Annotated in this window: 53 protein-coding genes and 2 pseudogenes (1 of these 55 running past the window's edge); 35 read left to right on the forward strand and 20 right to left on the reverse strand. The window is 69.6% G+C overall.

Annotated features, from left to right (window positions below; all coding sequences use genetic code 11):
- Positions 1-237: 237 nt before the first annotated feature.
- On the reverse strand, positions 238-4,866 hold the full coding sequence (locus tag CFP71_RS34635) for a HAMP domain-containing protein (RefSeq protein ID WP_093938159.1): 4,629 nt from the start codon (positions 4,864-4,866) through the stop codon (positions 238-240).
- 184 nt (positions 4,867-5,050) lie between these two features.
- Here CFP71_RS34635 and CFP71_RS34640 point away from each other — a divergent pair, with 184 nt between their 5' ends.
- The gene (locus tag CFP71_RS34640; RefSeq protein ID WP_093938160.1) at positions 5,051-6,628 is read left to right on the forward strand and encodes a SpoIIE family protein phosphatase; all 1,578 of its coding nucleotides are present in this window, start codon (positions 5,051-5,053) and stop codon (positions 6,626-6,628) included.
- Here CFP71_RS34640 and CFP71_RS34645 read toward each other — a convergent pair.
- Complete coding sequence (locus CFP71_RS34645) at positions 6,611-7,618, reverse strand: DNA topoisomerase IB (protein ID WP_167406377.1); 1,008 nt, start codon at positions 7,616-7,618, stop codon at positions 6,611-6,613. The two genes, CFP71_RS34640 and CFP71_RS34645, sit on opposite strands and share 18 nt — an antisense overlap.
- 100 nt (positions 7,619-7,718) lie before the next feature.
- Here CFP71_RS34645 and CFP71_RS34650 point away from each other — a divergent pair, with 100 nt between their 5' ends.
- Positions 7,719-8,261 carry a type 1 glutamine amidotransferase domain-containing protein gene (locus CFP71_RS34650; protein WP_093938162.1) on the forward strand — a complete coding sequence of 181 codons (543 nt, stop codon included), beginning with the start codon at positions 7,719-7,721 and terminating at the stop codon, positions 8,259-8,261.
- Between the two features lie 58 nt (positions 8,262-8,319).
- Positions 8,320-8,502 carry a hypothetical protein gene (locus tag CFP71_RS34655; RefSeq protein WP_093938163.1) on the forward strand — a complete coding sequence of 61 codons (183 nt, stop codon included), beginning with the start codon at positions 8,320-8,322 and terminating at the stop codon, positions 8,500-8,502.
- Here CFP71_RS34655 and CFP71_RS34660 read toward each other — a convergent pair.
- Together CFP71_RS34660 and CFP71_RS34665 are read right to left on the reverse strand one after the other, a co-directional pair.
- On the reverse strand, positions 8,495-8,881 hold the full coding sequence (locus CFP71_RS34660) for a hypothetical protein (protein WP_093938164.1): 387 nt from the start codon (positions 8,879-8,881) through the stop codon (positions 8,495-8,497). The two genes, CFP71_RS34655 and CFP71_RS34660, sit on opposite strands and share 8 nt — an antisense overlap.
- Positions 8,882-8,925: 44 nt before the next feature.
- On the reverse strand, positions 8,926-10,236 hold the full coding sequence (locus CFP71_RS34665) for a serine/threonine-protein kinase (RefSeq protein WP_093938165.1): 1,311 nt from the start codon (positions 10,234-10,236) through the stop codon (positions 8,926-8,928).
- A 144-nt stretch (positions 10,237-10,380) separates the two neighbouring features.
- On the opposite strand from CFP71_RS34665, the gene CFP71_RS34670 reads away from it, so the two are divergent.
- Positions 10,381-11,478 (forward strand): sialidase family protein, encoded by a 1,098-nt coding sequence (locus CFP71_RS34670; RefSeq protein WP_093938166.1) that lies wholly within the window; start codon positions 10,381-10,383, stop codon positions 11,476-11,478.
- A 162-nt stretch (positions 11,479-11,640) separates the two neighbouring features.
- The gene (locus CFP71_RS34675) at positions 11,641-12,474 is read left to right on the forward strand and encodes an SAM-dependent methyltransferase (RefSeq protein WP_093938167.1); all 834 of its coding nucleotides are present in this window, start codon (positions 11,641-11,643) and stop codon (positions 12,472-12,474) included.
- A gap of 121 nt (positions 12,475-12,595) precedes the next feature.
- Here CFP71_RS34675 and CFP71_RS34680 read toward each other — a convergent pair whose 3' ends face one another.
- Positions 12,596-13,252, reverse strand: a complete 657-nt coding sequence (locus CFP71_RS34680; protein ID WP_093938168.1) for an O-methyltransferase — start codon at positions 13,250-13,252, stop codon at positions 12,596-12,598.
- Positions 13,253-13,328: 76 nt separating this feature from the next.
- On the reverse strand, positions 13,329-14,147 hold the full coding sequence (locus tag CFP71_RS34685; RefSeq protein ID WP_093938169.1) for an ABC transporter ATP-binding protein: 819 nt from the start codon (positions 14,145-14,147) through the stop codon (positions 13,329-13,331).
- Positions 14,148-14,250: 103 nt separating this feature from the next.
- On the opposite strand from CFP71_RS34685, the gene CFP71_RS34690 reads away from it, so the two are divergent.
- Positions 14,251-15,579, forward strand: a complete 1,329-nt coding sequence (locus tag CFP71_RS34690; RefSeq protein ID WP_093938170.1) for an aminotransferase-like domain-containing protein — start codon at positions 14,251-14,253, stop codon at positions 15,577-15,579.
- A gap of 71 nt (positions 15,580-15,650) precedes the next feature.
- On the opposite strand, the gene CFP71_RS34695 is transcribed toward CFP71_RS34690, so the two are convergent.
- The 3 genes from CFP71_RS34695 to CFP71_RS34705 all read right to left on the reverse strand — a co-directional run bounded on the left by CFP71_RS34695 (position 15,651) and on the right by CFP71_RS34705 (position 19,833).
- A complete protein-coding gene (locus CFP71_RS34695) occupies positions 15,651-17,468 on the reverse strand; it encodes a hypothetical protein (protein WP_093938171.1) in 1,818 nt (605 codons plus the stop codon).
- 114 nt (positions 17,469-17,582) lie between these two features.
- Entirely contained in the window at positions 17,583-19,556 is a 1,974-nt protein-coding gene (locus tag CFP71_RS34700) for an SDR family oxidoreductase (RefSeq protein WP_093938172.1), read from the reverse strand.
- 58 nt (positions 19,557-19,614) lie between these two features.
- Positions 19,615-19,833: a hypothetical protein gene (locus CFP71_RS34705; protein WP_039922712.1), complete on the reverse strand. Its 219-nt coding sequence runs from the start codon at positions 19,831-19,833 to the stop codon at positions 19,615-19,617.
- Between the two features lie 195 nt (positions 19,834-20,028).
- Here CFP71_RS34705 and CFP71_RS34710 point away from each other — a divergent pair, with 195 nt between their 5' ends.
- Positions 20,029-21,252 (forward strand): NAD(P)/FAD-dependent oxidoreductase, encoded by a 1,224-nt coding sequence (locus tag CFP71_RS34710; protein ID WP_093938173.1) that lies wholly within the window; start codon positions 20,029-20,031, stop codon positions 21,250-21,252.
- Between the two features lie 77 nt (positions 21,253-21,329).
- On the opposite strand, the gene CFP71_RS34715 is transcribed toward CFP71_RS34710, so the two are convergent.
- Positions 21,330-22,595, reverse strand: a complete 1,266-nt coding sequence (locus CFP71_RS34715) for a Bcr/CflA family multidrug efflux MFS transporter (RefSeq protein WP_093938174.1) — start codon at positions 22,593-22,595, stop codon at positions 21,330-21,332.
- Between the two features lie 230 nt (positions 22,596-22,825).
- Here CFP71_RS34715 and CFP71_RS34720 point away from each other — a divergent pair, with 230 nt between their 5' ends.
- The 6 genes from CFP71_RS34720 to CFP71_RS34745 are packed head-to-tail and all read left to right on the forward strand — an operon-like array spanning position 22,826 to position 29,336.
- Complete coding sequence (locus tag CFP71_RS34720) at positions 22,826-23,686, forward strand: fumarylacetoacetate hydrolase family protein (protein WP_093938175.1); 861 nt, start codon at positions 22,826-22,828, stop codon at positions 23,684-23,686.
- The gene (locus tag CFP71_RS34725; protein ID WP_093938258.1) at positions 23,686-24,990 is read left to right on the forward strand and encodes an enolase C-terminal domain-like protein; all 1,305 of its coding nucleotides are present in this window, start codon (positions 23,686-23,688) and stop codon (positions 24,988-24,990) included. The genes CFP71_RS34720 and CFP71_RS34725 overlap by 1 nt, the downstream gene beginning before the upstream one ends.
- Positions 24,983-25,741 carry an SDR family NAD(P)-dependent oxidoreductase gene (locus tag CFP71_RS34730; RefSeq protein WP_093938176.1) on the forward strand — a complete coding sequence of 253 codons (759 nt, stop codon included), beginning with the start codon at positions 24,983-24,985 and terminating at the stop codon, positions 25,739-25,741. Before CFP71_RS34725 ends, CFP71_RS34730 begins: the two co-directional genes overlap by 8 nt.
- A 27-nt stretch (positions 25,742-25,768) precedes the next feature.
- The gene (locus CFP71_RS34735; protein ID WP_167406378.1) at positions 25,769-26,806 is read left to right on the forward strand and encodes a sugar ABC transporter substrate-binding protein; all 1,038 of its coding nucleotides are present in this window, start codon (positions 25,769-25,771) and stop codon (positions 26,804-26,806) included.
- A complete protein-coding gene (locus tag CFP71_RS34740; protein WP_093938178.1) occupies positions 26,803-28,323 on the forward strand; it encodes a sugar ABC transporter ATP-binding protein in 1,521 nt (506 codons plus the stop codon). The genes CFP71_RS34735 and CFP71_RS34740 overlap by 4 nt, the downstream gene beginning before the upstream one ends.
- Positions 28,320-29,336: an ABC transporter permease gene (locus CFP71_RS34745; protein ID WP_093938179.1), complete on the forward strand. Its 1,017-nt coding sequence runs from the start codon at positions 28,320-28,322 to the stop codon at positions 29,334-29,336. The genes CFP71_RS34740 and CFP71_RS34745 overlap by 4 nt, the downstream gene beginning before the upstream one ends.
- Before the next feature lie 105 nt (positions 29,337-29,441).
- On the opposite strand, the gene CFP71_RS34750 is transcribed toward CFP71_RS34745, so the two are convergent.
- Entirely contained in the window at positions 29,442-30,152 is a 711-nt protein-coding gene (locus CFP71_RS34750; protein ID WP_093938180.1) for a FadR/GntR family transcriptional regulator, read from the reverse strand.
- A 106-nt stretch (positions 30,153-30,258) separates the two neighbouring features.
- Between CFP71_RS34750 and CFP71_RS34755 the strand changes: the two genes are divergently transcribed.
- Genes CFP71_RS34755 through CFP71_RS34765 form a run of 3 tightly spaced genes read left to right on the forward strand, consistent with a single transcriptional unit; the run spans position 30,259 to position 32,347 of the window.
- A complete protein-coding gene (locus CFP71_RS34755) occupies positions 30,259-30,561 on the forward strand; it encodes an L-rhamnose mutarotase (RefSeq protein WP_093938181.1) in 303 nt (100 codons plus the stop codon).
- Entirely contained in the window at positions 30,558-31,526 is a 969-nt protein-coding gene (locus tag CFP71_RS34760; protein WP_093938182.1) for an aldo/keto reductase, read from the forward strand. Before CFP71_RS34755 ends, CFP71_RS34760 begins: the two co-directional genes overlap by 4 nt.
- Positions 31,523-32,347: an amidohydrolase family protein gene (locus tag CFP71_RS34765; RefSeq protein WP_093938183.1), complete on the forward strand. Its 825-nt coding sequence runs from the start codon at positions 31,523-31,525 to the stop codon at positions 32,345-32,347. The genes CFP71_RS34760 and CFP71_RS34765 overlap by 4 nt, the downstream gene beginning before the upstream one ends.
- A gap of 186 nt (positions 32,348-32,533) precedes the next feature.
- On the opposite strand, the gene shbA is transcribed toward CFP71_RS34765, so the two are convergent.
- The 4 genes from shbA to CFP71_RS34785 all read right to left on the reverse strand — a co-directional run bounded on the left by shbA (position 32,534) and on the right by CFP71_RS34785 (position 34,556).
- A complete protein-coding gene (gene shbA / locus CFP71_RS34770; protein WP_167406379.1) occupies positions 32,534-33,190 on the reverse strand; it encodes an RNA polymerase sigma factor ShbA in 657 nt (218 codons plus the stop codon).
- Positions 33,191-33,440: 250 nt separating this feature from the next.
- On the reverse strand, positions 33,441-33,743 hold the full coding sequence (locus CFP71_RS34775) for a DUF202 domain-containing protein (protein ID WP_093938184.1): 303 nt from the start codon (positions 33,741-33,743) through the stop codon (positions 33,441-33,443).
- The gene (locus CFP71_RS34780; protein ID WP_093938185.1) at positions 33,740-34,090 is read right to left on the reverse strand and encodes a YidH family protein; all 351 of its coding nucleotides are present in this window, start codon (positions 34,088-34,090) and stop codon (positions 33,740-33,742) included. Before CFP71_RS34780 ends, CFP71_RS34775 begins: the two co-directional genes overlap by 4 nt.
- Positions 34,091-34,100: 10 nt before the next feature.
- Entirely contained in the window at positions 34,101-34,556 is a 456-nt protein-coding gene (locus CFP71_RS34785) for a GtrA family protein (RefSeq protein WP_093938186.1), read from the reverse strand.
- Positions 34,557-34,726: 170 nt separating this feature from the next.
- On the opposite strand from CFP71_RS34785, the pseudogene CFP71_RS34790 reads away from it, so the two are divergent.
- Both CFP71_RS34790 and CFP71_RS34795 read left to right on the forward strand, forming a co-directional pair.
- Positions 34,727-34,927 (forward strand): annotated as a pseudogene (locus tag CFP71_RS34790) (hypothetical protein); the annotation flags it as partial.
- A gap of 96 nt (positions 34,928-35,023) precedes the next feature.
- Positions 35,024-35,335 carry a hypothetical protein gene (locus CFP71_RS34795; RefSeq protein ID WP_005153325.1) on the forward strand — a complete coding sequence of 104 codons (312 nt, stop codon included), beginning with the start codon at positions 35,024-35,026 and terminating at the stop codon, positions 35,333-35,335.
- Between the two features lie 18 nt (positions 35,336-35,353).
- Here the strand turns inward: CFP71_RS34795 and CFP71_RS34800 are convergent, their stop codons facing one another.
- Entirely contained in the window at positions 35,354-36,478 is a 1,125-nt protein-coding gene (locus tag CFP71_RS34800) for a glycerate kinase (protein WP_093938188.1), read from the reverse strand.
- The gene (locus CFP71_RS34805; RefSeq protein ID WP_093938189.1) at positions 36,475-37,440 is read right to left on the reverse strand and encodes a 2-hydroxyacid dehydrogenase; all 966 of its coding nucleotides are present in this window, start codon (positions 37,438-37,440) and stop codon (positions 36,475-36,477) included. Before CFP71_RS34805 ends, CFP71_RS34800 begins: the two co-directional genes overlap by 4 nt.
- Before the next feature lie 214 nt (positions 37,441-37,654).
- Between CFP71_RS34805 and CFP71_RS34810 the strand changes: the two genes are divergently transcribed.
- The 10 genes from CFP71_RS34810 (at position 37,655) to CFP71_RS34855 (ending at position 45,385) form a co-directional block, all read left to right on the forward strand.
- A complete protein-coding gene (locus CFP71_RS34810; RefSeq protein WP_093938190.1) occupies positions 37,655-38,464 on the forward strand; it encodes a CoA transferase subunit A in 810 nt (269 codons plus the stop codon).
- Entirely contained in the window at positions 38,461-39,216 is a 756-nt protein-coding gene (locus CFP71_RS34815) for a CoA-transferase subunit beta (protein WP_093938191.1), read from the forward strand. The genes CFP71_RS34810 and CFP71_RS34815 overlap by 4 nt, the downstream gene beginning before the upstream one ends.
- Positions 39,213-40,391, forward strand: a complete 1,179-nt coding sequence (locus CFP71_RS34820) for a thiolase family protein (protein ID WP_093938192.1) — start codon at positions 39,213-39,215, stop codon at positions 40,389-40,391. Before CFP71_RS34815 ends, CFP71_RS34820 begins: the two co-directional genes overlap by 4 nt.
- A gap of 27 nt (positions 40,392-40,418) precedes the next feature.
- Positions 40,419-41,153: a protocatechuate 3,4-dioxygenase subunit beta gene (gene pcaH, locus CFP71_RS34825; RefSeq protein WP_093938193.1), complete on the forward strand. Its 735-nt coding sequence runs from the start codon at positions 40,419-40,421 to the stop codon at positions 41,151-41,153.
- Positions 41,153-41,701, forward strand: coding sequence for a protocatechuate 3,4-dioxygenase subunit alpha (pcaG, locus tag CFP71_RS34830; RefSeq protein ID WP_093938194.1), 549 nt, complete (start codon positions 41,153-41,155; stop codon positions 41,699-41,701). Before pcaH ends, pcaG begins: the two co-directional genes overlap by 1 nt.
- Positions 41,694-42,491 carry a 3-oxoadipate enol-lactonase gene (pcaD, locus tag CFP71_RS34835; RefSeq protein WP_093938195.1) on the forward strand — a complete coding sequence of 266 codons (798 nt, stop codon included), beginning with the start codon at positions 41,694-41,696 and terminating at the stop codon, positions 42,489-42,491. Before pcaG ends, pcaD begins: the two co-directional genes overlap by 8 nt.
- The gene (gene pcaC, locus CFP71_RS34840) at positions 42,488-42,892 is read left to right on the forward strand and encodes a 4-carboxymuconolactone decarboxylase (protein ID WP_093938196.1); all 405 of its coding nucleotides are present in this window, start codon (positions 42,488-42,490) and stop codon (positions 42,890-42,892) included. Before pcaD ends, pcaC begins: the two co-directional genes overlap by 4 nt.
- A 9-nt stretch (positions 42,893-42,901) precedes the next feature.
- Positions 42,902-43,723 carry an IclR family transcriptional regulator domain-containing protein gene (locus CFP71_RS34845; protein ID WP_093938197.1) on the forward strand — a complete coding sequence of 274 codons (822 nt, stop codon included), beginning with the start codon at positions 42,902-42,904 and terminating at the stop codon, positions 43,721-43,723.
- On the forward strand, positions 43,716-44,285 hold the full coding sequence (locus tag CFP71_RS34850) for a nucleotidyltransferase family protein (RefSeq protein WP_093938198.1): 570 nt from the start codon (positions 43,716-43,718) through the stop codon (positions 44,283-44,285). Before CFP71_RS34845 ends, CFP71_RS34850 begins: the two co-directional genes overlap by 8 nt.
- Positions 44,286-44,515: 230 nt before the next feature.
- Positions 44,516-45,385, forward strand: coding sequence for an AAA family ATPase (locus CFP71_RS34855; RefSeq protein WP_093938199.1), 870 nt, complete (start codon positions 44,516-44,518; stop codon positions 45,383-45,385).
- A gap of 3 nt (positions 45,386-45,388) precedes the next feature.
- Here the strand turns inward: CFP71_RS34855 and CFP71_RS34860 are convergent.
- Positions 45,389-46,347, reverse strand: a pseudogene (locus CFP71_RS34860) (aldo/keto reductase).
- 161 nt (positions 46,348-46,508) lie between these two features.
- Here CFP71_RS34860 and CFP71_RS34865 point away from each other — a divergent pair.
- Positions 46,509-47,075, forward strand: coding sequence for a TetR/AcrR family transcriptional regulator (locus CFP71_RS34865; protein WP_093938200.1), 567 nt, complete (start codon positions 46,509-46,511; stop codon positions 47,073-47,075).
- Here CFP71_RS34865 and CFP71_RS34870 read toward each other — a convergent pair.
- The gene (locus tag CFP71_RS34870) at positions 47,072-48,106 is read right to left on the reverse strand and encodes a nucleoside hydrolase (protein WP_093938259.1); all 1,035 of its coding nucleotides are present in this window, start codon (positions 48,104-48,106) and stop codon (positions 47,072-47,074) included. The genes CFP71_RS34865 and CFP71_RS34870 overlap by 4 nt on opposite strands.
- A 93-nt stretch (positions 48,107-48,199) precedes the next feature.
- Here CFP71_RS34870 and CFP71_RS34875 point away from each other — a divergent pair, with 93 nt between their 5' ends.
- The 3 genes from CFP71_RS34875 (at position 48,200) to CFP71_RS34885 (ending at position 51,702) form a co-directional block, all read left to right on the forward strand.
- Positions 48,200-49,411 (forward strand): FAD-dependent oxidoreductase, encoded by a 1,212-nt coding sequence (locus CFP71_RS34875; protein WP_093938201.1) that lies wholly within the window; start codon positions 48,200-48,202, stop codon positions 49,409-49,411.
- Between the two features lie 73 nt (positions 49,412-49,484).
- Complete coding sequence (locus tag CFP71_RS34880) at positions 49,485-50,597, forward strand: vWA domain-containing protein (protein ID WP_167406380.1); 1,113 nt, start codon at positions 49,485-49,487, stop codon at positions 50,595-50,597.
- Positions 50,590-51,702: an XdhC family protein gene (locus CFP71_RS34885; RefSeq protein ID WP_093938203.1), complete on the forward strand. Its 1,113-nt coding sequence runs from the start codon at positions 50,590-50,592 to the stop codon at positions 51,700-51,702. Before CFP71_RS34880 ends, CFP71_RS34885 begins: the two co-directional genes overlap by 8 nt.
- Here the strand turns inward: CFP71_RS34885 and CFP71_RS34890 are convergent.
- Entirely contained in the window at positions 51,680-52,159 is a 480-nt protein-coding gene (locus CFP71_RS34890) for an Lrp/AsnC family transcriptional regulator (RefSeq protein WP_093938204.1), read from the reverse strand. The two genes, CFP71_RS34885 and CFP71_RS34890, sit on opposite strands and share 23 nt — an antisense overlap.
- Positions 52,160-52,229: 70 nt before the next feature.
- On the opposite strand from CFP71_RS34890, the gene CFP71_RS34895 reads away from it, so the two are divergent.
- The 3 genes from CFP71_RS34895 to CFP71_RS34905 all read left to right on the forward strand — a co-directional run.
- Positions 52,230-53,168: a threonine ammonia-lyase gene (locus CFP71_RS34895; protein WP_167406381.1), complete on the forward strand. Its 939-nt coding sequence runs from the start codon at positions 52,230-52,232 to the stop codon at positions 53,166-53,168.
- A 265-nt stretch (positions 53,169-53,433) separates the two neighbouring features.
- Positions 53,434-53,964 carry a (2Fe-2S)-binding protein gene (locus CFP71_RS34900; RefSeq protein ID WP_037303592.1) on the forward strand — a complete coding sequence of 177 codons (531 nt, stop codon included), beginning with the start codon at positions 53,434-53,436 and terminating at the stop codon, positions 53,962-53,964.
- Positions 53,964-55,949 carry the 5' portion of a xanthine dehydrogenase family protein molybdopterin-binding subunit gene (locus tag CFP71_RS34905; RefSeq protein WP_093938206.1) on the forward strand. 462 nt of this gene lie beyond the right edge of the window, so the window shows 1,986 of its 2,448 coding nt (coding positions 1-1,986); it begins with the start codon at positions 53,964-53,966; the stop codon falls past the right edge of the window. The genes CFP71_RS34900 and CFP71_RS34905 overlap by 1 nt, the downstream gene beginning before the upstream one ends.

A 55,949-nucleotide genomic window follows, 5' to 3' on the forward strand; every position in this document is an offset into this window, starting at 1 on the left:
CCGAGTCCGTGAAGGCCTCCTTCCCTACCCTCAAGGTAGGGAAGGAGGCCTTCACGGACTCGGCGATCGTCACGTTCGCTCCACAGGCGCCAGCAGTCACAGCGGCCGCGCGTGAAGGCCCCTTCCCTCGGCTGAGCCGAGGAACTCGGCCTTCACGCCTGCCGAGTACATGAAGGCCCCCTTCACTGCGCCAGGCGCAAGGAAGGGGGCCTTCATGTACTTTCACGCGGACAAAGCTCAGTCCGCGACGGGGTCCGAGGGCGTCACGGCCTGCGAGAGGCCGCTGGAGGCGGCATCGGCCTCCAGATGGACCGCGATCAGGTCCAGCAGCTTGTCCGTGTCCACCGGCTTCGTCACGTAGTCGTCCGCTCCCGAAGCCAGCGTCCGCGCCTTGTCCTCCGCGGTCGCCTTCGCCGTGACGGCGATCACGGGCAGGTCCTCGTGCGCGGCTTCGGCACGGATCGCGGTGATCGTGGCGTTGCCGTCCAGTTCGGGCATCATCACGTCCATCAGGACGAGCGCGGTGTCCTCGTGCCGTTCCAGCGCCCGGATGCCCGCGACGCCGGTCTCGGCGTAGATGACCTCCAGGCCGTTGCGTTCCAGCACGGCGGCCAGCGCGAAGACGTTGCGCAGGTCGTCGTCGACGATCAGGATCTTCTCGCCGTGGAACCGCAGCGACGGGGACACCGGGATCACCTGCGGGACGGCCATGATCAGCGGGACACCACTCGCCTTGGTGGCCGGGACGATCAGGTTCGACGCGCTCACCGGCAGGTAGAGGGTGAACGTGCTGCCCTTGCCGGGTTCGCTGCGCACCCGCAGTTCGCCGCCGAGCAGTTCCGTCAGCTGCTGGCTGATCGACAGGCCCAGCCCGGTGCCGCCGTACTTGCGGCTGGTGGTGCCGTCGGCCTGGCGGAACGCGTCGAAGATGATCGCCAGTTTGTCCGGCGCGATGCCGATGCCGGTGTCCTCGACGGCGAACGCGAGGACACCGGGGGCCTGGCGGAGCGAGTCGGCTTCGACCTCGCCGGGGTCGGCCATCCGAATGTGCAGGCGCACGCCGCCCTCGTCGGTGAACTTCGCCGCGTTGGACAGCAGGTTCCGCAGCACCTGCTGCACGCGGTGTTCGTCGGTGTGGATCGACGACGGCACCGGCGGGTCGATCAGGACGGCGAACTCCAGGCCCTTGTCCGAAGTCAGCGGACGGCAGATCGATTCGACGTACTCGACCAGCTCCGGCAGCGTGACGTCGGACATCTGCAGGTCCAGGTGGCCCGCCTCGACCTTGGCCATGTCGAGGATGTCGTTGATCAGCTGCTGCAGGTCGCTGCCCGCCGAGTAGATCGTCCGCGCGAACTGGATCTGCTTCTCCGACAGGTTCCCGTCCGGGTTCTCCGAGAGCAGTTTCGCGAGGATCAGCGCGCTGTTGAGCGGCGTCCGCAGCTCGTGCGACATGTTCGCCATGAACTCGGACTTGTACTGCGACGCCATGGTCAGCTGCCCGGCGCGCTCTTCGAGTTCCTGCCGCGCCTGCTCGATCTCGCTGTTCTTGACCTCGATGTCGCGGTTCTGCTGTGCCAGCAGTGCCGCCTTCTCCGCCAGATCCGTGTTGGACCGGCGTAGTTCCCGTTGCTGCGCCTGCAACTGTTCGGACCGCGCGCGCAGTTCCTGCGCCAGGCGCTGGGATTCGGTCAGCAGCGCCTCGGTGCGCGAGTTCGACTGGATGGTGCTGACGTTGACCGCGATGGTCTCCTTCAGCTGCTCCAGCAGGTCGATGTGGACGGTGCTGAAGGCGTTGATGGTCGCCAGTTCCAGCACCCCGAGCACCTCGCCTTGGAACAGCACCGGCAGCACGATCACGTTCACCGGGGCGGCCGAACCCAGCCCCGACGAGATGAGCGCGTACTCCGGCGGGGCCTCGTGGACCAGTATCGTGCGCCGGTCGACAGCGGCCTGCCCGATGAGCGACTCGCCGGGGGAGAACCGAAGGCCCGCTTGGGATTTCGCCAGCCCGTAGGTGGCGATGCTCTCCAGGACCGTTTCCTCCTGCTCGTCCTCGCGGGCGAGGAAGAACGCGCCCTGCTGCGCGGACACCAGCGGGGTCAGTTCCGACAAGATCAGCGACGCCACCGACGCGAGATCGCGGTGACCCTGCATGAGCGCGGACAGCCGGGCGAGGTTGGTCTTGAGCCAGTCCTGCTCGCGGTTCGCGCGGGTGGTCTCCTTCAGGTTCGCGATCATCTGGTTGATGTTGTCCTTGAGCTCGGCCACCTCCCCGGACGCGTCGACGGTGATGTGCCGGGTCAGGTCGCCCGCGGTCACCGCGGTGGCCACCTGCGCGATCGCCCGCACCTGGGTGGTCAGGTTCCCGGCCAGCTGGTTCACGCTCTCGGTCAGCCGCGACCACGTGCCGGCGACACCGGGCACCTCCGCCTGACCGCCGAGGGTGCCGTCCGTGCCGACCTCGCGGGCGACACGGGTGACTTCGGAGGCGAAGGCCGAAAGCTGGTCGACCATCGTGTTGATAGTCGTCTTGAGTTCGAGGATCTCGCCGCGCGCGTCGATGTCGATCTTCTTCGACAGATCGCCTTGCGCCACCGCGGTGGTCACCGTCGCGATGCTGCGGACCTGGCCGGTCAGGTTGTCGGCCATGACGTTCACGTTGTCCGTCAACGCCTTCCAGGTGCCCGCCACGTTCGGCACGCGGGCCTGGCCGCCGAGGATGCCCTCGGTACCGACCTCGCGCGCGACCCGGGTGACCTCGTCGGCGAACGCGCGCAGCGTCTCGACCATGCTGTTGATCGTCTCGGCGAGGACGGCGACCTCGCCCTGGGCGTCGATCGCGATCTTCTTCGACAGGTCGCCGTTCGCCACCGCCGTGGTCACCGTGGCGATGCTCCGCACCTGGTCGGTGAGGTTGGTGGCCATGACGTTGACGTTGTCGGTCAGGTCCTTCCAGGTCCCGGCGACGCCGCGCACCTGCGCCTGGCCGCCGAGCTTGCCTTCGGTCCCGACCTCGCGGGACACCCGGGTGACTTCGTCGGCGAACGCCGAGAGCTGGTCGACCATGATGTTGACGGTGTTCTTGAGCTCCAGGATCTCGCCGCGCGCGTCGACGATGATCTTCTGCGTCAGATCGCCCTTCGCGACGGCGGTGGTGACCTGGGCGATGTTGCGGACCTGGTCGGTCAGGTTGTTCGCCATGAAGTTGACGTTGTCGGTGAGGTCCTTCCACGTCCCGGCCACGCCGGGCACGGTCGCCTGCCCGCCGAGCCGCCCGTCGCTGCCGACCTCGCGGGCGACCCGGGTGACCTCGTCCGCGAACGCCGACAGCTGATCCACCATGGTGTTCAGCGTGTTCTTCAGTTCGAGGATCTCGCCCTTGGCGTCGACGGCGATCTTCTGCGACAGGTCGCCCTTCGCGACCGCCGTCGCCACCTGGGCGATGTTCCGCACCTGGGCGGTGAGGTTGTTCGCCATGAAGTTGACCGACCCGGTGAGGTCGCGCCAGGTCCCGGCGACGCCCGGCACCTGCGCCTGCCCGCCGAGCTGACCTTCCGTGCCGACCTCGCGCGCCACTCGCGTGACCTCGTCGGCGAAGGCGGAAAGCTGGTCGACCATCGTGTTGACGGTCGTCTTCAGTTCGAGGATCTCGCCGCGCGCGTCGACCGTGATCTTCTGCGTCAGGTCGCCCTTGGCCACCGCGGTGGTGACCTGGGCGATGTTGCGGACCTGGTCGGTCAGGTTGTCCGCCATCTGGTTCACCGAGTCGGTGAGTCCACGCCACGTTCCCGCGACACCGGGCACGGTCGCCTGGCCGCCGAGACGGCCTTCGTTGCCGACCTCGCGCGCCACCCGGGTGACTTCATCCGCGAAGGACGACAGCTGATCCACCATGGTGTTCAGGGTGTTCTTCAGTTCGAGGATCTCGCCCTTGGCGTCGACGTTGATCTTCTGCGAGAGGTCGCCCTTCGCGACCGCCGTCGCCACCTGGGCGATGTTCCGCACCTGGTCGGTCAGGTTGTCCGCCATCAGGTTCACCGAGTCGGTGAGGTCCCGCCAGGTGCCCGCCGCGCCGGGGACCTGCGCCTGCCCGCCCAGACGCCCTTCGCTGCCGACCTCCCGCGAGACCCGGGTGACTTCGTCGGCGAACGCCGAGAGCTGGTCGACCATGATGTTGACGGTGTTCTTGAGCTCCAGGAACTCGCCGCGCGCGTCGACGTTGATCTTCTGGGTCAGATCGCCCCGCGCCACCGCGGTGGTCACCTGGGCGATGTTCCGCACCTGGTCGGTGAGGTTGCTGGCCATCACGTTGACGTTGTCGGTGAGATCACGCCAGGTGCCCGCCACGCCCGGGACCTCGGCCTGGCCGCCGAGCCGTCCTTCGGTGGCGATCTCACGGGCCACTCTGGTGACCTCGGTCGCGAAGCGCGACAGCTGCTTGATCAGGCCGTTGACCGTCTTCGCGACCTCGGCGAACTGACCTTGCAGCGGCCGTCCGCCGACCTCCAGGGGCATCGGCTCGGACAGGTCGCCCTCGGCGACCGCGCCGAGGACCCGGTTGAGCTCGGCTGTGGGTCTGCTCACGTCCTCGATCAGCCCGTTGACGACGTCGACCGCGGTGGCCCAGCCGCCGGGACCGATCTCGGCCGCGACGCGCTCGGTGAGCCTGCCTTCCTTGCCGACCGCTTCGCGGACGCGCAGGAGCTCGGTCACCAGCCGCTGGTTGCGTTCGGCGATGTCGTTGAAGGCGCCCGCGAGCTGGGCCGCGAGCCCGTCGCCGTGCGCCACGAACCGGCGCCGGAAGTTGCCGTCCCCGAGGTCACGAGCCGCCGAGAGCAGGCGTTCCAGGGTCGCTTCGTCCACCTGGCCGCCACCACCTTCCACGGGGGTTCGATGCCTTTGGGAGTGCTGTGTCATCTGTGTCGACCCTCTCCACCACGCATGCCAAGCCATGGTCGTCGCATCAGCGTGCCATGATTCGACCTACACTTCGAGCCAGTCCGCCCGCTCACGCTGCGCTACCCGCCAGGCAGGAGGAGGTCCGGGAATGGTGTCACGGCCGGCCCCGGCCTCGACGTCGCTCCCCTCGGAGCCGTCGCCCACGACCAGTGAGAGCGCGCTGCCCGAATCCGGCCGGTTCTGGCGCGAGCTGCTCGAAGACGTCCGCGACGCCGTGCTCGTGCAGGACGTCGGCGGGGCGCTGCGCTGGTCGAATCCCGCCGCCCGTGAACTGTTCGGCGGCGGCCGTCCGGTGCTGACCGCCGAAGGCCCCGACGTCGGCTATGTCGAGCACACCGGCCGCCGGTTCCCCGCGCGGATCCGGACGCTGCCCGGCGGCTGGCACGCGTGGACGGTGACCTCCGAGGTCGCGGCCGACGGCCCGCGCGTGGACGGCTTCCTCGCCTCCTCCGGTCCCCGGCTCGCTTCGGCCCGCGGGCGGCACGGCACGGCGAAGGTGATCGCCGAGCTCGCCGCGGCCGAACTCGCCGACTGCGTCTTCGTCCTCCTGCCCACCACCCGCGGCCGGTGGGAGTGGTGGAGCTGTGATCACCGCACCCACCACGGGCACGGCCGGATCCGCCGCGTCCCGGCCCAGCTGGCGCCGGTGCTCGCCGGCACCTTCGCCTCCACCGGGGAACCCGAGGCCAAGGCGGTCCCCGAGGAAGAGGTCGCGGCGCTGCCCGCCGTCGTCGCGGAGCGGCTCGCCGTCCATCCGTCGGTCACCGTGGTCTCGCTCGGGTCCGACGGCGGTGCCGGGGTCACCGGCGCGGTCGTGCTCGGCAGGCGCGGCGCGCCCGCGTTCGGCGAAGACCACCCGCGCGCGGTGACCGAGTTCGCGCGCGCGGCCGGGACAGCGCTGGCGAACGCGCACCGCTACGCCCGCCAGGAAGAGGCCACCCGCGGTCTGGAGACCACGCTGCGCCCGACGCCGCCGCCGGAGGTCTCCGGCGTCAAGTTCGACGTCTGGTACGAGCCGTCGAGCGGGCTGCTCGACGTCGGCGGCGACTTCTACGACGTCCTGCCGCGGGAGGACGGCGGCGCGATGTTCGTCCTCGGCGACGTCTGCGGCAAGGGCGCCGAGGCGGCCGCGCTCACCGGCCGGGTCCGGCAGACCCTCGCCGCGCTCGATCTCGTCGAGCACGACAACACGACCTTGCTGAGCCTGCTCAACTCCCTGCTGATCACCGGCGGCAGCGGCCGGTTCGCCACGCTGGTGCTCGGTTCGGTGCTGGCCGGCGAAGACGGGCTCGGCGTCACCCTGGCTTCCGGCGGGCATCCCGCGCCGCTGGTGGTGCGCCGCCGCGGCGGGGTCGACGAGATCACCCTGCCCGGCACACTGGTCGGGATCTCGCCGCAGGCGCGGTTCGCCGAGACGGCCATCCAGCTGGCCGAGGGTGACATCTGCCTGCTGTACACCGACGGGATCACCGAAGCGCGGCACCACGAGCGCCCGTCGGACCTGTTCGGGGACGAGCGGCTGCGCGAACTGCTGACCGGCTGCCGGGGGATGTCCGGCCGCGAGGTGGTCGGCCGCGTCCGCTCCGCGGTGCGGGAGTGGCTCGGCAGCGGGACGCACGACGACATCGCCGTCCTCGCGATCGAGGCTTCACGACCCGTTCAGTAGCCGCAGCACCGCCCGCTCCACGATGTCGCGGGCCTCGTTCGGATCGGCCGCCTTCCCCGCTCTCCGCGTCGCCCGGGCGATGGTCCGGTCTTCGTGGTACGCCGTGATCACGCGAGGGTCCACATAGGACCGTCTCGCGACGGCGGGCGTGTTGCCCAGCCCCTCGGCGACTTCGGTCATCACCGCCTTCTCGGTCCGTTTCCTTCCGCGTTCGCTGGACGGTTTCTCCAGCCCCGCGAACGCGGAAGCGGCGAGCACCGTGGCGTTCCAGGTGCGGAGATCCTTCGCGGTGAAGCCCTCGCCCACGATTTCCCTGAGTCGTTCGTTGATGTCGTCGGCCTTGACCTCGTGCCAGCCGCCGCGGTCGCGGTAGGCGAGCAGCCGGGCTTCGCCACTCCGCGCCCGCCGCAGCGATCGGACCAGCCGCACCAGTGCCTCGTCCGGCAGCCGGACCTTGCGCTGGATCCCGTGTTTCGCGGGGTAGTCGCACACCAGGCAGTCGTCCCGGAGTTCGACGTGCTCGCACAGCAGCGTCGCGACGCCGTGGGTGCCGTGCTCGTCGGCGTAACTCTCCCCGCCGGTGCGGAAGACGCCCAGATCGATCATGCGCAAAGCACCCGCGAGCACACGCTCCCGCTTCAGGCCGCGCGCGCCGAGATCCTCCTGGACGGCTTCGCGCAGTTTGGGCAGCTTTCGCGCCAGCGCGAGGACGCGCTCGTGTTTCTCCTCGTCCCGGGCCCGCCGCCATTCCCCGTGGTAGAGGTACTGCTTCCGGCCGGCGTCGTCCACCCCGACAGCCTGGATGTGGGCGTTTTCGTGGGGGGAGATCCACACGCGCCGCCACGCGGGCGGGATGGCCAGCGCGGTGATTCGCTCGATCGTGTCCCGGTCCTTCAGCGGCTCGCCCTCAGGGGTCAGATAGCCGAAGCCACGACCTCTGCGCCGCCTCCGGATGCCGGGGGACCCGAGGTCCGCTCGCCGAAGTCGCATACGCGGCGAATACCCGCGGTGATCGCGGTTCATACCTATGGTTCGGCCGGTCCGGCAAGGGGTAGTCCGGGAGCGAAGAAGCCTTTAGGAGGGAAAAACCATGGCGAATTCGCTGAACGGACGCCGCGTGGCCATCCTGGCCGCGGACGGTGTGGAGCAGGTCGAACTGGTCGAACCGCGCAAAGCGGTCACCGATGCCGGGGCCACGGCCGAGATCGTTTCGCTGGAATCCGGCGAGATCCAGGCCATGAACGGCGACATCGACAAGGCGGACAAGTTCACCGTGGACCGTGTCGTCAAGGACGTGACGGTCGACGACTTCGACGCGCTCGTATTGCCCGGCGGCACGATGAATCCGGACAATCTGCGCGCGGACGAGAACGCGGTCCGCTTCGTCCGCGATTTCGTGAACAGCGGCAAACCGGTCGGGGTCATCTGTCACGGACCGTGGACGCTGGTCGAGGCCGACGTCGTCCGCGGCCGCACGCTCACGTCGTATCCCAGTGTGCGCACCGACATCCGCAACGCCGGCGGTACCGTCGTCGACCAGGAGGTCGTCAAGGACAACGGCTTGATCTCCAGCCGGAACCCCGACGACCTGCCCGCGTTCTGCGCCGCGATCGTGTCCGAATTCGCCGGATAAACGAGTGGCGCGCGTCACAGTGATGGGGGATCGTGGTGACTGAGGAGGAGGTGCCGCGATGACCGTGCATGCCAGACGCTACGGCCGGTGGTGCCGCGAGCATTTCGACAACGAACACGAGCCGGAACAGGATCGGAAGCAGCCCGCGGACGCCAAGGTCACTCCGGACGTCACCGACGCCCGGGCCGAACAGGCCCAGGCCGGTGACGGCACGGAGGGAAACCCGGGTCCGCTCAGCTGAGCGGCCGCCGGTACCAGACCCGTTTCGGGCCGGGCAGGCCGATCCGCGAGACGAGGTCGGTCACCACGCCGCCGATGATCAGCCACAGCAGCGCGGCCAGGCCGTCGTTGAACAAGGTTCGCAGCTTGGGGCCGTCCGGGGTGAACAGATTGCGCAGCCCGAGCGAGACCCCGCGCGACCACTGGTCGATCAGCTGCGCGAATCCGTTGCCGGGATTGGCTTCGCCGAACACGAGCAGGATGTGCACGATCAGCACCAACGCGAAGATCCAGCACACCGCGTGGACGAGGGCGTTGACGACACGCACGACGCGGATCCTGGTAGGTGTCCGCTCGACGATCTCTTCCTGCGGCTCACGCGGGTCGTTGAGATAGGTCATCGCCGTCTCCCATCATCGTCCACAGTGGACACCTTGACTGTCGCTCAGCCAGGGGGCTGGGGCTTGGTCTTCGTCTTGCTCCTGGTCTTCGAGCCGCTCGGCTTGGGTGGGGTGCTCGGGCCGCCGCTCGACGCGGTCTCCTGCGGCGTCGAGGTGACGCCGACGCTTTCGGTGGTGCGGGGCGGATTCGCGGAGACCGGCACGGCTTCGGTCACCACGACCGTGCCATGGGTCGCTTTCCCGCCCCGGGTGGGCACTTCGACGGCTTCCGAGGACGCCGATCCCTGGTCCGCCGCCGGGCCCGAGGTGCCTGTCGCCGCGGGGGGAAGCATCCCGCCAGGCTGGACCGGCGGGGCCGCGCCGGTCTGGTTGAACGCCAGCAGCACACCGACGGTGATCGCGGCGGCGGGCGCGCTGATGGCGGCGACCACGGCCGCCCGCTTGCGGGTGCTCGGCGCGAGGCGCACGACCTTCGTCCCGGTGGAGTCCTCCAGCAGGATCCGGGAGATCGCCGCCGCGGTCGGGCGCTGCGACGGCTTCTGCGCGGTCATCCCGCGCAACAGCGTCGTCATGGTCACCGACAACCCGGAAGGGACGCGGGGCGGCCGGTGCAGCCGCCCGACCGCGGCCTCGACCGGCGTCCCGGTGTATTCACGTTCCCCGGACAGGCATTCGAGCAGCACCAGGCCGAGCGCGTAGATGTCGGCGGGCGGGCCGACGTTCTCGCCGCGGACCTGTTCGGGCGCCATGTACGCCGCCGTGCCGACGACACCGCCGGTCTCGGTCACCCTGGTCGCGTCGAAGGCGTGCGCCACCCCGAAATCGCCGATCAGCGGGCCGTCGTCGGCCATCAGGATGTTCGCCGGTTTCAGGTCACGGTGCGTGATGCCGTGCGCGTGGACGTGCGCGAGCGCGTCCGTCAGCCGGGCGGTCAGCTCGACGACCGCGTCTTGGGAGAGCGGGCCGGACCGCAGGCGCTGGGCCAGGTTCGGGCCTTCGATCAGCCGCATCGTGAGGTAGGTGTAGCCGTCGTCGGAGCCCGCGTCGTACAGCGGGACGAGTCCCGGGTGGCGGACCGCGCGGAGGGTCTGGATCTCCTGCTGCCGTCGGCGCTCGTCCCGGGTCATCGTGTCGGCGTGGAACAGCTTCAGCGCGACCTCGCGCTCTTCGAGCAGGTCACGGGCGCGGAAGACCCGCGCGGTCGCGCCGCGGCCGAGCAGGTCCCCGACCTCGTAGCGGCCGGCGAGTTTGCGGGGCAGATGGTCCGGATCGTGGACGTTCAGGCTGAAGCGACGCTGTGTGGTCCCGGCATCGGACTCCTCGTCTTCGTCACCACGCGAACCCGCGTCGTCCATCGGTGCTACCTCCGTCTCACCGGCCGAACGCCGAGTACCCGGTCCGGCCCCGGGCGAAACAAGGTTTGAGAGCGTACCGGAGATGATCTGGGGGTTCACCCCGAACGGCGGGCAACCCCCGCGAGGGCCGCACGTCCCGTTGTCATGAAGCCGAACCGGTGGGCCGCGCTCGCCGCCACCGCACTGACCGCCCTCGCCGTCTGCACCCCGCCCGCCGCCGCCGACTCGCTGGTACCCAAGGGTTTCGCCCCCGCGTCGACGAGCTGGACCGGACCCTCGCGCGGGTTCGTCCTCGGGTATTCGCCGTGCGGGGAACCGGGATGGTGCGCGTCCCTGCTGTCGACGAACGACGGCGGGAAGCGGTGGCGGCGCGTCGGTTCGCCGCCGATCTCCTTGCCGGACAACCACAATCAGGTCAAACTCGCCGTGATCGACGAACACGACGTCTTCCTCTCCGACGGCACCAGGCTGCTCTCCAGTCACGACGGTGGCGTCACATGGTCCGGCGTCCGGCTCGCCGGAGTCCGGGAGCCCTTCTATATTTCGAAAATCACCGAAGCCGGAGCGCGCGTGCTCGCGATGGTCACCGGTTTCGGCAGCCCGTCGACGACGACGCTCTACGCCGGGCTTTCCGGCGCCCGGGTCCTCCTGCCCGTCCCGGGGTTCACCGTCACCGGCTCCGCGACTTACGGCGACGTCGCCACCAGTGGCGGGGTGCAGGTGTCGATGGGGGCGGACTATCGCGTCCAGAAGTACTGGACCTCGTCCGACGGCCTGACCTTCGCGGCCGCGCCGCCGCCCTGTCCGTCGGACAGTTCGGCGCTGCTGAGCGGAATCCGGCGAGGGCGCGTGCTGGCGTTGTGCAGCGGGGGACCGGGGACGCCGCATCCGGGCGCGACCGTCCGGCGGTTGTGGCGGGCGCCGAAACTCGGCGGGCGATTCACCGGAACGGCGCAAGCGCCCATTCTCGGTGTCAACCAGAGCTTCAGCGCCGCTTCGCCCACGGCGGCGACCATCGCGGCGGAAGGCGGTGGCACCGGTTTCCTGCACAGCACCGTCGACGGCGGCGTGACCTGGAGGACGACCGAGCTCAGCGGCCGCGGGGTCTGCCTCAACGACCTGGACTTCCCGGACGAACGGGTCGGGGTGGTGGTCGACGGACTGCCGGACGCCGAAGGGGGATCTGCCGTCTACCGCACTGTCGACGGAGGCGGCACGTGGCGCGAACTCGTCTTCGCGTGATCCGCCGTCACCCTGTCCGGGATAATTGCAGGTAGGCAAGGCCCTTGGGGAGGTTCACTTGACCGCACGCGGTGTCGTAGCCTGTGCACTGTCCGTCGACGTCGAGGGAGCCGTGGACCGTGTTCGCACGATCCGCACGCGGCTGAAGGGTGGAGCGTGTCCATGACTTCGGACGAGGTCCGGGCTGTGTCGAGGCGCCCGCTACCACCCCTCGACTACGACAGGCCCAATCTTGCCCGCATGAAGGACGCCCTTCTCGGCGGACACGACCACTACGAGATCGACAGGCTGGCCGTCGAAGCCTTCCTCACGGTGGCTCCCGACGGCGCCGCGGTGGCCAAGGAGTTCCGGTCGTGGGCGAGCCGGGTGGTCCGGTTCCTCGCCGGCACCCGAGCGGTCGGCCAGTTCCTCGATCTGGGCTCCGGCATGCCCTACGTCGAGAACACCCACCAGACGGCGCAGCGCTACAACCCCGACGCGCTGGTCGTCTACGTCGACGACGACCCGGTGGTCCAAGCGCACGGACTGGCGTTGCTGGAAGACCATCTCGTCCACGTGAGCGGCGCGGACCCGTGCGATCCCGAGCAGACGCTGAACGATCCGGCTGTCGCCGGGCATCTCGAACTCGACCGCCCGGTCGCGGTGCTCCTCAACGCGGTGCTGCACCACATCGAAGACCTCGACGAGGCGAAGGCCGTCGTCCGCGGCTATCTCGACGTACTCGCCCCGGGGTCGTACTTGCTGCTCACGCACTACTACACCGACGGCGAAGGCCCGCTCGGCGAGTTCGCGCGGAAACTCGACGGCCTGATGGCCGGCATCGGTTACCCCACGGTGCATCGCAGCCGCGCGGAGATCGAGTCGCTGTTCGACGGGCTGGAGATCCTCGAACCCGGCGTCGTCCACCTGCACGAATGGTGGCCGGAAGGCCCGCGGCTCGCTCCGCTGACCCAGCTGAACCACCTGAGCCTGAGCGGTGTGGCTGTCAAGCCTTAGCGCGGTTTGCTTTTGTTCGCTCGCGCGCACGGTCCGTGAAGGCCTCCTTGAGGGACCCAGGGTCCCTCAAGGAGGCCTTCACGGACTTGGTGATCAAGGGCCCAAAGGGGGGCGCCTCTCGCTAGGAGGTCACCAGGACGACGGTCAGTCCGTCGTGCCCCTTCATGCCGACGGTCTGCAACGCCGTCGCGTCGACCCGCGGTTCGGCGGCGATCAGTTCGTGCATCCGCCGCAGTCCCACGATCTCGTCGGAGGTGTTCGACGTGTCGGCCACCGCGCCGGAGCGGACCACGTTGTCGATCACGATCACCCCGCCCGGTCTGGTCAGCCCCAGCGCCGCCTCGAAGTAGGCCGGGTTGTTGACCCTGTCCGCGTCGATGAACGTCAGGTCGATCGGGCCTTCCACTTCGGGCAGCAGGTCCAGCGCCTCGCCGAGCCGGATGTCGACGAGGTCGCCGACACCGGCGGCGTCGAGGTTCTTCCGCGCGACGTCCGCGAACTTCGGGTAGTACTCGAGCGTCACGAGACGCCCTTCCGGCGGAAGGGCGCGGGCGAGCCAGATGGTGCTGTAGCCGCCGAGCGTGCCGATCTCCAGGATCGAGCGGGCGCCGATCATCCTGGCCAGCAGATGGAGCAGCTTGCCCTGGTTCGGCGCGACGGCGATGGCGGGCATGCCCGCCTCGTCCGAGGCCTCGATGGCCGCTTCGAGAGTGGGATCGGACGGGACGAGCGCGTCGAAGATGTATTCGTCTACTTTGGTCCACGTTTCCTGAGACATGGGCACCTCCCCAGGACAACCTAGCGGCGCGAAGCGGACACGAGAGCGTCCATCGGGGTGTCCGTCCGGCCCAACCTCAGGCGGCGCGGCGTCCGGCCTTCGGGATGACCAGCGGGGTCCCGGTTTCGGGGCACGGCATGACCCGGCACGGCAGCTCGAAGATCTTTTCGACGTTCTCGGCGGTCACGACCTCTTCGGGCGTCCCCGTCGCCAGCACCTCTCCACCCCGCATCGCGATCATGTGGGTGGCGTAGCGCGCGGCGTGGTTGAGGTCGTGCAGCACCGCGACCAGCGTCCGGCCCTGCTGCTGGTGCAGTTCCGCGCACAGGTCCAAAATGTCCATCTGATGTGCGATGTCCAGGTAGGTCGTCGGCTCGTCGAGCAGCAGGAGGTCGGTCTCCTGCGCGAGGGCCATCGCCATCCACACGCGCTGCCGCTGCCCGCCGGACAGTTCGTCGACCAGTCGCTCGGCGAGGTCGTCGACGCCGGTGGCGCGCATGGACTCCGTGACCACGGTGGCGTCTTCGCGGGACCACTGTCGCAGCAGGCGCTGGTGCGGATACCGCCCGCGTGCGACGAGATCGGCGACGGTGATGCCGTCGGGCGCGATCGAGCTCTGCGGCAGCAGGCCGAGCCGGCGGGCGACTTCCTTGGCGGGGAAGGAACTGATCGTCTGCCCGTCGAGGAACACCGAGCCCTGACGGGGTTTGAGCATCCGCGCGAGCGCGCGCAGCAGGGTCGTCTTGCCACAGGCGTTCGGGCCGACGATGACGGTGAACGACCGGTCGGGGATGACCACCCCGAGGTCTTCGGCCACGGTCCGGCCGTCGTAGGCCAGCGTCAGGGCGTCCGCGTGCAGTCGTGACGTCGTTCGCTGCTCGGTGAGGGTCTCCACGCAGGTTAGGCTAACCTAGGAGTCCGCCGTTGTGGTGTTCCGTAGGTCGCAGTCGGCTCACATCGCACGTCGATGGCATCATCGGTGCGATCGAAGGGGCGGCATGGAGGACTACCGGATAGTCGCGGACGAGATCTCCGCCGACGTCGAGGCGGGCAGGCTCCGTCCTGGCGACAGGCTGCCCCCGCAGCGGCGGTTCGCCCGCGACCGCGGGATCGCCAACTCGACCGCCGCCAGGGTCTACGGCGAACTCGTCCGGCGAGGTGTCGTGGTCGGCGAGGTCGGCCGGGGCACGTTCATCCGCGCCGGGAAGCCTCCGCTGGAGACGGCGCTGGCCGAGCCGGGCGGCGCGACCGTCGACCTCGAACTCAACTTCGCCGTCCTCCCGGAGCAATCGGCGCTGGTCGGGAAGGCACTGGAACCACTCCTGCGGGAGGACGTCCTGACAGCGGCGTTGCGGCCGGGTAGCGTCACCGGTTCGAAGCAGGCGCGCGACGCCGTCGCGGGGCTGCTCGCGAAGGACGGCTGGACACCGGAAATCCTCTTCGCCGGAAGCGGCCGCGAAGCCATCGCCGCCGCGATCGCCGCCTTCGTGCCGATGGGGGAGCGACTCGCCGTCGAGGCCATCACCTACCCCGTGGTCAAGGCGCTCGCCGGGCGGCTCGGCGTGCAGCTGGTGCCCATCGAGACCGACGACGCCGGTCTCGTGCCCGAAGCCCTCGAAGCCGCGCACGCCGCCGCGCCCGTCCGCGCGCTGTACGTCCAGCCGACCCTGCACAATCCGCTCGGGTCCACAATGGACGAAGGTCGGCGCGCCGGACTCGCGGAAACCGTGCGCCGGATGGACATCCCGGTGATCGAGGACGGGATCTACACCTTCCTCCGGCCCGAGGTCCGCCCGTTCGCGGCGTACGCGCCGGAACGCACGGTGTTCACCGACAGCCTGTCCAAACGGCTCGCCCCGGGACTGACCACCGGCTTCCTCGCGGTCCCGGCGGAATGGACGGAGCGGTTGGCCGCGGCGGTGCGCTCGGGCGGCTGGGTGGCGCCCCGGTTCGCCGTCGAGGCAGCCACCCGCTGGATCACCGGCGGCACGCTGGAAACCGTCGAACGGGCGAAACGGCTCGACGCGGCCGAACGCCAGCGGATGACGGCCGCGCGGCTGGCCGGGTTCACGCTGCGCGCGGATCCGCGGGCGTATCACTGCTGGTGGGAGCTCCCGGAGCATTGGCGCGCCGAGACCTTCGTCGCCGCGGCCGCGCGACGCGGGATCGCGGTCACCCCGGCGGCCGCGTTCGCCATCGTCCCCGGGCACGCCCCGAACGCGGTGCGGCTCGCCGTTTCGTCACCGCCCCTCGAGACGCTCGGCGCCGCCTTGGACGTCCTGGCCGGGCTCGCTTCCGGCCGCCCCGAGGACGCCGGCGTCGACTGACCTCCTCGCGTTTCGTCCTCTGGATGCGGTAGTTGGCAACGCGAACCACCGCATCCAGAGGACGAAACGCGTCAGGGGCGGGGCGCCCACTTGCCGATGAAGCTGCCGCAGGTGACGGTCTGCCCGGCCAGGCGCGACCGCAGCGCGTTCTCCAGCCCGAGGTAGTCGAAGATCGGCGTGTCGCCGGTGACCTCGGCGGGCACCGGACCGCCCTTGGCCAGGGTCGGCATGCTCACCGTCTGGAACAGCACCAGATAGTCGCCGTCGCGGTTGAGCTCGTCGGCGGTCGCGAGCATGCGCTGCGGAGCGTCGGCGACGATCTCCAGCGGCAGCGGCCATTCCAGCGGGAACGGGTTGCGCAGGCCGAAAGCGGGATAGGCGAACGGGTTGTCGGGCAGGACGGCCGTGCGTCCCGCCGGGAATCGGGTGACGCAGTCCTGGATCTGGGAGACGTAAGTGAAAGTCCCCGGATTCGTCCGGATCCCGCGCATCGACGGCGTCACCGTGCCGAGGTCGCCGGTCAGCTTTTCGCGCGCCATGTCCAGATACGCGGCGTCGTCGTGATGCTCGATCACGGCCCAGCCCGAGGCCAGCACCGCGACCAGGCCCATCGCCGTGGCGCCCGCCAGCCGGATCGGGCGAGCGGGCTCGGGCAGCGGCGGCAGCGCGTCCGACAGTTCCAGGATCGCCGTCAGCGCCAGCGTTCCGGTGAACAGGGTCGGGGTGTCGTTGCCCCAGGACAGACTGGTCATGAACCCGGTCGCGAAGACCAGCGCGCCCATCTTCGGGAACCGCCGCGTCGCCGTCCAGCTCACCAGGAGCGCGACCCCGAGGATCCACCAGAGGACGTCCGCCCAGCGCGACGCGCCGGTGAAGTGTCCATCCACGACGGTGCCGACCACCACCGCCACGCCCGCCAGGAGCAGCAGCCGCGCGGCGAGCCCACCGGCGAATCCGATGCGGTCACGGAAGAACCCGAGCAGCACCAGCAGCAGCCCGGCGATCGCGAAGAAGGTCAAGCCCCGCACCGGTGGCCGCAGCAGGGTCGCGGGATCTTCCAGCCACAGGCCGAGAAGTCGCTGGCCGTACGCGGGCACGCCGCCGGTCAACTGTTCGGCCATCGCACCCAGCCCGCCGTCGAGCGTGACGATTCCGATGTAGAAGACCAGGAAAGCGCCCAGTGCCAGCAGATCCCAGGCCAGGCGAGTCCACCAGCGGCCGGTGCGGAACGCGCCTTCGCGCAGCGATGGGTGCAGCAGCAACCAGCACAGCGCGATCAGCGGGACCGGCGCGAAACTCTGCTTGACGAACACCGCGGCGCCCAGCAGCACCAGACCCAGCCGCCGCGGCCACGCCTTGCCGTTGCGCAGCCCGGAATCCAGCGCCCAGGCGCCGCACGCGGTCAGGAAGATCCCGTCGATCGTGTGCCACGCCATCAGCGGGAACGCGTTGAGGTTCAGCAGTGCCGCGGCCGCCGTCAGCCCGGTGAGACCCGGCCCCCAGTCGCGGACGCGGCGCCGGGTGACCAGCACGGCGAACGCGATGGTCGCCAGGATGATCTCCAGCATGCTGAGCACGCTGGAGACGAAGAACAGCGGCCCCGGCACCAGGAAGTCGAAGACGTGCAGGTACGCCGATCCCAGCGGCCGCGCGGAGATGATGTCGGAGTGCGGGACCTCGCCGTGCAGCACCCGCCACGCCTGGGCGAGGATGAAGCCCTGGTCCGAAGGGTGGAAACCGAAGCGTCCCACCCGGAGTTCGGTGACGACGGCGAGCGCGAGCACCCAGGCCGCGTGCAGCGAAAGCCGCAGCACTGTCCGGGACGGACGTACCGCCGACGTCGCTGCCACGTCCGGTCCGGTCGAAACCGGGGGACTGGCGACGTCCACACTGCCCCTTCCCGCTCGTCACTGCCTCGGCCCGTGCCCGCCGACCCCCCGGCGTATCGGAAACCGATGGTAGCGGCCGGGGGCGTCCCCCGATCGAGCCCGGCGGCGAGGATGTCAGGGACGACGGCGCCAGACCAGCCTGGTGACCGCGCCCGCCACCGAGGCGAGCGGAGCCTTCCGGGGCAGGCCACGGGATTCCGGTGCGGATTCGGGCATTGCGCGGTAGACGAGGTGAGCGAAGAACCGCGCCGTCTTGGGTGCGACGAGCGTCACCAATTCGGCCGCGGTGCCTTCGGGCAGGTTCAGGATCTCCGGTCGTTTCTCCAGCGCCTTCACCACGAGCGCGGCGGCGCGTTCGGGCGAGCTCGACGGCATGCCGCGGTAGGACCCGGTCGGCGTGATCATGTCGGTGCGCACCAGCGGCATCCGGACCGAGGTGAAGGTGACGCCGTCGGAAAGCGTTTCCCGGCCGGCGGTCAGCCCGAACTCCTCCAGCGCCGCCTTCGAAGCCAGGTAAGCGGAAAACCGCGGCGTGTCGGTCTGGAGTCCTTGGGTGGTGACGTTGACGACGTGGCCGAACCCGCGCGCGGTCATCGACGGCAGCAGGCCCAACGTCAGCCGCACGGGGCCGAAGTAGTTGATCGCCATCGTGCGCTCGTAGTCGTGGAACCGTTCGGTGGACAGCGAAAGCGAGCGCCGGATCGAGCGGCCGGCGTTGTTGACCAGCATGTCGACGGCGCCGTGCGCGGCGAGGACGTCCTTGACGAGAGCGTCGACGGCGCCGCCGTCGGTGAGGTCGCACGGATACGCCGACGCCTTCCCGCCCGCCGCGACGATCTGCTCGCGGACCTCTTCGAGTTCGTCGGCGCGCCTGGCCACGAGGATCACTTCGCCGCCCTTCGCGGCGACGGCGAGCGCGGACGCGCGGCCGATCCCCGACGACGCACCGGTGATCAGCACCTTGCGGCCGTCGAGCGGCTCCGGCCCCGGACGGCGCCGGCCGCGATCGGGGTCCAGGTGCGCGAGCCAGTACCGGTAGAGCGGGCCGGCGTACTCCTTCAGCGGCGGCAAGGTGATGCCGCTGCCTTCGAGAGCGGCCGTCGTCGCGCTCGTGTCGAAGTCGACCTCCATGCTCAGATGGGGCAGGACTTCGAGCGGGACGCCGAGTTCCGCCAGTACCGCCGAGCGGGCCGAACGCCCGCCGGGGACCCGGTCGAACCCGGCCGCCGCGGACCTCGCCAGCCGGGTTCCGGCGCGTTTCAGCGCTCCGGACGGCCTGGCGGGGAGGACGGCGGAGATCTTCGGCCCGCCCGCGGCCCGCGCGAAGGCGTTGTAGACCTCGTGCAGAGGCTGGGGCCGCGGCGAAGCAAGGTGGTACGTGCTGCCACTGGGCGCGTCGACGTGCATCAGGTGTTCCATCGCTTCGACGACGTAGTCGACCGGCACGATGTTCGTGGCGCCGAGATCCGGCGCGGCCAGCGGGAGACGGCGGGGCAGCGCGGCGAGCCGCGAGATCGCGGGGAGGAAGTAGTACGGGCCGTCGATCTTGTCCATCTCGCCGGTGCGCGAATCGCCGGCCACGGCGGACGGCCGGTACACGCGGAACGGCGTTTTCCCGTGCCGTCGCACGAGTTTCTCGGCCTCGAACTTCGTCGCGTGGTACGGCGACGCGAAGCTCTGGCCGAGGTCGAAGTCGGCTTCGGTGAAACGCCCGGCGTACTGCCCGGCGACCGCGATGGAAGAGACGTGGTGGAAGAGCCCGGCGTTCGCGGCGGCGGCGAACTCCAGGACGTTCCGGGTGCCGTCGACATTGGCCGCGCGGTTCGCCGCCTCGTCCGCGGTGAGGTCGTAGATCGCGCCGAGGTGCACGACGTGGTCGAGGGGACCCAGGCGGGCGGGATCGATGCCCAGCGAGGGTTCGGTCAGGTCGCCGGTGACGGGAACGAGCTTCTCGTGGCTCGGGAGCTTCCCGCGCGAGGTCTCCCTCACGAGAACATGGACGGCTACGGTCTCAGGTCGCCGTAGTAGGCGCGCGACCAGGCGTTTACCCAGAAAGCCCGTCGCGCCCGTCACGAAGTAGGTGGTCATGGCCGGCTCCTTCCGAACGGGGCCGACTCTACCTACTCAGAAGTAGGAACGGTAGTTGTCATTCACTGTGATCCGGATGCTCGGCCACCGCGACCACGGCGTCGCGGAGCGCGGCGCGCAGGCGGCCCACGTCCAGCGGCCCGAGTACGGCGGCCTCGCCGGGCGGAGCCACGAGCACGATCTTGTCGCTGCTCACGAACACCGTCACGTCCCGCCGCCTGCCCGCGAGATCCCGGCAGCCGACCGACCATTCGTCCCGCGGTGCCAACGTCCTCATCCTCCCGTATCCCATGGTCTCCCTTTCTCGTCCGAGGCTGGGACGGGCCGGTTTCGGGGCCGTGACGCCGGTTACCCCACATTCCTACTGATGGGTTAACCGGCCCTTCGGATCGTGATCGACTTCCGGTTTCGCTAGGCCGGACGTGGGGGAACCGGGGTAGCGTCCGAGGGAACGCCTGCCCGGGAGGTCTTTGTGTCCGAACCCAGGAAGATCGTCATCGTCGGTGCCGGCCTCGCGGGAGCGACGGCCGCCGGGACGCTGAGAGAACGTGGCTACGCGGGGGAAATCCTGCTGCTCGGTACCGACACCCACCGCCCGTACGAGTTACCGCCCTTGTCCAAGGGGCTGCTGATGGGCAACACCGATGAACCCGATTGGGTGCACGACGCGGGTTTCTACGACGAGAAGGACATCGCTTTCCGGAGCGGTGCCACCGCGACCAGGATCGAGCTCGGCTCGCGGCTCGTGCACGACGACGCGGACGGCGAGCACCGCTTCGACCGTCTCGTGCTCGCGACCGGTTCGCGGCCGCGGTCGTTGCCGGTGCCCGGCGGCGACCTCCCCGGGCTGCGGACCCTGCGCACCCTCGACGACGCGCTCGCGCTGCGTTCGGCGCTCAAGGACGCCGCCCGGGTGGTGATCGTCGGCGCGGGCTGGATCGGCAACGAGGCCGCCGCGGCCGCGAGGGAACACGGCGCCGAGGTGACCGTGGTCGATCAGGTGGGTTCGCCGCTGCTCGCGGTGCTGGGCGAGCAGGTGTCCGGCGTCTTCAAGGACCTTCACACGGCGCACGGGGTGAACTGGCGGCTCGGCGAAGGGGTCGCCGGGTTCACCGGTGGCCCGGACGGGGTGACCGGCGTACGTCTTCAGAGTGGTGACGAGCTTCCCGCGGACGTCGTGCTGGTGGCCGTCGGCGCCGCCCCGCGGGTCGACCTCGCGCACGCGGCCGGGCTGGAACTGTCCGACGACGGCGGTGTCTGCGCCGACGCCGGTCTGCGGACGGCCGCGCCCGACGTCTACGCGATCGGCGACATCGCCGCGCAGTTCCACCCCCGCTACGGGAAACGCGTCCGCGTCGAGCATTGGTCGAACGCGAAGTGGCAGGGCGAGCACGTCGCGGGGAACCTGCTCGGCGAGAACGAGCCGTACCTGAAGAGCCCGTATTTCTTCTCGGACCAGTACGACCTCGGCTGCGAGTACCGCGGCCTCGCCGATCCCGAAACCGACGAGCTCGTCGTGCGCGGCGACCTCGCGGCGCGGGACTTCACGGCGTTCTGGCTGCGGGACGGGCAGGTGACGGCCGCGATGAACGTCAACCAGTGGGACGACGGGGACGCGCTGAAGGCCCTCGTCGAGGGCCGCGCGACGGTGACGGCTGAGCAGCTGAAGACGGCTGAGCTGAAGTCCCTCGCCTGATATTCCGGGCGGATGTCATGAGGGGTCCCCATGGGACGTAATTCGTCCCATGGGGACCCCTCATGACACGCGCGAGGTCAGGCCTCCTGAGCCACCAGGGACGCCGAAGCAACCGAAGCACCGGAAGACCGCGTCATGGTCCCGAAAGCCAGCAGGGCGAGAACGCCGAAGGCCGCCATCACGATCCCCATCGGGACCGCGGTCCCCGGACCGCCCAGTCCGACCAGCGGCGTCGCCAGCCCGCCGACGACGAACTGGAGCACCCCCAGCAGTGCCGACGCCGAACCGGCGGACCGGGCCTGCTCGGCCAGCGCCAGCGAACTCGCGTTCGGCGCCACCATGCCGATGCTCGACACCAGGATGAACAGCGGGATCAGCAGCCCGATCAGGCCGAGGTCCAGCACCGTCGCGGCCAGCACGCCGAACCCGGCCACCGCCGCGATGACGAGGCCGACGGTCAGCAGTTTCCGCTCCGGGAACCGGCCGACGATGCGCCCGTTCAGCTGGCCGACGGCCACGATGCCGATGCCGTTGAGTCCGAACACCAGGCTGTACGCCTGCGGGCTGAGCCCGTAAACGCCCTGGAGCGCGAAGGACGAGCCGGAGATGTAGGCGAACAGGCTGCCGAACATGAGCCCGGAGGCCAGCGCGTAGCCGAGGAAAGCGCGGTCGCGGAGCAGGCTCCCGTACTTCCGCAGCACCGAACCGAAGCGCGCCGGCGTGCGGCGTTCCTCGGGCAGGGGTTCCGGCAGCAGGAAGAAGACGACGGCGAGCAGGATCGCGCCGAACACGGTCAGGCAGACGAACACGCCGCGCCACGACGTCCAGTTCAGGATCTGGCCGCCGACGATCGGCGCCAGGATCGGGGCGAGCCCGTTGACCAGCATCAGCAGCGAGAAGAACTTCGTCATCGCGGTGCCGGAGTAGAGATCCCGCACGGTCGCCCTGGCGATCACGATGCCCGCCGCGGCGCCGAACGCCTGGACACCGCGGGCGGCGATGAGCAGTTCGGCGGTCGGGGCGATGGCGCACAGGATCGAGCCGACCATGTAGAGCGCGAGCCCGGCCACTAGCGGTTTGCGGCGGCCGATCGCGTCGGACAGCGGTCCGAGGATCAGCTGGCCGATGGCGAGCCCGATGATGAACGCGCTCAGCGTGAGCTGGACGGTGGCGTCCGCCGCGCGCAGTTCGCCCGCCATCTGCGGCAGCGCGGGCAGGTACATGTCGATGGACAGGGGCCCGAAGGCGGACAGGCCGCCGAGGATCAGGACGAACCGGGCACGGCCGGTGGTACTCGGTCGTGGCGCGACGGTTTCTTCCACTCGCTCGGGCGCGATGGTCATGCTCGTTCCTTCCCCAGTCATGGTTCCGCGAGGAACAACTTGCTTAGAGTAGGTAACTATTCCCACTGTGAGTCTTGCCACCCGGACTTCGCAAGACTGATCCGATCAATTTTCGGCACAAATCCCGGTGACCCCTAGATCTCGCCGAAGGTCGTCGGGTATACATCGGATGTCTGTTCGTTGCTGTTGGAGCCGTTGATTGTTGACGGTTCGGCCGGAAGGGAAAATCCGTGCAGCTGTTGCGTCTCGGGGAGCCGGGAAGTGAGCGTCCGTTCGTACGTGCCGGGGATGGCACGGTGCGCGACCTCTCCGGCCTGACCTCCGACATCGATGGCAGCTTCTTCGCGAGCGACGGTGTCGCCAGGGTCGCGGCCGCGCTGGCCGCCGGTGAGCTGCCCGAAGCCGGTCCCGAATTCGCGGGTGCCAGGGCCGCCGCGCCGATCGCGCGGCCGGGCAAGGTCGTCTGTATCGGCCTCAACTACCGGCAGCACGCCGAGGAGTCCGGCGCCGAGGTCCCGACCGAGCCGGTCGTCTTCATGAAGGCCCCCGACGTCGTCGTCGGCCCCGAAGACGACGTGCTGGTGCCGCGTGGCTCGACCAAGACCGACTGGGAGGTCGAGCTCGGCGTCGTCATCGGCAAGACCGCGCGCTACCTCGAAAGCGTCGAAGAAGCCCTCGAGTGCGTCGCCGGGTACACGGTCTCGAACGACGTGTCCGAGCGCGAGTTCCAGCTCGAACGCGGCGGCACCTGGGACAAGGGCAAGTCGTGCGAGAACTTCAACCCGCTCGGCCCGTGGCTGGTCACCGCCGACGAGGTGCCCGACCCGCAGGACCTCGGCCTGCGGCTGTGGGTCAACGGCGAGAAGAAGCAGGACTCGTCGACCAAGGACATGATTTTCACGGTCGCCGAGATCGTGCATTATCTGAGTCGGTTCATGGTGCTTCGCCCTGGCGATCTCATCAACACCGGTACCCCGCAGGGCGTCGCGCTCGGTCAGCCCGATCCCAAGCCGTATCTGCGGGAAGGTGACGTCATCGAGCTCGAGATCGACGGCCTCGGCCGCCAGCGCCAGAACGTCAGGCAGGCGTGATGGCGAAGATCGTGGGCATGGAGGTGCTCGACGTCCGCTTCCCCACCTCGCGGGAGCTGGACGGTTCGGACGCCATGAACCCGGACCCGGACTACTCGGCCGCGTACGTCGTGCTGCACACCGACGGCGGCCCGGACGGCTACGGACTCGCCTTCACCATCGGCCGCGGCAACGACGTCCAGGCCGCGGCGATCCGCGCGCTGGAGCCGCACGTCGTCGGCCTGGACGTGCCGACCGACGCGGCGGCGCTCGGGGCGCTGTCGAGGGCCCTGGTCGGTGACTCGCAACTGCGGTGGCTGGGCCCGGAAAAGGGCGTCGCGCACATGGCGATCGGCGCGGTGGTCAACGCCGCGTGGGACCTCGCCGCGCGTATCGCCGGGCTCCCCGTCTGGCGGTTCGCCGCCGGGATGTCGCCCGAGGAACTGGTGTCCCTCGTCGACTTCCGCTACCTGTCCGACGCACTGACCGAGCAGGAGGCGCTCGACATCCTCCGCGCCGCCGAGCCCGGCCGCGCCGAGCGGATCGCCAAGATCGAGCGCGACGGATACCGCGCGTACAGCACTTCCCCCGGCTGGCTCGGGTACTCGGACGCGAAACTCGCCCGGCTCGCCGAACAGGCGGTCGCGGACGGCTTCGAAATGATCAAGCTCAAGGTCGGCGGCGATCTGGAGGACGACGTCCGCCGGATGAAGATCGCCCGGGAGACCGTCGGCGCGGACATCCGGGTCGCCGTCGACGCGAACCAGCGCTGGGATGTCTCGTCGGCGATCGCCTGGATGACCGAGCTGGCGCCCTACGACCCGTACTGGATCGAGGAACCCACCTCGCCGGACGACGTGCTCGGGCACGCCGCGATCGCCAAGGCGCTCGCCCCGATCCGCGTCGCCACCGGTGAGCACGTCCAGAACCGCGTGGTGTTCAAGCAGTTGCTGCAAGCCGGCGCGATCTCGGTGTTGCAGCTGGACGCCGCCCGGGTCGGCGGGTTCAACGAGAACCTCGCGATCCTGTTGCTGGCGGCCAAATTCGACGTCCCGGTGTGCCCGCACGCCGGTGGGGTCGGGCTGTGCGAGCTCGTGCGTCACCTGTCGATGTTCGACTTCGCGGCCGTGTCCGGTTCCGACGCCGACCGCTCCATCGAATGGGTCGACCACCTCCACGAGCACTTCACCGACCCGGCGGTCGTGACCGGCGGCCGCTACCTGGCGCCTTCCGCGCCGGGCTTCTCGGCCCGGATGCACGACGCGACCCTGCGCCGCTTCACCTTCCCCGACGGTCCGGAATGGACGGAGATCGACAGTGAGTGATTTCGAAGGCCTCGTGGCGGCCGTCACCGGCGGCGCCTCCGGGATCGGCCGGGCCACCGCGGACCTGCTGGCCGCGCGCGGGGCGACGGTCGCGGTCCTCGACCTGAAACCGGACGACCTTCCCGAAGGCCTCACCGGGTTCCGCTGCGACGTCGGTTCCGACGACGAGGTCCGCGCGGCGATCGACGCGGTCGCCGAACGCTTCGGCAGGCTCGACGTCCTGGTCAACAACGCGGGGATCGGCGCGCAAGGCGACGTCACCTCCAACAGTGACGACGAATGGCACCGGGTGCTGGACATCAACGTCGTCGGCATGGTGAGGCTCGCGCGGGCGGCGTTGCCGCATCTGAAGAACTCGCCGTCGGCCGCGATCGTCAACACCTGTTCGATCGCCGCGTGGGCGGGCCTGCCCAACCGCGCGCTGTACTCGGCCAGCAAGGGCGCGGTGCTCTCGCTGACCCTGGCGATGGCGACCGACCACCTCGCCGACCGGATCCGGGTCAACTGCGTCTGCCCCGGCACCGCGGACACCCCGTGGGTCGGCAGGCTCCTCGACTCCGCCGGCGACCCGGAGGCCGAACGGGCCGCGCTGGCCGCCCGTCAGCCGATGGGACGGCTGGTGACCGCGGCCGAGGTGGCCAACGCGATCGTGTACCTCGCCAGTCCGCTGTCGGCTTCGACCACCGGCACGGCGCTCGCTGTCGACGGAGGTATGTACGGGCTGCGTCCGCGCGGCCCGGTCCAGCACTAGGTTCCGGCTGTCATCAAGGAGGATGCGGTGCGTACGAGGGTGATCAAGGTGGCCGCCGCGGCCACCGCGCTCGGGCTGGCCCTGTCGGCCTGTGGATCCACGAAGGACAACGCGCCGAAGCCGGGTGCCGGCGGTGGCGGCAAGGTCGGCGCGACGATCCCGTTGCTGACCTCGCCGTTCTGGCAGGCCTACAACAACTACGTACCGCTGAAGGCGAAGGAACAGGGCGTCGAGTCGCTGCCGACGGTCAACGCCGACAGCGACTCGGCGAAGCAGATCACCGACGTCAACACCTTGCTGAACCAGGGCGTCAAGGGGCTCGTCGTGACGCCTCTCGACTCCGCCGCCGTCGTGGCGGGCCTCAAAGCCGCGGAGAACAAGGGCGTCCCGGTCGTGGCCGTCGACGTCGCGCCCGAGAGCGGCAAGGTCGCGATGGTGGTGCGCGCGGACAACAAGGCGTACGGCACCAAGGCCTGCGAGGCGATCGGCGCGAAGGTCACGTCGGGCAAGGTCGTGCAGGTCATGGGCGATCTCGCCTCGGTCAACGGCCGCGACCGCTCCGAAGCGTTCCGGGACTGCATGAAGACGAAGTTCCCCGGTGTGCAGGTGCTGGAGGTCGCCGCCGAGTGGAAGGCGGACAAGGCCTCGTCCGGTTTGGACAGTCTGCTGACCGCCAACCCGGACATCAAGGCCGTGTACATGCAGGCGGGCGGCGTCTACCTGGCGCCGACGCAGCAGGCGCTCAAACGCAAGAACCTCTACTTCCCGGTCGGCGACCCGAAACACGTCGTGCTGGTCAGCAACGACGGCATCCCGCAGGAACTAGCCGCGATCCGCGCGGGCGAACTCGACGCGACCGTCTCCCAGCCCGCCGACGACTACGCCAAGTACGGCATGTACTGGATCAAGAAGGCGATGGCGGGGGAGACCTTCAAAGCAGGGCCGACCGACCACGGCAGCACGATCGTCGAGGTCCGGCCGGGAATCCTGGAGGACCAGCTTCCCGCGCCCGTCGTCACCAAGGAGAACGTGGACGACAAGGCTCTCTGGGGGAACAACCTGTGAGCGCGCTGCCCGCCGGGTCCGCCGCCGTGCCGGTGGTCAGCGCACAGGGCGTCGGCAAACGCTACGGCCCGACCGTGGCGCTGTCCGACGTCAGTCTCACCGTCCACCCCGGCGAGTCGCACGCGCTCGTCGGGCGTAACGGGGCCGGGAAGTCGACGCTGGTCTCGATTCTCACCGGACTGTCCAAAACGGACACCGGATCCGTCGAGTTCGGCGGTGTCCCGGCGCCGCCCTTGTCCAGACAGGACGACTGGAAACGCGCGGTCGCCTGTGTCTACCAGCACGCGATGGTCGTCCCGCAGCTGACCGTCGCGGAGAACCTGTTCCTCAATCGCCAATCCGGCAAAGGCTTCGCGATCGGCTGGCAGCGGTTGCGCCGCCAGGCCAGGGAACTGCTCGACTCCTGGGACGTCGGTGTCGACGTCGACACCCCGGCGGGCGAGCTTTCGGTCGAGGACCGGCAGTTCGTCGAGATCGCCAGGGCACTGTCGTACGGCGCGCGGTTCATCGTGCTCGACGAACCGACCGCGCAACTGGACAGCCAGGCGATCGAGCGGCTTTTCGAGCGGATGCGCCAGATGCAGGCGAACGGGGTGACGTTCCTGTTCATCTCGCATCACCTCCACGAGGTGTACGAGGTGTGCCAGGCGGTCACCGTGTTGCGCGACGCCAAGCACATCCTGACAGCGCCGGTCTCGGAGGTCGGCCGCGCCGGGCTGATCGACGCGATGACCGGCGAGCAGGGCGGGCTTTCCGTCCGCGACGCCTCGGCGCGTGAGGCGCTGGCGCCGGACGCCGGCGAGGTGCTGACCGTCGACGGGCTTACCGGCGACGGCTTCGAGGACGTGACGTTCCGGATCCATCGCGGTGAGGTGATCGGGCTCGCGGGCAGCAACGCCAGCGGCAAGCACCAGGTCGCCGAAACCGTGTACGGCCTGCGTTCGCCGGTCTCCGGCACCGTCCGGGTCGACGGGAAGCCGCTGAAGCCGGGTGACATCCCGGCCGCGATCCGCGCCGGGATCGGCTGTGTCCCGAGGGATCGGCACCATGAAGGTCTGGTACTGGAGCACTCCATCGCCGACAACGCCACACTGTCCATTTTGGACCGCTTGGGCAAGGGCGGCCTCGCGTCACCGGGCACGCGGTATTCGAAAGCGACGAAGGCTTTGCGGGACTACGACATCGTCGCGGCCGACGCCGATCAGCCGGTTTCCGACCTTTCCGGAGGCAACCAGCAGAAGGTCGTCCTGGCCCGCGCGCTGGCCGGGGATCCGCGCCTGGTCGTGCTGATCAACCCGACCGCGGGCGTGGACGTGAAATCGAAGGAGGCGCTGCTCGCGGTCGTCGACCGGGTGCGGGCGGAAGGCAAGGCGGTGCTGATCGTCAGCGACGAACTGGACGATCTCCGCCTCAGCGACCGGGTGCTGGTGCTGCGGGCGGGCGCCGTGGTCGCCGAACACCGCGCGGGCTGGTCCGACGGCGACCTCGTGGCCGACATCGAAGGAGTCGAACGGTGACCGAGTTGATGACCGACCCGAAGACTTCGTCGTTCGCGGCCCCGCCGCGCCGCCGGAAGTTCCGCTGGCTGCGCGAACTCGCGCTCGTGCCCGCGCTCGTCGTGGTGCTGATCATCGGAGGATTGATCAGTGACACGTTCCTGACCTTCGGCAGCATCGTCGGGATCCTGTCCGCCTCGGCGGCGCTGTCGATGGTGGTGCTGGGCGAATCGCTCGTCCTGCTCACCGGGAAGTTCGACCTCTCGCTGGAATCCACCATGGGCATGGCGCCCGCGCTCGGCGCGATGCTGGTCATCCCGGTGGCGTCCTCGGGCTTCGGTACCGAGATCCCCGGTTTCGCGGGCGTCCTCGCGGTGCTGGTGGCCGGCGCCGCGATCGGTTTCGTGAACGGGTTCCTGATCATCAAACTGAAGCTGAACGCCTTCATCGTCACGCTGGCGATGCTGACCGTGCTGCGCGGCACGCAGATCGGGTCGACCCAGGGGAAGACGCTGTTCGACCAGCTGGACGTGTTCACCGCGCTGGCGACGACGACGTTCATCGGGCTGCCGATGTCGGTGTGGCTGGCCGCGGCGCTGTTCACCGCTTTCGGGCTGGGGCTGCGGTATCACCGGATCGGCCGAGCGCTGTACGCCATCGGCGGCAATCGGGAAGCCGCGCGGGCCGCCGGTATCCGCGTCGACCGGATCTCGTGGGGCGTCTTCGTCGTGGCCGGGGTGCTGGCCGCGCTCGGCGGGCTCGCGTACACGGGTTACGTCGGCGCGCTCGGCGCGGATCAGGGCGACGGGCTCATCCTTCAGGTGTTCGCCGCTGCGGTGATCGGCGGTGTCTCACTGGACGGTGGGAAGGGCACGCTGGTCGGGGCGCTCACCGGGGTGCTGCTCCTGCAGACGGTCACCAACCTGCTGCAGGTCGCGCAGGTGCCGCCCGAGTGGCTGAAGGCGATCTACGGCGTGATCATCCTGGTCGCGTTGATCATCTCCCGCTACGCGAGCGGGAAAGCCCAGACGTAGGCGCCAGGACTGCAATGAAGGGGCCTTTCATTGCAAATTTTGCGATGAAAGGCCCCTTCATTGCACGGCCGGAAGGCGTTTCGAGGACAGATGGAGAGTGCGGTGTCAGGAAAGTTCGGCGGCCGCGGTGGGATCGTCCGCCGTGCCCAAAGCGTTGCGGAGCCATTGCTCCACCCCCGCGACGTGCACGGTGGCCCAAGAACGCGCGAGTTCGGGTTCGCGGGCGGCGATGGCTTCGTAGATGGCCGTGTGCTGCTCGCGAGTCTTGGCGACAGCGCCCTCCTGGGTGAGCCCGCGCCAGATGCGGGCGCGCGCGGTGGGGCCGGACAGGCTGTCCAGCAGCGAGCACAGCACCGGATTGCCGGAACCGTCGGCGATCTTGCGGTGGAATTGCAGGTCGTTGGCGACCAGTGCCTCCACCGTCGGCGAATCGGCCAGCTCGTCGAGCAGGCGGCCTAGTTCCGCGATGTCCTCGTCGCTCATGTGCATCGCGGCCATCGCCGTCGCCGCCGGTTCGAGGATCCGGCGGACGGCGAGGAAGTCGAGCACGGTGTCGTCGCGGTGGAAGTCCACCACGAACGTCATCGCGTCGAGGAGGAGATTCGGTTCGAGGCTGGTGACGTACGTTCCGTCGCCCTGGCGGACGTCGAGCACGCGGATCAGGCACAGCGCCTTCACCGCTTCGCGCAGCGAACTGCGGGACAGGCCGAGCCGCTGGGCCAGTTCGGCCTCTTTCGGCAGCCTGTCGCCCGGAGCAAGCTCGCCGGAGATGATCATGTCCTTGATCTTGTCGATCGCGACATCGGTGACCGGCATGTTCCACCGCCCTCCCCGAAGACCTCGGATGTTTGAGTGTCAGTCGACAGAGTGCCATGTTTCGAGTTGAGGAGGCGCGGTGACCCACGGTGTCGCACTACAAAGAGTGGCACTCCACACCCGGCTGAAGCCGGGCAAGGAGGCCGAATACGAGTCGGTCCACGCCGTGATCCCGTCTGACCTGGACGAAGCCCTGCGTGGCGCGGGCGTGCGTTCGTGGCGGATCTGGCGGGACGGGCTCGACCTGTTCCACGTCGTCGAAGTGGAGGACTACGCGAAGATGCGCGCGGTCCTGCGCGACCATCCGGCCAACATCCCGTGGCAGGCACGGATGTCGGAACTGCTCGACGTCGAAGACGACTACTCGGGCGGCGATTCGGGCCTCGGCCTGGTTTGGGAGCTTCCGTGAAGATGTCCCTGTCCCCATTGGGGCTCGGCTGCGCGCAGCTGGGCAACCTGTACCACGCCATCACCGACGAGACGGCCGAAGCGACCGTCCGGCAGGCGTGGGACGAAGGGATCCGCTACTTCGACACGGCCCCGCACTACGGTCTCGGGCTTTCGGAACGACGGCTGGGCGCGGCGCTTTCGTCGTATCCCCGCGCGGATTTCGTGGTGTCGACCAAGGTCGGCCGCGTGCTGGAACCCGATCCCGGTGGCGCTTCGCGCACGGATTCGCAGGGTTTCGTCGTGCCGGCGGCGTACAAGAGACGCTGGGACTTCAGCCGCGACGGGATCCTCCGGTCGCTTGAGGACAGTCTGGAACGCCTCGGGCTCGACCGCGTGGACGTCGTCTACGTGCACGACCCGGACGAGCATTTCGAGGACACCGTCGGCGGCGCGTTCCCCGCGCTGCTCGAACTGCGGGAGCAGGGCGTCGTCGACGCCATCGGGGCCGGGATGAACCAGGCGCCGATGCTCACGGAGTTCGTCCGCCGGTTCGATCTCGACGTGATCCTGCTGGCGGGCCGGTACACCTTGCTGAACCAGCCCGCGCTCGACGATCTTCTCCCGCTGTGCGCGGAACGCGGCGTGGACGTGGTGGCAGGGGGCGCGTTCAACGCCGGGATCCTCGCCACCTCGTCGCCGGGCACGATGTACGACTACGCCGAGGCACCCGCCGAACTGGTCGAGCGGGCGCGGCGGATCGCCGAGGTCTGCGAGCGGCACGGTGTCGAGCTCCCGCAGGCCGCTCTGGGGTTGCCCGCCGCGCATCCGGCGGTGGTGTCCGTCGTCGTCGGCGCGCACGATCCCGGCCAGGTCCGGCTCAACGCCGAACGGTTCCGCCGTCCGGTGCCGCGCGAGTTGTGGACGGACCTGATCCGTGCGGGACTGTTGCGTGAGGACACCGTGCTACGAGAGGACCGGCCGTGATCGACGCGCATCACCATCTTTGGGATCCCTCACGGCGGGACTACCCGTGGATGACGGGCACGGCGCTGGACCCGGTCCGCCGTCCGTACACAGTGGACGATCTCCGCGCGGTGACCGAGGCGGCCGGGGTGAAGGGGACCGTGCTGGTGCAGACGGTCTCGTCGGAGGAGGAGACGCGCGAGTTCCTCTCCGTCGCCGTCGCCGAGCCACTGATCGCCGGTGTCGTCGGCTGGACCGACCTCACCGCCCCGGACGTCGCCGAGCGGGTGGCCGCGTTTTCCGGTCCGCTGGTGGGAATCCGGCATCAGGTGGAGAACGAGCCGGACCCGTCGTGGCTGACGCGGCCCGACGTCCTGCGCGGTCTCGCCGCGCTCGGCGAGGCCGGGCTGGCCTACGACCTGCTGGTGAAGCCGCCTCAGCTCCCCGCGGCCCTCGCCGCCGCGAAAGCGTTGCCGGATCAGGTTTTCGTACTCGACCACGCCGCGAAGCCGCCCATCTCCTCGGGCCAGTGGCAGCCGTGGGCGGACGGTGTCGCGGCGTTGGGCGAGCTGGACAACGTGTACTGCAAGCTTTCGGGCCTGGTGACCGAAGCGGACTGGGCGCGGTGGAAGGTCGGGCAGCTGGCGCGCTGGGCCGAGCACGTGCTGGAGTCCTTCGGGGCTTCGCGGCTGATGTTCGGCTCCGACTGGCCGGTCTGTGAACTCGCGGCCGCGTACGAGGTCGTCGTGGACACGGCGTTCTCGCTGACGGGCTCGTTGACCGACGCCGAGCGGCTGGAGTTCTTCGACGGCACCGCGCGGCGCGCCTACCGGCTTTCGTGAGTTCCGCCTTCAATCACGCGAGATCCGGCCTCGATCACGCGAGTTCCGCTTTCGATCACGCGAAGCCGGCATGCGGAAGTATGACAAAGAACCGGCCGAAAGCCGGTTCGAGGAAGAAAGTGGGCGGCGCGGGGTCCGGGCGCCTGAGAGCCGCCGATCAACGACCTGCGGCAGGGGGAGCAAAGATCAGAATTCGTCCTGCTTGACCATCGTCCGCAGACGGGCCAGTGCGCGGTGCTGCGTCACACGCACGTTGCCGGCGGAGATCCCGAGGGCCTCGGCGGTCTCGGCGGCCGAAAGGCCGACGGCGATGCGGAGGGCGAGGATCTCCTGCTGCACCCGCGGAAGGGTGGAGAGCAGGCGGTTGAGCCGGGCGCCGAGGTCCAGGTGCAGGGCGTGGGTTTCGGGTTCGTTGTCGCCGATGGGCCGTTCCGGCAGTTCCGGTACCGGTTCCGACCGGTCACGGGAGACCGCGCGGTAGGCGTCGGCGACCTTGTTGGCGGCGATGGCGTGCACGAGATAGAGGAACGAGCCGCCGCGATCCTGATAGCCGGGCAGTGCCTTCAGCACCGCCATGCACACCTCCTGCGCGACGTCGTCCGCCGACAGGTAGGACAGGTCGCGGCCACCCATTCTGGCGCGGCAGTACCGGACCACGACGGGGCCGATCATCCGCAGCAGGGACTGGATCGCGGCGGGATTCCCGTCGCCCGCGTCCTTGACGAGGGGGTCGAGATCCTCCTTGGTCAGCCGTCCGCCCGGTCGAGGCAGGTTCTCCGGAGTCGTGTATCCGGGGACCGCATCTGGGGTGACGGTTCTGGACGCGCTGGTGGTTGCTTGCATGGTCGTCCTCCCCGGCCGACCCTGCGACGTTCGTTGTCGAGGGGCCAACACTCCGTAACGATTGAAGGCGGCAGGTGCTCCAGAAGATCAGCTCTACCTGCCGCCGTTGCGACGCAGCGTAATCGTAGGCGTCGATCGGACGGCAGTAAAGATTTCAACTAGAGATAGCCCATTAGACGGAGTCGGCTTAATACAACCGAGACTCTGCGTCGCGAAAAAGGCCCTCGGGGTCGCAGCACGTGCGCGCCGCTTAGCGCACCGCGACCAAGGCCACCGCGGTCGCTACGACGAGTGCCGTCGTTGTGACAGCAAGGATCGGGTTAAGTGGTTTCGGGGTTTCGGCCCTGCGCAGTGCTCGTTCACGGATCGAGCCGATGGCGACGAAGGTGATCACCATGGTGCCCGCGAACACGACCGGGACGACCGTCGTCCCCCAGCCTCGCCGGGCGGCCGTGTGCAAGAGCAGGAGTGTGCAGGCAGTAGCCGCGAGCGCGGTGCGGCGCCAGGCCAGTCCGGTTCGTTCCGCTTGCGCTCCGTGATCACCCGAACTCACGAAAAGACCACCAGGGCGGCGGCCGTCAGGGTGATGGCGAGGATCCCGGCGGTCAGCAGGATCAGCATCCCGCTCTTCGGCAGCGGCCGTCCCGCGCGCATCGCCGTCTGCACCTGCCGCCAGCGCGGATACGCGCTCGCCGCGAGTACGGCGGCCAGCACGACGCACAGCCCGGCGAGGACGGTGCTCAGCGCGTTCGGGTCGGGCACCAGCTGATGGACGGCGACGCCGCCGGCGAGCAGGCCCAGTGCCGTCCGCAGCCAGGCGAGGAAGGTCCGTTCGTTGGCGAGCGTGAATCGGTAATCGGGTTCCGAACCGCCGTCGTGCGGTCCGTTGATCTCTGCCACGTCACGAACACTAAGCCTTGCGGCGCGCGAAGACCCACCAGCGAAGGACCGCGAAGCGCGCGATGCCGCCTACGACGCTCGCCGCGAGCAGGGCGCCGGTCTGCTCCAGCGCGGTCGGCTCGGTGATCACCGCGTCGAGTGACGCGAGCACGATCGACCCGTACGCGGCGTAGAAGGCGAAGGTGACCAGGTCCTGGAAGTGCCGCTTGCCCGCATGACTCTTCCGGGTGGCGAAGGTGACCCGGCGGTGGAACTCGGTGTTCCCGACGGTCGTGACCGCGAGCGCGACCAGATTGGCGGGCTGGGGGCCGAGGACCGGCTGAAGGACGAGGAACAGCACGGCTTGCAGGCCGGTGGCCGCGACACCGGCGACGATGTACCAAGCGGCATGGTGGCCGAGTTCGTGGTGCCGTTCCGGCGCGCGCCGGATGATCCGGTGCCCTGGCGCCCACCTGGTGGTGGTCATACCGACGACGCTACCCCGTTTCACAAACTTGTGAAGCTAATGAACTGGCTGGGAAAGTGTGATCCCGGCGACAGCGCCGCCGTTTGGCCTGCGAAGACGTCGGGTACGCCAGGGAGACCGGGTCGAGTACAGCACGACTCGGCCAGCGTCCGATGAGGAGGGAGCGGCCGATGAGCGACCGTGAAGCGGCTGAGCCGGAAACGTTGAATCCCAGCGAAGCGCTCGACGAGGACGAACTCCGCGTAGACCCGCTCGAAGAAGGCGTCGAGCCGCCCGAGCACTGGAGCGGGGCCGATCGGTTCGGGACCACACCCGCGGAGATCCGCGAGGGTGAGTCGCACGCGATGCGCCTGGCCGAAGAGGAGCCGGACGTCGGCGAGAAATGATCTTCACTCAGACGGCGGGCCATGCCGGGACCCCCTAGCGTGGTCGGTCAAGTGCAAGACCGCGACGAAGGAAGGGCAGAGATGCTTACAGTCACCGAAGCCGCCGCCGAGGCGATCACCGCACTGACCGGGCAGGAAAACGGGCAGGACGGAGGCGGGCTGCGGTTCGCGATGCATTCCCAGCAGGGGGACAGTCCTCAGCTCGCGGTTTCAGTCGCCCCCGAACCGGAAAGCGGCGACAAGGTACTCGGCGCCGACGGCGGCCCGAAGGTGTTCCTGGAGCCCGAAGCGGCCGCGTTGCTCGACGACAAGGTGCTCGACGTCCAGCAGGACGAGACCGGTGAAGTCGCCTTCGCCGTACTCCCGCAGGCTCAGCCCCAGCCTGGCAGCTGAGCCCGGCGGGTTCAGGCTTTAAGTCCGGGCCCAGGCACGGACCAGCTCGCCGGCCCGTTCGCGCAAGAGCTTCGCCGCGTGCGCACGCGCGTGGTCGAGCGAAGGCGCGTGGTCGATGAGGGCGGCGCTGCCCACGACCCCGAGGCCGGCGAGCTGGCTCTGGTCCAGCTGGATCCGTCCGGCCAGCACCATCAGTGGAACGGCGTGTTCCCGCGCACGGGCCGCGATGCCCGCCGGAGCCTTGCCGTCCAGGCTCTGCTCGTCCAGTGACCCCTCGCCGGTGATGACGAGGTCGGCGCGTTCGATCGCGCCCGCGACGCCGGTGAGCCCGGCGATGAGCTGGAAACCGGATTCGACCGTCGCGCCGAGCCCGGCGATCGCGCCCGCCGCGACCCCGCCGCCCGCCCCCGCTCCGGGAAGATCGGAGACGTCGGGGGTCCCGGCGTTGCGCAACGCCCGCGCCCAGTGGGACAGGGATTCGTCCAGCTGCTCGACCTCACGCGGGCCCGCACCCTTCTGCGGGCCGAAGATCGCGGCCGCGCCGCGGGCTCCGAGCAGCGGGTTCGTCACGTCGGTGGCGACGGCGACCTCGACGGAGCCGAGCCGTTCGCGTACCGGGCCGAGTTCGGCCGAAGCGACGCGGCCGAGGGTGCCGCCGCCGAGTCCGACGGGCGCGCCGAACGCGTCGAACACCCCGGCGCCCAGCGCCGCCAGCATCCCGGCGCCGCCGTCCGTGCTCGCGGTCCCGCCGACGGTCAGCACCAGCCGTCGCGCGCCGTTGTCGAGCGCGTGCGCGAGGAGTTCGCCGACGCCCCAGGTGTGCGCGGCGAGCGCCACGTCCGGGCTCGGTTCGACGAACTCGATCCCGCACGCGCGGGCCGACTCGATGTAGGCCGTCCCGTCCAGCAGCACGTAGCTCGCGTCGACGGAGTCGTCGAGCGGACCGCGGACCGGGAGTTCCACGAGCCGCCCGCCCGCGGCGACAAGGACGTCGAGCGTCCCTTCGCCGCCGTCAGCGACCGGGCAGGACGAGACCTCGGCCTGGGGAAGCGCGTCGCGGACGCCGTGGGCGATCGCCTCCGCGGCCTCGACCGCGGTCAAGCTTCCCTTGAACTTGTCGGGCGCGATGACCACACGAGTCATGGACGAACCTCCGTCAGCGGGTTTCCGCCGGTGAGCACCGACGCGACGTTCTCGGCCGCGAGCACGGCCATGGCGGTACGGGTTTCGACCGTCGCCGATCCGAGATGCGGCGTCAAGACGACGTTTTCGCGATCCAGAAGGCGTGGCTCGACCTCGGGTTCGGCCTCGAACACGTCGAGGGCGGCCCCGGCGATCTCCCCGGCTTCGAGCGCGTCCGCCAGCGCCGCCTCGTGGACGACGGGACCGCGGGTGGTGTTGATCAGGTACGCGCCCGGTTTCATCGACCTCAGCGCGTCCGCGTCGATGAGGTGCCTGGTCTCCGGGGTCAGCGGGCAGTGCAGGGAAACGACGTCGGAAACCGCCAGCAGTTCTTCGAAGGGCACGTACTTCGCGCCCAAGGCCTTCTCGACGTCTTCGGCCGCCCGCGATCGTCCCGAGTAGACGATCCGCATGCCGAAAGCGAGCGCCCGCCGTGCGACCGCCTGCCCGATCTTGCCGAGCCCGACGATCCCGAGTGTCTTGTCCCGCACCGAGGAGCCCAGCAGGAAACCCAGGTGGAACGACCACGGGGTGCGCGAGCGGATCAGCCTTTCGCCCTCGCCGAGCCGTCGCGTGACCGCGAGGATCAGCCCGAACGTCAGATCCGCGGTGGCGTCGGTGAGCACGCCCGGGGTGTTGGTGACGGTGATCCCGCGTCCGGCCAAGGCGGGGACGTCGATGTTGTCGTAGCCGACGGCCACGTTCGCGACGACCTTCAGGCCGGAGCCCGCCGCGTCGGCGACCGAACCGTCGATCCGGTCGTGCAGCATGCCGACGATCGCCGACGCGCCGCGGACGAACTCGCGCAGCTCGTCCGGCGTCAGCGGCCGGTCGGCGCGCGACAGTTTCACTTCCCCGGCTTCGGCGAGCACTTTCAGCGCTTCGTCGGGGATCCACCGGGTCACCGCGATCGTCGAGGTCACCGCGTCAGCCTAGTGGGCGGCGATTGGTATCCCAAACGTGAGAATCCCCGTCATGAGGGAGGTGCTTCCCCTGCGCGGGGGAGTCGTCACCCGCGCGGCGCGGCCGGGGATCGGAGGCGATCGCCGCTCCGAAGAGGAGTGCGCCGCCCGGCCGAACCGTGCTATGTTCATATGCAGAACATGTGTGCGCGATACGAACAAGCCGGGAGTGCGGATGGCGGAGCTGCTGTCGTTGAAGGAGGCCGTGGCGCGATTGGTGCGCGACGGGGACACCGTCGCGCTCGAGGGCTTCACGCATCTCATCCCGGTGGCGGCCGGTCACGAGATCATCCGCCAGCGCCGCACCGGTCTGACGCTGGTCCGCATGACCCCCGACATCGTCTACGACCAGCTCATCGGCGCCGGTTGCGCGAGCAAGCTGATCTTCTCCTGGGGTGGTAATCCCGGCGTCGGCTCGCTGCACCGTTTCCGGGACGCGGTCCAGCATTCGTGGCCGGTGCCCTTGGAAATAGAGGAACACAGTCACGCGGGCATGGCGAATCGGTACGTCGCCGGTGCTTCGGGACTCCCGTTCGCCGTCCTGCGTGGCTACACCGGTACCGATCTCCCCGCGCACACGGACACGATCAAGCCCATCACCTGCCCGTTCACCGGCGAGCGGCTCGCCGCCGTCCCCGCCCTCAACCCGGACGTGACGATCGTGCACGCCCAGCGCGCCGACAGGTCCGGCAACGTCCAGATCCAGGGCATCACCGGAGTGCAGAAGGAGGCGGTGCTGGCGGCGAAACGGTCGCTGGTCACCGTCGAGGAGGTCGTGGACGAGCTGGAGCCCCGGCCGGGCGCGATCGTGCTGCCCACGTGGGCGGTCACCGCCGTCGCCGAGGTGTCCGGCGGCGCGCGGCCGTCGTACGCGGCGGGGTACTACGAACGGGACAACGACGCCTACCAGGCATGGGACGCGATCGGCCGGGACAGGGAGAGCTTCACCCGCTGGCTCGACGAGCTGACGGGAGTGAAGGCATGACCGAGTACACCTCCGACGAGATGATGAGCGTCGCCGCGGCCCGCGCGCTCGGCGACGGGATGTCCTGTTTCGTGGGCATCGGCCTGCCGAGCACGGCCGCAAACCTGGCCCGCCGCGGGCACGCGCCGAACCTCACGCTGATCTACGAATCCGGCTGCCTCGGCGCCAAACCGGCCAGGCTCCCGCTGTCCATCGGCGACGGCGAACTCGCCGACACCGCGGACGCCGTGGTCAGCGTCCCCGAGGTCTTCAACTACTGGCTCCAGCCGGGCCGGATCGACGTCGGCTTCCTCGGCGCCGCCCAGCTGGACAAGTTCGGCAACATCAACACCACCGTCATCGGCCCGGATTACGCCAGCCCGAAAGTGCGCCTGCCCGGGGCGGGTGGCGCGCCGGAGATCGCCGCGTCCTGCCGCGAGGTGTTCGTGGTGCTGCGGCAGAGCACCCGCACGTTCGTCGAGAAGGTCGACTTCGTGACATCGTTCGGGCACGGCACCGGCAAGGGCGACCGCGAGCGGCTCGGCCTGCCCGGCGCCGGGCCGACGCTGGTGGTCACCGACCTCGGCCTGATGCGGCCCGACCCCGAGACCGCCGAGCTCACGCTCACCGAAGTGCACCCCGGGGTCGACGTCGATCAGGTCGTCGAGGCGACCGGGTGGAAACTGAAGGTGGCAGGCGACCTGGGAACCACCCCGGCGCCGACCGAGGCAGAACTCCGCATCCTCCGAGACCTCAAAAGGGCGAGCGCATGACCGACGTCTTCCTGTTCGACGCCATCCGTACCCCGTTCGGCAAGTACGGCGGCGCGCTGTCCGGGGTCCGCCCCGACGACCTCGCCGCTACCGTGCTGCGGGCCCTGGCCGAGCGCAACGACCTCGACCCGGCCACCGTGGACGAGGTCGTGCTCGGCGACGCCAACGGCGCCGGCGAGGACAACCGCAACGTCGCGCGGATGGCGGCGCTGCTGGCGGGCTGGCCGACGACAGTGCCCGGTGCCACCGTCAACCGGCTCTGCGGCTCCGGCCTCGACGCCGTGATGCAGGCGAGCCGGTCGGTGCAGGTCGGTGACGCTTCGCTCGCCGTCGCGGGCGGGGTCGAGTCGATGAGCCGCTCGCCGCTGGTCATGCAGAAGCCGGAGAAGGCCTTCCCGGCGGGCAACCAGACCCTGCACTCCACCGCCCTGGGCTGGCGCATGGTCAACCCGAAGATGCCCGAGCAGTGGACGGTCTCCCTGGGTGAGTCCACCGAACTGCTCGCCGAGCGCTACGGCATCGGCCGCGACGAGCAGGACGCGTTCGCCGTCCGCAGCCACGTCAACGCCGCCCGGGCCTGGGACGAAGGGTTCTACGACGACCACGTCGTCCCCGTCGAGGGAGTCGAGCTCACGCGTGACGAAGGCATCCGGCCGGACTCCAGCCCGGAAAAGCTCGCGAAGCTCAAGCCCGTCTTCCGTCCACAAGGGACGGTCACGGCCGCGAACGCGTCACCGCTGAACGACGGCGCGTCCGCGTTGCTGCTCGGCGACGAGGCGGCTGGGAAACGGCTCGGCAAGGCACCGCTGGCCCGGATCGCCGGCCGGGGCGCGGCGGGTGTCGACCCCGACGTCTTCGGCATCGGCCCGGTCCGCGCGGCCGAGATCGCCCTGGAGCGGGCCGGGATCGGCTGGGAGGACCTGGCGGCGGTCGAGCTGAACGAGGCCTTCGCCGCGCAGTCGCTGGCCTGCCTGCGCGACTGGGCGAAACTCGACCCGGGGATCGTCAACGTGAACGGCGGCGCGATCGCGATCGGGCACCCGCTGGGCGCTTCCGGCGGCCGGATCCTCGGCACGCTGGCCCACCACCTGCGCCGCACCGGCGGCCGATGGGGACTGGCGGCCATCTGCATCGGCGTCGGCCAGGGGCTGGCCGTCGTCATCGAAGCCCAGTGACCCACTGACCGCGCTGGAGGGAACACCATGTCCGCACCCGCAGAACTGAGGCTCCCGCGCTACCGGCGCGATCCGGAGGGCACACATCCGCCGCTCGACTACGCCGGTTACCGGTCGACGGCGCTGCGGCACCCCAAGGAACCGCTGGTCGTGCTCCCTCATCTGCTGACCGAGGTCACCGGTCCGGCGCTGGGGCCGGGACGGATCGGCGAGTTCGACAACGACCTCACGAAGGGGCACGAGGGGGAGCCGCAGGGGCAGCGGATCATCGTCACCGGGCGGCTGCTCGACGGTGACGGGCGGCCGATCCGGGATTCACTCGTGGAGGTCTGGCAGGCGAACGCGGGCGGCCGCTACCGGCACACCGGGGACCGCTGGCCGTCGCCGATCGACCCCAACTTCGACGGGGCCGGCCGGACGCTGACCGACGGCGAAGGGCGCTACACCTTCACCACCATCAAGCCGGGCGCGTACCCGTGGAAGAACCACGACAACGCCTGGCGGCCGGCGCACATCCACTTCTCCGTCTCCGGCAGTGCGTTCACGCAGCGGCTGGTCACCCAGATGTACTTCCCGGAAGACCCGCTGTTCTCGCAGGACCCGATCTTCAACTCCATCCCGGACGAGAAGGCGCGGCAGCGGATGATCGCGAGGTTCGACCTGGACCGCACCGAAGCCGAGTGGGCGCTGGCCTTCCAGTTCGACATCGTCGTGCGCGGCCGCGAGGCTTCGGTCTTCGAAGACGAGGAGGACGAGCACTGATGCCGGAGACGACGCCTTCCCAGACCGTCGGCCCGTACCTGTCCATCGGCCTGCCCTGGCCGGACGGGCCGGACGTCGTCACCGCGGACGAACCGGCCGCGATCCGAATCCACGGCCGGGTCTTCGACGGCGCCGGCGACCCGGTCCCGGACGCGATGATCGAGACCTGGCAGGCCGACGCCGACGGCCGGTTCGACCACCCCGACGACCCCCGCGGAGCGGTCGCGAGCGGGTTCCGGGGCTTCGGCCGCTGCCCGACCGACCCCGGCGGCAACTACGAGATCCGGACGATCATGCCCGGCCCGCTGCCCGGTCCGGCCGGCAGCACGCAGGCGCCGCACATCGACGTCTCGGTGCTCGCCCGCGGCCTGCTGCATCGCGTCGTCACCCGGATCTACTTCGAGGACAACGACAACTCGCGGGATCCGGTGCTGGCCGCGGTCCCGGAGGGCCGCCGGGACACGTTGATCGCCACCAAGACCGGCGAGGGCTATCGGTTCGACGTCCGGTTGCAGGGCGAGGGGGAGACGGTGTTCTTCGATGTCTGAGCAGGTAAAGGTGCACAGTGCTGTAAAAGTGCACAGCGTCGCGGAAGGGCCCGCGGATGGCCCTGTCGTGGTGTTCAGCGGATCGCTCGGCAGCGATCACCGCATGTGGGATCCGCAGGTGAAACCTTTGGTGGAGAAGGGTTTCCGGGTGATCCGCTACGACACCCGCGGGCACGGCGCGTCCCCGGTGCCGCCCGGGCCGTACACGCTCGCGGATCTCGGCGGGGATCTGCTCGCTTTGCTCGGCGAGCACGGCGTCGAACGAGCCCACGTCGTCGGGCTCTCGCTCGGCGGCATGACCGCGATGTGGCTCGGCGTGAACGCGCCGGACCGGATCGAGAAACTCGTGCTGTGCTGCACGTCCGCGAAACTAGGGCCGCCGAGCATGTGGGCGGACAGGGCGAAGACGGTGCGCGAGAACGGCACCGGATCGGTGGCCGAGGCCGGGGTCGGCCGCTGGGTGACGGCCGGGTACGCCACCGCCTACCCCGAGCGGACCGGCTACCTGCGCGAGATGATCGCGAACGTCCCCGCCGAGGGGTACGCGGCGTCCTGCCAGGCCATCGAGCAGATGGACCTCGTCGGCGACCTGCCCAAGATCGCGGCGCGGACCCTGGTCATCGCCGGAGCCGAGGATCCGGCCACCCCGGTCGAGCACGCCGAGGTGATCGCGGGCGGCGTCCCGGACGCGCGGCTCGAGGTCGTCGAAGGTGCCGCGCACCTCGGGAGTTTCGAACAGCCGGAGCGGTTCACCGCGCTGATCCTCGACCATCTGGAGGCGGCCCGATGAGCGACGACCTTTACGAGACCGGCATGCGGGTGCGCCGGGAAGTCCTCGGCGACGCGCACGTCGACAGGGCGGTGGCCCGTACCACCGAGTTCAGCCGCCCGTTCCAGGACTACATCACCCGGGGCGCCTGGGGTTCGGTCTGGTCGCGCGACGGTCTCGACCGCAAGACCCGCAGCTGCGTCACGCTGGCCACGCTCACCGCCCTGCACGCCCACGACGAGCTCGCGATGCACGTCCGCGCGGCGGTCCACAATGGACTCACGGCGGAGGAGATCTCCGAGGTCCTGCTGCACACCGCCGTCTACACGGGCGCGCCCGCCGCCAACGCGGCGTTCGCCGTCGCCCAGCGGGTCCTGGCCGAACTCGGTGAGCCCGCGGCTCAGGAAAAGGAGGGCGGTTAGGGTTCTCCTATGGACGAAGGCGAGGTGACCGAGCGCGGAGCGCACCATGTCCAGTCGCTGGAGCGCGGACTGGCCGTGATCAAGGCGTTCAACGCGGACGCGTCGGAACTCACGCTGAGCGACGTCGCCCGCTCCACCGGGCTGACCAGGGCCGCCGCCCGCCGGTTCCTGCTCACCCTCGTCGACCTGGGATACGTGCGCACGGACGGCAAGTACTTCTCGCTCACCGCCCGGGTCCTCGAACTCGGCTACTCGTACCTGTCGAGCCTGTCGCTGCCGGAGGTCGCCCAGCCGCACCTCGAACGGCTGTCCGCCGAGGTGCACGAGTCCAGCTCCGTCTCCGTGCTCGAAGGCCTGGACATCGTCTACGTCGCGCGCGTGGCCGTCTCGCGGATCATGACCGTCAGCATCAACGTCGGCACCCGCTTCCCGGCCCACGCGACGTCGATGGGTCACGTGCTGCTGGCCGACCTCGAAGGCGAAGACCTGCACGGCTACTTCGACGCGGCCAAGCTCGAAAAGCTGACAGCGCGCACGCTGACCAGGCAACAGGACCTGATCGCCGAGCTGGAAAAGGTCTATCGGCAGGGTTACGCGATGGTCGACCAGGAACTCGAAGAGGGACTCCGCTCGATCGCCGCGCCGATCCGGGACCGGCGGGGCAAGGTCGTGGCCGCGGTCAATCTCTCCACCCACGCCAGCCGGACGACGCCCGAGTCGGTCGAGCACGAACTGCTGCCGTCACTGCTCGCGGCGGCGCGCGCCATCGAAGCCGATCTCGCCTCGGCTCCGCCGACCAAGGCAGGACACCCGAAAGCAGGACATGGCTGAGGTCGCCGGGCTGCTGCTCGCGGCCGGGGCCGGACGCCGGTTCGGCGGGCCGAAGGCGTTGGCCGTCCTCGACGGTGAGCCGTTCGCCATCCGCGCGTTGCGAGTACTCGCCGACGCCGGCTGCGCGCCGGTCCGGGTGGTGCTCGGCGCCGCGGCCGACGAAGTCCGCGCGCTCCTGCCCGAACCCGGGATCGCTGTCGTGGCCGAAGGCTGGGAGTCCGGCATGGGCGCGTCACTTCGCGCGGGACTGAGGGCCTTGGAGGCGACCGAAGCGGAAGCCGCCGTCGTGCATCTCGTGGACTTGCCCGGGGTCGGCGCCGAAGTGGTGCGCCGGGTCGCGGCCGGAGCCGGCGAGAACACCGTCGCGCGTGCCGCCTACGACGGAGTCCCCGGTCATCCGGTCGTACTCGGCCGTCGCTGGTGGCCGGAGATCGTGGCGGGCGCGTCCGGCGACAAGGGCGCGCGGGACTGGCTCAAGGGACGCCCGGATCTGCGGCTCGTCGCCTGCGGCGACCTCGGCACCGGCCAAGACGTGGACCGCCCCGAGGATCTCCCAGGCTGATCTCCGGCACCGTTCCCTCGTGATCAGGCACGGGACTCGAGTCCCGTCTCCGAACACGCGAGTTCCGTCTTCAATCACGCGAGTTCCGGCTCTGATCACGTGAGTGCGGTGCCTGATCACGCGAGTTCCGGCTCTGATCACGTGAGTGCGGTGCCTGATCACGCGAGCCACGCCTCCGGCTCGGTATCTTCCAGGCTGATCTCCGGCCTGCCGGGGCTTACGATCGGGAAGTGACCGTCGAATCGCCGGAGAAACTGGCCGAAGCCCTCGAATCGGTCGGCTACCTCGCCGACGACGGCATCGCCACGGCGGGATTCCTCGCGCTGCGGCTCGGCCGCCCGCTGTTCTGCGAAGGCGAACCGGGCACCGGCAAGACCTCGCTCGCCTTGGGACTGGCCGAAGCGCTCGGCATACCGCTCATCCGGCTCCAGTGTCACGAAGGGATCGACGCCGCGCAGGCACTGTACGAATGGGACTTCCCCCGCCAGCTGCTGCATCTGCGGACACTCGAAGCGGCCGGTGGCGGCCTTGACGTCGAGGCCGCCGAACAGTCCCTCTACACCGAACGGTTCCTGCTTTCCCGGCCGCTGCTGAAGGCGTTGCAGACCGCGCCGTGCGTGCTGCTGGTCGACGAGATCGACCGTGCCGACGACGAGTTCGAAGCCTTCCTGCTGCAACTCCTCGACGAGAACGCGGTGACCATCCCCGAGTTCGGCGAGGTGCGCGCCGAACATCCACCGCTCGTGGTGCTCACCTCCAACCGGACGCGGGAAGTGCACGACGCGCTGAAACGCCGCTGCCTCTATCACTGGCTCGAACACCCGGACCTCGGCCGCGAGATCGAGATCCTGCGCCGCAAGATCCCGGAGCTGGGCGAAGGACTCGCGGAGCAGGTCGCGAAGGCGGTGCACCGCCTTCGCGAGATGGAGTTGCTGAAGCCGCCCGGGGTGGCGGAATCCCTCGACTGGGCTCAGGCGCTCCTCGCGCTGGGGATGTCCGAATTGGACGCCGCGGCCGGTGCGCGAAGCCTCGGCTCGGTGCTCAAGTACAGCGAGGACCTCGACAGGGTCCGCGCCAAATTGGACAAACTGCTCGCCTGATTCTCAGCGGCGCCGCAGCGAAGGGTCGAGCAGCGCGGGCGGGGTGTCGTGCTTCTCCTCCGGGGCGAGGTCGGTCCCCGGCGCGACGATCTCGTCGATCGCGTCCAGGACGTCCGGCGGGAGCACCGTGTCCGCGGCGGCGAGCTGCGACTCCAGGTGCTCCGGCGTGCGCGGGCCGACGATCGCGCTCGTCACGCCCGGATGCGCGACGACGAAGCCCAGCGCGAGCTGGATCAGGCTCAGCCCCGCCTGGTCGGCGACCTTGGCCAGCCGCTCGACGGCTTCGAGCCGGGCCCGGTTGACGGGCCGGGTCAGGTCGAAACGCTGTGGCAGGACGGCGGAACGATTCGTGCTGATCTCCCGGCCTTCCCGGACAGCGCCGGACAGCCAGCCGGAGGCCAGCGGGCTCCACACCAGCACACCCATCCCGTATTCCTCGGTCACGGGCAGCACATGCGTTTCGATACCGCGTTGCAGGATCGAGTAGCCGGGCTGCTCGGTGACGTAGCGGCTCAGGTGGTGTTCGCGGGCGGCCCACTGGGCCTGCACGATCCGATAGGCGGGGAAGGTCGACGAACCGAAGTAGCGGATCTTTCCCGCGCGCTGGAGATCGGTCAGCGCCGAGAGGGTTTCCTCGTCGCCGGTCTTCGGGTCCCAGCGGTGGACCTGGTAGAGGTCGACGTGGTTGACGCCGAGACGGCGCAGGCTGTTGTCCAGTTCGGTCACCAGCCACCGACGCGACGCGCCTTGATGGTTGCGCTCGTCGCCCATCGGCAGGACGGCCTTCGTGGCCAGCACGATGTCCTCGCGGCGGCCCGCGATGGCCTTGCCGACCATCTTCTCCGACTCTCCGGCGCTGTACATGTCGGCGGTGTCGATGACGTTGATCCCGCCGGCCAGCGCGGCGTCGACGATGGCGGTGGCTTCGTCCTGGTGGTGCGCCCGATCGCGCCGAAGTTCATCGCGCCGAGCGCGAGGGTGCTGACCTGCACACCGGTCCTGCCCAAGGTGCGGTACTGCATGACGGTGTCCTCCATGGCAAGATGAGCAAGCGGAACGTTGCTCCGCTAACAATACGGAGCACTGTTCCGTTTGGCAACCTCGCCAGTGGAGGAGTGGTGTGATGAGTGAAGAGGGCGCCAAGGGCAAGCGCGCGGACGCCCGGCGCAACGAGAAGACCCTGCTCGACGCGGCCGCCGCCGTCTTCGTCACCTCGGGCGTCGAGGCGCCTGTCCGGGCCATCGCGGCCGAGGCGGGTGTCGGGATGGGCACGATCTACCGGCACTTCCCGACCAGGGCCGACCTCGTCATCGCCGTTTACCGGCACCAGGTCGACGCCTGCGCCGGAGCCGGGCCGGAACTGCTCGAGTCGGCTGAATCCCCGTACGAGGCGTTACGGCGCTGGATCGACCTCTTCGTCGACTTCCTGGTCACCAAACACGGCCTGGCCGCGGTCCTGCAATCGGACAACGCCGGGTTCGAGGCGCTGCACACCTACTTCCTCGACACGCTCCTGCCGGTGTGCGCCCAGTTGCTCGGCGCGGCGGCGAAGGCCGGCGAGATCCGCTCCGACCTGGAGGCGATCGAAGTCATGCGCGGCGTCGGGAACCTCTGCATCGGCGCCGACAGCGATCCCCGCTACAACGCGCGCAAGATGGTCGGTGTCCTCATCGCGGGCCTGAAACCCTAGCCGTTCAGCATCTTCAGGAACCCGTTCTCCCACGCGACAGGGTCCGCGTCGTAGCCGACGTACTGCGAAGTTCCCTTCGGTGTCACATAAGTACGGCCCGCCGCGGCACCGTCCTGGCGCACGTCGACCTTCGCCCGCCTCAGCTTCACCGGGCTCACGGCGTCGAGCACCTCGGACGACGCGAGCGTGTCCCACCAGAACGCCGACCCGTCCTGGACGTACGGCGCGAGATCGGGCTGCGTCACGATCGCGTGCACCAGTTTCGCTTCCGCCGTCCGGCCTTCCCGGCCAAGACGCTCCACGTAGGACGGTGTGATGGGGACGTCGTTCGTGGCGTCCAGTGGGACGATGTCGACGCGGCGGAGCCCGGCGAAGACCTTGTCCGCCGAAGCGGGGTCGAGCCACATGTTGACCTCTTGGGTGCCGTCGAACTTCGACGCGCCGGGCCCGAACACGTTGCCAGGGACGTCGAACGCGCCGCCCATCACCGCGAGCCGCGAGATCCGTCGCGCCACACCGGGAACCTCCATCGCCTTGGCGACGTTCGTGAGCGGCCCGGTCGCGATCACGACGACCGGCCGGGCGGACTCGAGTACCGTCGCCGCGAGCAGCGCCGAGGCCCGGACCGGTGACGGGCGATCCGGTACGCCCGCGTCGCCGAGCGCGCCGTTGAGGATGCTTTCGGTCCAGGCGCGGCCATCGGCGGGCATCGGGTTCACGCCGGTGTCGGAACCGTCGGCGACCGGAATGCCGGAGAGCCCGCATTTCCCGAGCGCTGTCCGCACGTGGGTCAGCGCGCGCCCCGGGGTTCCGGCGCCGTTGTTGGTGACGGTGACCGCACGCAGGTCGACGCGGCGCTGTTTGTGCGCCTGGCAGAGATACGCGAGCGTCGCGATGTCGGCGAAATCGGAGTCGCCGTCGTACACGACCGGAATCGGCGAAGGGGCGGGCGACGCCGAGGCGGCGGGAGCGGCCGAGGCACCGACGACACAGGCGAGCAGGACGGCCAGCGCGGCACGGGACGAGAACATGGCGTCACCGTAGCGAGAATTCACGACAGGACCTAGGTCCTCTTCCCCGCCGAATCGATGGCGCGGGTCCATCGGGCGCGCTACAACTCGAATATGGAACGTACACAGTGTTGTGTGGTGGGGGGCGGTCCGGCGGGGATGGTGCTCGGACTCCTGTTGGCGCGGGCGGGGGTCGAGGTCACCGTTCTCGAAAAGCACAAGGACTTCTTCCGCGATTTCCGCGGCGACACGGTGCATCCGCCGACGCTGATGCTGCTCGACGACCTCGGGCTCGGCGACCGGTTCGCGGAACTGCCGTCGAAACGGCTGGAGAAGATGCGGATGGTGTTCGGCGGCAAGGCGATCGTCGCCGCCGATTTCAGCCGGGTCCCCGGACCGCACAAGTGCATCGAGATGGTCCCGCAGTGGGACTTCCTGAACCTGCTCGCCGAAGCCGCGGCCGTCGAACCGACGTTCACCCTGAAGATGGGGGCGGAGGTGACCGGCCTGCGCGACGGCGGTGGGGTGCGATACCGCGATTCCGATGGCGTGGAACGGGAATTGGCCGCGACGCTCGTGGTCGGCTGCGACGGCCGGGATTCCCTGGTGCGCGCGGAAGCGGGACTGGTGCCACGCGAGTACGACGTGCCGATGGACGTGTGGTGGGTCCGCGTGCCCAAACTCGAAGAGACGGGCGAGGCGGCCGAGGTGTTCGGCTGTTTCGCGAACGGCCTCGCCGGCATGACGATGGACCGCGGCGACTACTACCAGACGTCGTACCTGATCAGGAAGGGGCAGGACGAGACGCTGCGTGCCGAGGGCATCGAGAAGTTCCGCGAACGGATCGGCGGCCTGTTCGGCTGGGGAGAGGGCGAACTCGCCGCGATCCGCGGGTGGGACGACGTCAAACTGCTGAAGGTCCGGATGTCCAAACTGCCGCACTGGTACTCGGAGCGGGTGCTCTGCATCGGCGACGCCGCGCACGCGATGTCGCCCGCCGGCGGGATGGGCGTCAACGTCGCGATCCAGGACGCCGTGGCGGCCGCGCGCTTCCTCGCCGCCCCGCTGCTGCGCGGCACGCTGACCGCGCGGGACCTCGCCCGTGTGCAGCGAAAGAGGAATTTCGCCGTCACCCTGATCCAGCTGCAGCAGCTGGGAGAGCACAAGATGCTCATCGAGCCCGCGCTGAACGGCACGCTGAACGAGCGGACCATCCCACTGCCTCTCCGGCTCTCCGACCGCTTTCCGCAGCTCACCACCGTCGCGGCCTTCCTGGGCGGCATCGGCCCCCTGCGCGAGAAGACCCCGGCCTTCGCCCGCCGCTGACCTCGCGTTTCGTCCTCTGGATGCGGTACTTGCATACGCAACTACCGCATCCAGAGGACGAAACGCGTGCACAATGGGAGAAGTGAGCGATCCACTGGCGGGGTTCGTCGGCTTCGCGGAGGCGTTGCGCGAAGCCGGTTTGCCGTGCGACGCGCACCGAGTCCAGGCGTATCTCGCGGCCGTCGGTGAAGTGGATCTCGCCGATCCCGAGCAGCTGTACTGGGCCGGTCGGCTGACGCTGTGCGCCGACCCCGACGACCTCCCGCGCTACGACGCCGCGTTCGACAGCTGGTTCGCCGAAAAGAAGGCCGGACCACGACGGCGAGGGCAGCAGACGCCCCCGAAACGCGCGAAGATCGCCTCGCTCGCGCAAGCACCGGGCCAGGGCGAGTCCGGCGCGGAGCCCGACCAGCTCCGCGTGGCGGCGAGTGAGGACGAGCTCCTCCGGCACCGTGACCTCGCCGAACTGACCGTCGCCGAACGCGCTCACCTGCGGGAACTGCTCGCGAAACTGCGCCCGGCCCTGCCGTCGCGGTCGTCGCCGCGCCGCCGCGCGGCCAGGCGGGGCACCCTCGATCCGTCGCGCACGCTCCGGGCGATGCTGGCGGGCGGCGGCGAGCCCGTGCGCCTGGCGTACCGGCGGAAAGGCACCAAACCCCGTCGGCTCGTCCTCCTGATCGACGTCTCCGGCTCGATGGGGCCGTACGCCGACGCCCTGCTGCGGTTCGCGCACGTCGTCGCCCGGCACGCTCCCGGCCGCGTCGAAGTGTTCACCCTGGGGACCCGGCTCACCCGGGTGTCCCGCCAGCTCCGGCTGCGCGATCCCGAGCACGCGATGCTCGCCGCGGCCGCCGCGGTCCCCGATTTCGCGGGCGGGACCCGGCTCGGCGAGACCCTGCGGGCCTTCCTCGACCGCTGGGGACAACGCGGCGTGGCCAGGCGATCCGTGGTCACCGTGTTCTCCGACGGCTGGGAACGGGGCGACCCCGGCCTGCTCGGCGAGCAGCTCGCCAGGCTGCGCCGGCTCGCGCACGTCGTATTCTGGGTGAATCCGCACGCGGGGCGGGCAGGTTACGCTCCCGTGCAGTCCGGCATCGTGGCCGCGCTCCCGTACCTCGATCGGCTGCTCGCCGGGCACAGCATGGCCACATTGGAACGACTGCTGGTGGAGATCGCCGATGCGTGACGTACTGGACGAACTGCACCGCCGCTGGGCGGCAGGCGAGACCGTGGGGGTCGGCACGGTGGTGGCGACGTTCTCGTCGGCGCCCCGGAGCCCCGGCGCGGCGATGCTCGTCGCCCCGGACGGCACGGTCACCGGCAGCGTCTCCGGCGGCTGCGTCGAAGGCGCCGTCTACGAACTCGCGCAGCAGGTGGTCGCCGAGCGCGCGCCGGTGCTGCAGCGCTACGGCGTTTCCGACGACGACGCGTTCGCGGTCGGGCTGACCTGCGGCGGGATCATCGACATCTACGTCCAGCACGTCGATCGCGACTCGATGCCGGAGCTGGGCGACGTCGTCGAATCGGTCCACAGTGGACAGCCGGTCGCCGTGGTCACGGTGATCGAACACGAAACCGAAGGCCTGGTCGGCGAGCATCTGATCGTCTGGCCGGACCGGGTCGCCGGTTCGCTCGGTTCGTCCCGGATGGACGACGCCGTCGTCGACGACGCGCGCGGAATGCTCGTCGGCGGCCGCACCGGCACGCTCCACTACGGACCGGACGGGCAGCGCCGCGGCGAGGGCATGACGGTCTTCGTCAACTCCTTCGAGCCGCCCGCGCGCCTGCTGGTCTTCGGCGCGATCGACTTCGCGGCCGCGATGGCGAAAATGGGCGCGTACCTCGGCTACCAGGTGACGGTCTGCGACGCGCGGCCCGTGTTCGCGACGAAGAGCCGCTTCCCGGACGCGCACGAAGTCGTCGTCGACTGGCCGCACCGCTATCTCAGGGCCGAAGCCGACGCGGGCCGCGTCGACGGCCGGACCGCGATCGCCGTGCTCACCCACGATCCGAAGTTCGACGTGCCGCTGCTGGAGGTCGCGTTGCGGCTCGACGTCGGCTACGTCGGCGCGATGGGCTCGCGCAAGACCCACGACGACCGGTTCGCGCGGCTGCGCGAGGCCGGGGTCACCGAGGCGGAACTCGAACGGCTGTCCTCGCCGATCGGCCTCGATCTCGGCGCGCGGACCCCCGAGGAGACCGCGGTGTCGATCGCGGCGGAGATCATCGCGCTGCGGTGGAGCGGTTCGGGCTCGCGGCTGGCCGGACTCACCGGCCGGATCCACGGCTGACGCCCGGCACCGGGACGGCCTGGCTGGACTTGACCACCTCGAAGGCGGGCAGGGTCTCGAACCGTTTGACACGCTCGTCGAACAGCTTCCTGGCCAGGTACCGGCTCGTCTTGAGATCCGAGGTGAGCAGGACGACGACGTAGTCCCACTGCCCGACGATGCTGTAGCAGTGCTGGACGCGGGGTTCGGCCAGCATGCGTTCGCGGAACGCCTTGTGGCTCTTCTCGTCGTCGTCGGTCAGCGCGACCAGGATGACCGACGACATCCCGGCGCCCAGTGCCTCCGGATCGAGCACGGCGACCTGCGCGCGGATCACGCCCGCGGCGCGCAGCCGGGTCAACCGCCGCTGGACCGCGCTCGGGGAGAGACCGACGGCGTCACCCAGATCGTGCAGCGGACGGGCCGCGTCGGCTTGGACGAGGTCGAGCAGCAGGTGGTCGATCTCGTCCAAGGTCACGCAAGAATATTGCACGCGGGCGGGAAAATTTACAATCGGCGTGATCGTCTTCCGCTCTAGCTTGGGTGGCATGACCGAAATCGACCTGCAGCTGGACCACGTCGCCGAGGCGGCGAAGGTGATCGATCCCGTCTTCCTGGACTCCCCGCAATATGAGGACGGACAGCTGAACGAACGGCTCGGACGGCGCGTCGTGGTGAAGGTCGAGACGCTGAATCCGTTGCGGAGTTTCAAAGGCCGTGGCGCGGACTACTTCGCCGCCGGGCTGGAGCCGGGCACCACGATGGTGTGCGGGACCAGCGGCAACTTCGGGCAGGCCGTCGCGTTCGCCGCCCGGAAGCACGGTCTGCGGGCCGAAGTGTTCGTCCCCGCCACCGTCTCCCCGGTCAAACTGCGGCGGATCAAGGCGCTGGGCGCGCGGGTGCGCCGGGTCGACGGTGAGGCGAAGGACGCCGCGGCCGCGTTCGCCGCCGAAGCCCCGGACCGCGTCTTCGTGGTCGACGGCCGGGAGCCCGCGATCTCCGAGGGGGCGGGCACGATCGGCCTGGAACTGGCGCGGGAGAGCGGGATCGACACGGTCGTGCTCCCGGTCGGCGACGGCGCGCTGATCGCCGGTGTCGCGCTCTGGCTCAAGGCGCACACGCCGGGCGTCCGGATCGTCGGCGTCGGGGTCGAGTCGGCGCAGGCGATGGCGAAGAGCTGGCGGGCGGGCGAACCGATCGCCGTCGCCCGGACCGGCACGTTCGCCGCCGGCATCACGATCAGCTCCCCGGAGCCGGAGTCCGTGCGGCGGCTGCGGTCGCTGGTCGACGACTTCGTGCTGGTCGGCGACGACGATCTCCGCGCGGCCATGCGGCTGGGCGCGGAAACCCTCGGCGTGCTCCCGGAGCCCGCGGGCGCCGCCGGGCTGGCCGCGCTGACCGTGCACGACCTCCCGGGGGATCGGGTCGCCACCGTGATCACGGGCGCGAACGCCGAGTTGCCTCGTGAGTGGCAAGGACGGTTCTAACCGTCCTTGCCACTCACGAGCAGTACCGAATGGACACTCGCGCTTACTCCGCATCTGCGCCCTTTACCCCTTGTCCCGTAACGCATCTGCGGACCAGTGCCTGAGTCACCCCCTGTCGGGGGTTGTCCCCGCCGATCAGAAGTAGCACGCTCGGCTGTGAGTCCGATCACGGTCGCTCCGGGGTCGGTCCGTGACAACCGCTATGACCGGCCGCTCCCGAACGACCCCGGACCAGCGCGGGGTTTCTCTTGCTTTTGGAGGCCTGATGCGCATCACCGTCACCGTCGACGGCACCAGCTACACAGACGACGTCGAACCCCGGACGCTGCTCGTGCACCATCTGCGCGAGCGGGTCGGGAAGGTAGGCACCGTGGTCGGTTGCGACACCAGCAACTGCGGGGCCTGCACCGTCCACCTCGACGGGCACAGCGTGAAATCCTGTTCGGTCCTCGCGGTCCAGGCTGACGGCTGCGAGGTCACCACGATCGAGGGACTGGCCCGCGACGGCGAACTGCATCCGGTGCAGAAGGCCTTCCACGAGAATCACGCCCTCCAGTGCGGGTTCTGCACTCCCGGCATGATCATGCAGTCGATCGACCTGCTCGCCGACAACCCCGATCCCGACGAAAAAGCCGTCCGGGAAGGACTCGAAGGGAACCTGTGCCGCTGCACGGGCTACCAGAACATCGTCCGCGCGGTGCGCGACGCCGCCCATCAGATGCGGCCCGGCGCCGGTCCCGAAGCCGAGCGGCTCGCCTCGGACACCGCTTCTCGTGTCGGCGCGGGTGGTGAGTGATGACCTCCACGATCGAACCGGAGGTCGGGAAGGCCCGCCGCCGCAAGGAGGACGAGCGCCTCATCACCGGCCGGACCCGCTGGACCGACAACCTCACCCTCCCCGGCATGCTGCACCTCGCGGTGCTCCGCAGCCCGTTCGCGCACGCCAAGATCGTCTCGATCGACGTCACCGAGGCGAAGTCCGCGCCGGGTGTCGTCGCCGTGTTCACCGGGAAGGACCTCGACCCGGAAAGCGCCATCGGCATGCCGTGCGCGTGGCCGATCACCCCGGACATGAAATCTCCGCGCAGGCCCATCCTCGCGTCGGACACGGTGAACTTCGCCGGTGAGAGCGTCGCGGTGGTCGTCGCCCGGACGTCGGCCGAAGCGCATGACGCGCTCGAAGCGATCGACGTCGACTACGACGAACTGCCGGTCGTCCTCGGGCTGGAGAACGCGCTCGCCGAGGGTGCGCCGCTGGTGCACGAGGAACTCGGCACCAACCAGAACGCGGTCTGGGTCTTCGATTCCGCCGACGCGGGAACGGGTTCCAGCGTCGAAGACGCGATCTCGACCGCGGAGAAGTCGGGGATCGTGCTCAAGCGCCGGTTCCGCCAGCAACGGCTGGTGCCGGCGTTCATGGAGCCGCGGGCGTGCGTCGTCGACCCGACCGGCAGCCAGCTGGTCATGTGGTCGGCCACCCAGGTCCCGCACATCCTCAAGACGATGACCGCGGCCACGCTCGGCCTGCCCGAGCACAAGGTGCGGGTGATCGCGCCGGACGTCGGCGGCGGCTTCGGCGGCAAGATCGCCGTGCTGCCCGAAGAGATGATGTCGACGCTGATCGCGCAGCGGCTCGGCAAACCGGTCAAGTGGACCGAGTCCCGTTCGGAGACGATGGTCGCCGCGCACCACGGCCGCGATCAGATCCAGGACCTCACCATCACCGCGAACCGCGACGGCACGGTGACCGGTCTCAAGGTCGAACTGCTCGCCGACATGGGTGCTTACCTCGGCCTCGTCGGCCCCGGGGTGCCGATCCTGGGCGCGTTCATGTTCAACGCGATCTACAAGTTCCCGGCGTACCACTTCGCCTGCACCAACGTGTTCACCAACACCACGCTCACCGACGCCTATCGCGGCGCCGGGCGGCCGGAGGCCACGTTCGGGATCGAGCGGATCATGGACGAGCTCGCCGTCGAGCTCGGCATGGACCCGATGGAGCTCCGCGAGAAGAACTGGATCAAGCACGAGGAGTTCCCGTTCACCACGGTCGCCGGGCTGACCTACGACTCCGGCAACTACGAAGCCGCGACCCAGAAGGCGAAGGAACTCTTCGACTACGACGGTCTTCGCCGCGAACAGAAGGAGCGGCGCGATTCGGGTGACCCGGTGCAGCTCGGCATCGGCATCTCGACGTTCACCGAGATGTGCGGGCTCGCGCCGTCGCGGGTGCTCGGTTCGCTGGACTACGCGGCGGGCGGCTGGGAGCACGCGGAGATCCGGGTGCTGCCCACCGGCAAGATCGAGGTGATCACCGGTGCCTCCGCGCACGGCCAAGGCCACGAGACGGCGTGGAGCCAGATCGTCGCCGACAAACTCGGTGTCCCGTTCGAGGACATCGAGGTCATCCACGGCGACACCCAGTCCTCGCACAAGGGCATGGACACCTACGGCTCCCGGTCGCTGGTGGTCGGCGGGATCGCGGTGGTCAAGGCGGCGGACAAGGTGCTCGCCAAGGCCAAGCCGATCGCGGCGCATCTGATGGAGTGCTCCGAGGACGACCTCGAATTCGAAGCGGGCAAGTTCTCGGTCAAGGGCACGGATTCCTCGACGTCCATCCAGGACATCGCGTGGGCCGTGTTCTCGGCGCACAACCTGCCGGACGGCGTCGAACCGTCGCTGGATTCGGCGGACACGTTCGATCCAGAGAACTTCTCCTTCCCGCACGGCACGCATCTGTGCGCGGCCGAGGTCGACACCGAGACCGGGCGTGTGCGGTTG

This window comes from Amycolatopsis thailandensis, from assembly GCF_002234405.1.
GTDB classification, from domain to species: Bacteria; Actinomycetota; Actinomycetes; order Mycobacteriales; family Pseudonocardiaceae; genus Amycolatopsis; species Amycolatopsis thailandensis.

Bases quoted from the DNA above. Each gene is read 5' to 3' on its own strand.
- CFP71_RS34640 (WP_093938160.1), top strand. From the start codon at position 5,051: ATGGTGTCACGGCCGGCCCCGGCCTCGACGTCGCTCCCCTCGGAGCCG.
- CFP71_RS34645 (WP_167406377.1), bottom strand. From the start codon at position 7,618: ATGCGACTTCGGCGAGCGGACCTCGGGTCCCCCGGCATCCGGAGGCGG.
- CFP71_RS34650 (WP_093938162.1), top strand. From the start codon at position 7,719: ATGGCGAATTCGCTGAACGGACGCCGCGTGGCCATCCTGGCCGCGGAC.
- CFP71_RS34655 (WP_093938163.1), top strand. From the start codon at position 8,320: ATGACCGTGCATGCCAGACGCTACGGCCGGTGGTGCCGCGAGCATTTC.
- CFP71_RS34660 (WP_093938164.1), bottom strand. From the start codon at position 8,881: ATGACCTATCTCAACGACCCGCGTGAGCCGCAGGAAGAGATCGTCGAG.
- CFP71_RS34665 (WP_093938165.1), bottom strand. From the start codon at position 10,236: ATGGACGACGCGGGTTCGCGTGGTGACGAAGACGAGGAGTCCGATGCC.
- CFP71_RS34670 (WP_093938166.1), top strand. From the start codon at position 10,381: ATGAAGCCGAACCGGTGGGCCGCGCTCGCCGCCACCGCACTGACCGCC.
- CFP71_RS34675 (WP_093938167.1), top strand. From the start codon at position 11,641: ATGACTTCGGACGAGGTCCGGGCTGTGTCGAGGCGCCCGCTACCACCC.
- CFP71_RS34680 (WP_093938168.1), bottom strand. From the start codon at position 13,252: ATGTCTCAGGAAACGTGGACCAAAGTAGACGAATACATCTTCGACGCG.
- CFP71_RS34690 (WP_093938170.1), top strand. From the start codon at position 14,251: ATGGAGGACTACCGGATAGTCGCGGACGAGATCTCCGCCGACGTCGAG.
- CFP71_RS34700 (WP_093938172.1), bottom strand. From the start codon at position 19,556: ATGACCACCTACTTCGTGACGGGCGCGACGGGCTTTCTGGGTAAACGC.
- CFP71_RS34705 (WP_039922712.1), bottom strand. From the start codon at position 19,833: ATGAGGACGTTGGCACCGCGGGACGAATGGTCGGTCGGCTGCCGGGAT.
- CFP71_RS34715 (WP_093938174.1), bottom strand. From the start codon at position 22,595: ATGACCATCGCGCCCGAGCGAGTGGAAGAAACCGTCGCGCCACGACCG.
- CFP71_RS34725 (WP_093938258.1), top strand. From the start codon at position 23,686: ATGGCGAAGATCGTGGGCATGGAGGTGCTCGACGTCCGCTTCCCCACC.
- CFP71_RS34750 (WP_093938180.1), bottom strand. From the start codon at position 30,152: ATGCCGGTCACCGATGTCGCGATCGACAAGATCAAGGACATGATCATC.
- shbA (WP_167406379.1), bottom strand. From the start codon at position 33,190: ATGCAAGCAACCACCAGCGCGTCCAGAACCGTCACCCCAGATGCGGTC.
- CFP71_RS34785 (WP_093938186.1), bottom strand. From the start codon at position 34,556: ATGACCACCACCAGGTGGGCGCCAGGGCACCGGATCATCCGGCGCGCG.
- CFP71_RS34795 (WP_005153325.1), top strand. From the start codon at position 35,024: ATGCTTACAGTCACCGAAGCCGCCGCCGAGGCGATCACCGCACTGACC.
- CFP71_RS34800 (WP_093938188.1), bottom strand. From the start codon at position 36,478: ATGACTCGTGTGGTCATCGCGCCCGACAAGTTCAAGGGAAGCTTGACC.
- CFP71_RS34810 (WP_093938190.1), top strand. From the start codon at position 37,655: ATGGCGGAGCTGCTGTCGTTGAAGGAGGCCGTGGCGCGATTGGTGCGC.
- CFP71_RS34815 (WP_093938191.1), top strand. From the start codon at position 38,461: ATGACCGAGTACACCTCCGACGAGATGATGAGCGTCGCCGCGGCCCGC.
- CFP71_RS34820 (WP_093938192.1), top strand. From the start codon at position 39,213: ATGACCGACGTCTTCCTGTTCGACGCCATCCGTACCCCGTTCGGCAAG.
- pcaH (WP_093938193.1), top strand. From the start codon at position 40,419: ATGTCCGCACCCGCAGAACTGAGGCTCCCGCGCTACCGGCGCGATCCG.
- pcaG (WP_093938194.1), top strand. From the start codon at position 41,153: ATGCCGGAGACGACGCCTTCCCAGACCGTCGGCCCGTACCTGTCCATC.
- pcaD (WP_093938195.1), top strand. From the start codon at position 41,694: ATGTCTGAGCAGGTAAAGGTGCACAGTGCTGTAAAAGTGCACAGCGTC.
- pcaC (WP_093938196.1), top strand. From the start codon at position 42,488: ATGAGCGACGACCTTTACGAGACCGGCATGCGGGTGCGCCGGGAAGTC.
- CFP71_RS34845 (WP_093938197.1), top strand. From the start codon at position 42,902: ATGGACGAAGGCGAGGTGACCGAGCGCGGAGCGCACCATGTCCAGTCG.
- CFP71_RS34850 (WP_093938198.1), top strand. From the start codon at position 43,716: ATGGCTGAGGTCGCCGGGCTGCTGCTCGCGGCCGGGGCCGGACGCCGG.
- CFP71_RS34865 (WP_093938200.1), top strand. From the start codon at position 46,509: ATGAGTGAAGAGGGCGCCAAGGGCAAGCGCGCGGACGCCCGGCGCAAC.
- CFP71_RS34870 (WP_093938259.1), bottom strand. From the start codon at position 48,106: ATGTTCTCGTCCCGTGCCGCGCTGGCCGTCCTGCTCGCCTGTGTCGTC.
- CFP71_RS34875 (WP_093938201.1), top strand. From the start codon at position 48,200: ATGGAACGTACACAGTGTTGTGTGGTGGGGGGCGGTCCGGCGGGGATG.
- CFP71_RS34880 (WP_167406380.1), top strand. From the start codon at position 49,485: ATGGGAGAAGTGAGCGATCCACTGGCGGGGTTCGTCGGCTTCGCGGAG.
- CFP71_RS34885 (WP_093938203.1), top strand. From the start codon at position 50,590: ATGCGTGACGTACTGGACGAACTGCACCGCCGCTGGGCGGCAGGCGAG.
- CFP71_RS34895 (WP_167406381.1), top strand. From the start codon at position 52,230: ATGACCGAAATCGACCTGCAGCTGGACCACGTCGCCGAGGCGGCGAAG.
- CFP71_RS34900 (WP_037303592.1), top strand. From the start codon at position 53,434: ATGCGCATCACCGTCACCGTCGACGGCACCAGCTACACAGACGACGTC.